The sequence below is a fragment of the Pseudoxanthomonas sp. J35 genome (assembly GCF_000513995.1).
GTDB lineage: Bacteria > Pseudomonadota > Gammaproteobacteria > Xanthomonadales > Xanthomonadaceae > Pseudoxanthomonas.
On sequence record NZ_AZVB01000025.1, the window covers coordinates 1 to 46,997 of the forward strand.

Below are 46,997 nucleotides of genomic sequence, written 5' to 3' on the forward strand. Positions count from 1 at the left end.
CCGATGAATGAGAGAGGCCTTCGGGTGCGGTTTTTGCCCTGGTCCGGATCGGCGACATCGATCCAACAAGACCGTCCACGGAAATGCAGTCTGGCTTTCGTTGCCACCGACCACTGAGCGAACAGCAGCACCGCAGCAGAGCAGCAGAGCAGCAGAGCAGCAGAGCAGCAGAGCAACAACACCACAACGAGGAAGCAGCAATGCCTGAAGCTCAAGGCAAGGACGTCATGCACCCCGGGTTGACGGGAAGCTCCCCACGGAATTGTTAGGCCTGTGCCCGAGCATGCACGGCCACACTGTACATAGTGGCCAACGCCAACTTGGCGTCTGCCTCAAGGATGGAATCCGGATGCGTTCTGCGCTTGAGCATGCGCTGCCCGAGGTTGTGCGGATGATCGAAGTCTTTGAGGTGCACGAACGGGTTTCGGATACGGCGGAGTGTGTCGAGCTGCTCGCACAGGATCGGCGGTAGTGTGCCCGCCTTGCGGTAGTGCCCAACGATGGCGGCCAGCCCTTGAGTGGCGACCTTTTCATGGCCGGAAGCCTGCAAGAGCCCGCCGAGCCAGTGCTCCGCAAAGGCCGAGGCAAGGACAACTGTAGCGACGTATTGGCCATAAACGAAGCAGTCTTTTGCCTCTTGGAACACGCGCATGCATTCCAGCGGCATCAAGTAGCCGCTGCTGCGAGGGATAACCTGGCTAAGCCATCTGATGCGCTCAGCACGATCCGGAACTTGGCGAAGCTCGTGCCGCTCTAGCGCAGCCTCGTACTTCGGGCGGCAGCGTCGGACGGGTTTACCAAGCAAATCAGTCTGCACGTGCGGCGGAACCTTGTTCACAGGCCAAACTACCAGTAGACCCCCACTGGGGGCGTGGCACCGAGTGTGTGGTGCCCCCAACCGGCCGTCAATTGACGAATTCCCGTCCAGGTCATGCACTTGCGCCGGCCTGCCCCTGCCCATGATCAGGCAGCAATCAGAGGAATGCGGCAAGGAGCCCCCGATATGTCTTATTGCGGCAAGCAGCCCCCGGTATCGGGGAAGGCTGGCACCGTCTGCTTCGGTACTGCGAGGCCCAGGGCGGCCCTGCCGCGGATGGAGACCGCGGTCCGGGCGCGGCGAGCTGCCCGCCGGCCCCGTTCCCAGCGGAGAAGGCCTCGCGGGTAGATTGCAATACGCATATCGATCTGCGTGCATTTGTTATTTTTCGTGCATTCCCCACCCCGGTAGCATCCCCCGGCAACGGGACGGAACCGTGCCATCGGCACGGCGACGCCCCGGCCACTCCACCGGGCAGGGATCCCGAGCGCATGAGCGAATCCAGCAAGCCGCCCTTCCGCAGCCGCCAGTGGTTCGGCCGCGAGGGCAAGCAGGGGTTCTACTACCGGAGCTGGCTGAAGGGCCTGGGCCTGCCCCACGACCTGTTCGACGGCCGCCCCGTGATCGGCATCTGCAACACCTGGTCGGAACTGACCCCCTGCAACAGCTCGCTGCGCGAAATGGCCGAGCACGTGAAGCGCGGCGTCTACGAGGCCGGCGGCTTCCCGCTGGAGTTCCCGGTGATGTCGCTGGGCGAGACCCAGGTGCGGCCCACCGCCATGCTGTTCCGCAACCTCGCCTCGATGGACGTGGAGGAATCGATCCGCGCCAATCCCATCGACGGCGTGGTCCTGCTGATGGGCTGCGACAAGACCACGCCCTCGCTGCTGATGGGCGCGGCCAGCGTCGACCTGCCGACCATCGGCGTATCCGCCGGGCCGTCGCTGTCGGGCAACTGGCGCGGCAAGCCGGTGGGCTCGGGCACCGGCGTGATCGAGATGTCGGAGATGGTCCGCGCCGGCACACTCACCCAGGCCGAGTTCACCGAGGCCGAATCCTGCATGCAGCGCTCCAAGGGCAGCTGCATGACCATGGGCACCGCCTCGACGATGGCCAGCATGGTCGAGGCGCTGGGCATGTCGCTGCCGGAGAACGCGGCGATCCCGGCGGTGGACGCGCGCCGCTTCCGCCTGGCGCACCTGAGCGGCCGACGCATCGTGGAGATGGTGCGCGAGGACCTGCGCATGTCGAAGGTGCTCACCCGCCAGGCCTTCGCCAATGCGATCCGTGCCAACGCCGCGATCGGCGGCTCGACCAACGCGGTGATCCACCTGCTGGCCATCGCCGGCCGGCTGGGCGTGCCGCTCAGCCTGGACGACTGGGACACGCTCGGCTCACGCCTGCCCTGCCTGGTCAACCTCAAGCCGGCGGGCGAGTACCTGATGGAGGACTTCTACTACGCCGGCGGCCTGCCGGCGGTGCTGCGCGAGATCTCGCAGCACCTGGACCTGGATGCGCTGACGGTCACCGGCCGCACCCTGGGCGAGAACATCGCCGACGCGCCGTGCTGGAACCGCGAGGTGATCCGTCCGCTGGACCAGCCGCTGCGCGCCGAGGCCGGCATCGCCGTGCTGCGCGGCAACCTCGCCCCCGACGGCGCGGTGGTCAAGCCCTCGGCCGCGTCGCCGCACCTGCTGAAGCATCGCGGCCGCGCCGTGGTGTTCGAGGACATCGAGGACTTCAAGGCGCGCATCGACGACGAGGCCCTGGACATCGACGAGACCTGCGTGATGGTGCTGAAGAACTGCGGCCCGCGCGGCTATCCGGGCATGGCCGAGGTCGGCAACATGCCGCTGCCGCCGAAACTGCTGCGCCGGGGCATCACCGACCTGGTCCGCATTTCCGATGCGCGCATGAGCGGCACCGCCTACGGCACCGTGGTGCTGCATGTCTCGCCCGAGGCGGCGGCCGGGGGCCCGCTGGCGCTGGTGCGCGAGGGCGACTTCATCGAACTGGACGTGGCCGCGCGCCGCCTGCACCTGGACGTGGACAAGGCCGAACTGGCGCGCCGTCGCGCCGAATGGTCGCCGCCCCCGGCGCCCACGCGCGGCTGGGCCAGGCTCTACGTCGACCACGTGCAGCAGGCGCACCTGGGCGCCGACCTCGACTTCCTGGTGGGCGGCAGCGGCGACACGGTCGCGCGCGATTCGCACTGACGGCCATGCGTTCCCGCCCCGCCACGCCCACGGTTGCTTGCCCCGCGGACATCCCTGCTTCGGCAGACCTCCCGTGCAGCGGGGCCTTCTTGTCCAGACGGCAGCGCCGATGGCCGCTTCCGGACCCGGCGCCGGCCTGACCCGGCGCCACTTCGTCGCGACGCTGGGCGCCACCGCGCTCCTGCCGCTGCTGCCGGCGGCGGGGCCGGCCGCGACGGCACCCGCGATGCGCCCGCTGCGGTTCTTCCCGCTGGCCGACGTGCGCCTGGGCGAAGGCCTGTTCGCCCGCTCCAGTGACCTCAACCTGCGTTACCTGGCGGCGTTGGACGTCGACCGCCTGCTGGCGCCGTGCCGGATCGAGGCCGGTCTGCCCTCGCCCGCGCCGAAATACCCGAACTGGGAATCGATGGGCCTGGACGGGCACACCGCCGGCCACTACCTGTCGGCGCTGGCGCAGCAGGCCGCGCAGGGGCACGCGGAGATGCGCCAACGCCTGGACTACATGGTCGCGGCGATGGCCCAGTGCCAGCGCACCAACGGCGACGGCTACGTCGGCGGCGTGCCCGGCGGACGCGTGCTATGGGAGCGCATCGCCTCCGGCGACTTCCAGGCCGAGTCGTTCTCGCTGGAAGGGGCCTGGGTGCCGTTCTACAACCTGCACAAGACTTTCGCCGGCCTGCGCGATGCGTGGCTGCTGACGATCTGTCACGGCGGGCGCCCAGACTGCAGGCACGCAGGGCGCAGGCTTGCGGGCGGGACCCAGGTCGAAGAAAAAAGCCGGCCCACGTGCGACACGACAGCCCCCGGAGCCGACCGGCGAGTGCCGTGGCTTCAGGTATCGATCGGGGAATCGGGATCCACTCCGTGGGAGTGGTGGGCGGTACAGGGTTCGAACCTGTGACCCCTACCATGTCAAGGTAGTGCTCTACCGCTGAGCTAACCGCCCGTTGGAACTCGCGCTGCGCGGATTGCCCGCTGCAGGGGCGCGCATTCTACCGTGAGGGCGGGCCGGACTACAACCATCCGCGCGGATGTCCCGCCACGGCTGCCGCATAACGGCCGATTTCCGGTCCGCGACGCCCCGCAGCCTGCACCTCGCGGCCGGCGCGCAGCCCGGCCGAAACCGCCCGTCTGGTCGTCGTCGCGCTGATGGCCGCGGACCGGACCTCCCGCCGCCCCTTCGGGGGGCCGTCCAGCTGGCCCAGGTCCGCCCGCAGGTCGGGACCGGTGCCTCAACCGGCCAGGCTGGCTTCCTTCAGCTTGCGGATCTGGTCGCGCACCCGGGCCGCTTCCTCGAACTCCAGGTCGCGGGCGTGCTGGTACATGCGCTGCTCCAGTTCCTGGATTTTCCGCGCCGCCTGCGCCGGGTCCATGACCGCGTAGTCGGCGGGCGACTCGGCCACCTGCCGCGCCTTGCCGCGCTGGGACTTGCCGCGGCCGCCCTCGCCCGGCTCGGCGCGGGCGCCTTCCATGACGTCGACGATCGGCCGCACCACCTGGCGCGGGGTGATGCCGTGCTCGGCGTTGTACTGCTCCTGCTTCTCGCGACGGCGGTTGGTCTCGTCGATCGCGATCTTCATCGAGCGGGTGATGCTGTCCGCATAGAGGATCGCGGTGCCGCGCAGGTTGCGGGCAGCGCGACCGATGGTCTGGATCAGCGAACCGGCCGAACGCAGGAAGCCCTCCTTGTCCGCGTCGAGGATCGCCACCAGCGAGACCTCGGGCATGTCCAGGCCCTCGCGCAGCAGGTTGATGCCCACCAGCACGTCGAACTTGCCCAGGCGCAGGTCGCGGATGATCTCCACGCGCTCCACCGTCTCCACGTCCGAATGCAGGTAGCGGACCTTGATCCCGTGCTCGGCCAGGTAGTCGGTGAGGTTCTCGGCCATGCGCTTGGTCAGCGTGGTGACCAGCACGCGGTCGCCCATCGCCACCCGCTTGTTGATCTCCGACATCAGGTCGTCGACCTGGGTCGCGACCGGGCGGATCTCGACCTTCGGGTCGAGCAGACCGGTGGGGCGCACCACCAGCTCCACCACCTGGTCGGTCGCCTCGCGCAGCTCGTACGGCCCCGGCGTGGCCGAGACGAAGATCGATCGCGGCGCGCGCGCCTCCCACTCCTCGAACTTCAGCGGCCGGTTGTCCAGCGCCGATGGCAGCCGGAAGCCGAACTCCACCAGCGTCTCCTTGCGCGAGCGGTCGCCCTTGTACATGGCGCCGATCTGCGGGATGGTCACGTGCGACTCGTCCACCACCAGCAGCGCGTCGGCCGGCAGGTAGTCGAACAGGGTCGGCGGCGGCTCGCCCGGGGCCTTGCCGGTGAGGTGGCGGGAGTAGTTCTCGATGCCCGAGCAGTAGCCCACCTCGGCCATCATCTCCAGGTCGAACTGGGTGCGCTGGGCCAGGCGCTGCGCCTCGACCAGCTTGTTCTGCGCGTACAGCTGCTCCAGCCGCTCCTTCAGCTCGATCTTGATCGTCTCGATCGCGGTGAGCACGCGCTCGCGGGTGGTCGCGTAGTGGGTCTTCGGGTAGATCGTGTAGCGCGGGATCCGGCGCAGGACTTCGCCGGTGAGCGGGTCGAACACGGAGATGTTCTCGACCTCGCCGTCGAACAGCTCGATGCGCACCGCCTCGTTGTCGCTTTCGGCCGGATGCACGTCCACCACCTCGCCGCGCACGCGGAAGGTGCCGCGCTGCAGCTCGTACTCGTTGCGGGTGTACTGCAGCTGGGTCAGGTGGCGCAGCAGGTCGCGCTGGTCGATGCGCTCGCCGCGCGACAGGATCAGGCGCAGCGACAGGTAGTCCTCCGGCGCGCCCAGGCCGTAGATCGCCGAGACCGTGCCGACCACCAGCACGTCGCGCCGCGACAGCAGCGCCTTGGTCGCGGCCAGGCGCATCTGCTCGATGTGGTCGTTGATCGAGCTGTCCTTCTCGATGAAGGTGTCGGTCGAGGGGACGTAGGCCTCGGGCTGGTAGTAGTCGTAGTAGCTGACGAAGTACTCGACCGCGTTGTTGGGGAAGAACGCCTTGAACTCGCCGTACAGCTGCGCGGCCAGGGTCTTGTTGTGCGCCATCACCAGCGTCGGCTTCTGCACCTGCTGGACCACGTTGGCGATGGTGTAGGTCTTGCCCGAGCCGGTCACGCCCAGCAGGACCTGCTTGGCCAGGCCGGCCTCGAAGCCCGCGACCAGCTTCTCGATCGCCTGCGGCTGGTCGCCCGCCGGGGCGTACGGGGACACCAGCTCGAACCGCTCGCTCATGGGCGACACCGTGGGTGGGGACTGTCCAGTATAGACAGCGGGGCTGTGCCGGCCGTGACCGGAGGTGCCGGCGGCCCGCGGCTGGCGACCACAAGGGGCAGCGATGCGCGCGGCCAGGCGGTTGCCAGCCGGGGCCAGCAGCGTGGCGCCGACCTGGCGCACTGGCACTGGCGCTGGCGCTGGCACCTGGCGACTACCGACGGCAGCCGGCGACAGAGGCCGACAAGGGGCGCAGCGCGGCGGCATCAGCCGATCTGCCCACCATGCCGCCCCAGCGCGTTCCCGGCGGCCTTATGCAGGGACGCCCGGCCGGATGCGGCGAATTCCTACACCACGCAGGCCGGGATGCCGATTCCGCCGGCCGGCAGCCGCCCCCATGCTGGAACCCCCGAGCGAAAAGGATTTCGCCCATGCGCAAGGATGCGCCGGGGTCGGGCCCGGGCTTCAGCCTGGTCGAACTGATGGCCGCCCTGGCCGTCACGGCGATCCTCCTGGGCCTGGCCTTGCCCGGATTACAGGAGACGGTGCGGCGGCACAGGGCCGAGGCTGCCGTGCACCAGCTTTCGACGATGCTGGCCGTCGCCCGGAACACCGCCATCGTCCGGCGGACCCCGGTGACCGTGTGCCCGTCGCTGGGCGGCGGCCAGTGCCACGCCAAGCCGGACTGGAGCAGCGGGTGGCTGGTCTACCGGGATCCCCAGCGGGCGTCCCAGCCAGCCTCCCCCGCGGACGTCCTCCACGAGGTGCGGATGCCCCTGGACGCGTCCGTGCGCGCCTACTCCAGCGCCGGCCGCCTCCGGGTCCGCTACCAGCCCGACGGCCTCAGCAGCGGCACCAACCTGACGATCCGCGTGTGCAACGACCGCGGCGTGCACGCCGAACTCGTCGTCAACAACACCGGCCGCGTCCGCGTGTCGCGGCCGTCGGGCCCTCCAGCGCCATGCCCGGCCCCGGATTGAGGCCGACCCGTTGCCGTCTCCGGAACAATCGCCCTATAATGCGCACCCCCGCCCGAATAGCTCAGCCGGTTAGAGCACTTGACTGTTAATCAGGGGGTCGTTGGTTCGAGTCCAACTTCGGGCGCCAGATGAAGCAAGAAGGGCCGCGTGTGAACGCGGCCCTTTTTCTTTGCCTGCCCTTGACGCCGGACGCTTACCAGCAATCCGTCACCGGGGCCGAGCCCGTCCTGCCACGCACGCCGGCCTGCGTGATGCTCAGGGTTCCGCACTTCGTGTCCTTGGTTGCCTGCGCCCCCTGGGGCACGGCCCGCAAGGTGTACGCGCGCGGCGCGGCTGCGGTAGGCGTGACCTGGTAACTGATCTGGTAGTGCTGCGCGACCTCGGCATCACACTGGGCAAGGGCGGGCGCACTGTTGGTGGCGGTGTTGTAGTAGGACAGGTTCGTCGTATAGAAACGCTCCATGAATTGCGCGCGTTCCTGCAGGCAGGCCGCCGCCGCAGCGCGGCGCGACTTCACGATGAACGAGTCATAGCTGGCGTATGCCACCGTCGCGAGGATGGCCATGATGGCCATGGCGATGAGCAGCTCGATCAGGGTAAAGCCCCGTGCCGGATACGCATGGCGTGGCGAGGAGTACCTGCGCACTGGATAGCTGACCTGCATTCACCTGCTCCTTAGTCTCGAATGATTTCACGCCACGACACGCGGCCGACGCGTCGCATTTCGCGGATGCGCTCGCACTCCACCGAGGCGTCGGAAATGTTCACGCAGATCTGGCCGCCACCGCCACCGGGGCCGCTGCCGCCACCAGTGAAGATGGCACCTTGCGTACCCATGCCACCCAGGGGCACCGAACCCACCGGCAGGGTCCGGCCGCCTCCCGTTATCACTTCATCGTCAAACACACCGTCGCCATCGTGGTCGAACAGCGACGTGCCCAGGCTGGCTCCGGTGAATGCGTCCAGCGCGTTGAGGTAACCACTGCCGCCAGGCAGGCAGGGATCGCGGCTGGGGATCACGCTGGACACGATCAGGATGCCAGCCACGACCTGCGGGTCGCTGACGATGCGCTCGCCCCGCGCGGTACCCGGGGGGTACGGCGGATCGACCAGGTCGATGTACCAGCCCAGCCGGCCGGCTGTCAGCGCGGAGGCAGCCTCGAAGGCACGCGCTCCCGTGGTGGCGTCCACGAGGCTGATCACCCTGCGCTGCAGCGCGCCACGGCCGGCGATGGTGGAGGCACCATCCTTCACGCCGTACATGCTCTGGACCTGGGTGCTGATGACATCGTCCTCGTTGAGGAAGCGCCCCGTGCCAAAGAAGACCCAGAGCTCGAACGTGCTCGGGTCACGTACCACTGCGGGAGCGGACGTGATCGGCTGCCGCTGCCCCGCGTCGTTGACCGCGGTGTACAGGATCATGCGGCTGGACCCCGCGGACCAGGTCGTGCTGCTGTTCGAGCGCAGGTCGAACTTCCACAGGTTGCCCTGCAGGTCGCCCGCGTACACATAGTCCGCGGTGCCGTTGCCATCCAGGTCGCGGATCGTCGCGGCGTAAAGGCCATTCGGCGCCGCCGCACTGCCCACGCCGGTATCGATCTCGGCCAGCAGCTGGCCATCGCTCAGGCGGTACACCAGCAGCGCCGCCCGGTCGCCCGAGCTGTTCACGCCGTTGGGCACGATCACGCCGGTCACGCCATTGTTGAGCTTGGCGATGATGGGCTGGCCGAGCACCAGGCCCATGTTGCCGTTGGGCGTCTCGTAGCGCTCCCACTTCACGTCGTTGGTACTGAAGCTGTCCGGCGAGGTGACATCCAGCGAATAGATGCCCTTGCCACCACGGCCCAGCGCGCCTACGAGGAGCGTGGCGCCCGGCGTCTGCGCGCGATCCGAGACCACGATGGAACCGTCGACGAAGTACCGGTGCTCGTAGTCCGGCAGGCTCAGCGTGGACAGATCAGACAGGCTGATGCCGCCTGGCACGTACGCGAATCGCTCCACGCCATCGTTGGCATTGAACGCATGCAGCATGCCGTCGTTGGCGCCCACGTAGATCGTTTGCTCGCGCGCCGCGTATACGGGCGACGAGTTGACGATATCGCCGAGCAGGTGGTTGCGGTTGCGCAGCGTGCCGCCGTTGGCCAGCTCCAGGCTGCGATTGCCGGCGATGTAGGCCGCGTTGTTGGCGCCCGTGACGGCGGGCGTCGTCGTCCGTTCGAGCGCGTTGACCTGGGCTGCCGTGGGGAACACCGCGCCGCCCGTTCCGTCGTAGGTGAAGATCCGCCGCCCGGTGGCGGGAATGCCCGCCGCAGCGTTCCAGATCGGCGCATCCTGGTTGACGCTGCCGGAAACCACCGGATAGGCGATCAGGTTGCCCGTCCACACGCCGGAGATGAAGCTGCCCTGGTAGGAGCGGGAGCCCGCCGTCAGCTGGGTGGAGTTGGCCGACAGGTTGGAGAACGAACCCGTGCGCTCGACGATCGAGGCCAGCGAGGCACGCAGGCCCTCCGCGAACTCGTCCGGGTTGGACGCGGCAAGGAAGGTTCCGCGGCCATTGACGGCGGCGTGGTACAGGTCGTCGATGCGATGCAGGTCTTCCGCGTCGTTCGGGTTGGGCCAGCGGGCCGGGCCGCCGGGAGTACCCGGTCGCGGACCATTGGGATCCACTTCACCCTTCAGGCCGATGGAGATGCCGAAGGTCACCATGTGCTGCCAGAACGCCGGGTTGCTGGAGGTGGTCGGCACCTGGTTGGGCAGGTCCGTGCGCAGATCGTTCTTCCAGTAGCGCATGGCTACGTCGGCCAGCGTATTGGAGTCGCTGCTGGCGTAGGGCGCGACTGCGGCATAGGTGTAGCTCTGGTTGCCGGGCCCGGTGATGGTGGGTCCAGCGTTGTTGTCCTGCTCGTTGACGGCGGTGTAGTTGGTATTGTCGTTCCAGTAACCGTCGGTGGTCAGGATGGTGAAGTTCTGCCGGCACGAATACTGCGCGCTACCCGACTGGGGGCCGTACGGGCCGGTGTCCGAGTTGCTGCTGAAGTACAGGCCAGCCTGCTGCAGCGCACCCTTCAGCGGCGTGCCGTTGTAACCAATGGCACCATAAAGCCGGTTGAACCACTGCGTGCGGTTGTTCAACGTACCGTTCAGTCCGTTCGGATTGGCGAACAGGCCATCGTTGTGCTGCACCGGGATCGGAACGGCCTGGGTCGGTTCATTGACCGGCCGCGTGCCGCCCGGCTGGCGCTGCCAGATGGTGCGGAAACCCACGCGGACATTGCCTGCCAGCCCATTGAACGCGATGCCGGAGCCGGCCTTGGCCGCCTTCATGCGCGTGCGGTGGTAGGAGAACCAGATCGCGTAGTTGGTGCGCTCGTCGGCCTCGCTGCGGCCGGTGGGCGTGATGCGCGTGCATTCGCGATACTGCGTGCCGGTGCTGGTGCTGCAATTCCTGTCGGCCAGCCCGCGGTTGTAGTTGGGCGAGGTGCCGCTCCGCGCTCCGTAGATGCTGCGGACGATCACGCCATCTTCGAAGATCTGGTAGCGGTAGTAGTTCGCCTGCTGGGACAGATAAGTCGATGATGTGTTGGTCGGATCGATCGGAACGTAGAACGTCTGCACGCCGCCGCAGACCTGCGTGCTTTCCTCACTGTTGTTGGAGCTGTTGTTCTTGTTGTAGTAGCGGCAGCTGTTCGAGCTGGCAAGATTGATGGTGGGACCGCTGGCAAGGTTGAAGTCACCATACACGGCGTCGTAGGTCGTACCACCCGTCATCAACGTACCATCGGCCTGCGTCCACGGCTGGTAGGTACGCGCCGGATTGTAATAGACGGTGTTGTGGATGTAGGTACGCCCCTGCCAGCCGCTGATGCTGTTGGCCGGCATGGCATCGAACGCCATCGAGCCCGAGTCGTCGAGGACGTACAGGATGTTGGGCGCCACGCGCCCGCTGGACTGCAGCGGCTCGCGCGGCAGGTTGATGCCAGCGTCCGCGGGCAGTGCCAGCAGCGTTGCCGCGAAGGCGAACGCGCCATTCTTCAGCAGGGCCAGGAACGCGCCATGGCGTGCTTTCTTGTTCATCTTAAGCTCCCGTGGGCCGTTCATGGCGCAACGAAACTCGACTGCAGCAGCACGCTGGCGCGGCCATTGGCCTCGCTGCGCGCCGTCACCTTGTAGACGGGTCGGATGCACAGCTCCGTGCCGCGATACTTGCTGCCGGCCTCGTTGCACTCGAACCAGGTTTCCACCCAGCCCGCGTGCTCGACGAAGAACTGCGCCTGGACCGCCTGCGCGCCGCCAATGCCGTTGTTGACATTGCTGGTTGCCGCACGCCACCCGGCGAAGGAGGGATCGGTGGCCCGGTCCGGCACCGTGGTGGCAGGGGAGCCACACATGCCGTTCACGCACGCGGCGCCGGCGGCAGGCGGGTCCGCGCCCCAGGCACCGGCCACGATCATGGCCTCGGCTTCACGCAGTGCCGCCTCGGCGGCCTGGAAGTTCTGGCTGCGGTCCAGCAGGTTGGCGCTCATTCGCTCCTCCAGCAGCGTGCCACGCAGCACGGCCAGCCCCAGCAGCGTCATGACCAACAGCAGGATGAGCACCACGACGAGCGAGGCACCCCGTTGCCGGACACGGCTTGCGTGCATGGCATCCATTACAGGCTCCTGTTGCGAAGATTGGCCACCTGGACCAACTGGCGGGTCACGGTATTGCCATCGATGTTTTCCTGGCCGGCCAGCGTGAGCTCCATCCGTACGGCGACGACCTCACCCCATCGTCCAGCGGGCACGAGGTTCGCCGCGACATACGATGTGGCGCCCGGAAGCAGGTAGGTAAGGTTCATCGCCTGCACGCCCTGGATGATCTCCTGGTTCGTGATAGCGCCATTGGGTCCGACCACCCGCTGGTAGAGCGAGGACCCACCCGTGCCATTGCCCAGGTACCACACCGAGGACTGTACCCGGGAGATCGTGGCGTTGGCGCCGTAGGTGAACTCGCTGCCCGCCGGGCCGAGGTTGGCCGACGCGTTGCCCGGCGTACCACCCGCGGCCTGGTGGCGGATCGTGGTGCCGCCGCCGGCGTTGCTCATCTGGAACAGGCCGCCGAGGCGGACCGTGCCCACCCCGCTGTCGACCACGCTCGCGAACGAAACGACGTCCGAGTTTTGGCCGCATACAACGAGCAGATCCCCGGCCTGGAACCCATGGTTCGCGTTCTGGACGGTGAACGTCTGGGTGGACGGCACGTGCGACACCACGGTCGCCACGCGCTGTCCCGCCGTGAGCACGGAGATGGCCGGCGTACCCGCGACCCGTTGGCCGGGTCCGGAACCGGTGTTCAGGCCATCCACGGCCACGCCGCCGTCGTACCCCACCAGTCCCCCGCCAAGCGCGACATTGCCTGGCGTGACGCCCCAACGCGTCCACCAGTTGTTCGCCGGCAAGTTCAGGACGTTGATCAGCGGCATGCTGTCGGTGCTGTTGCAGGGGTTGCCGCCCGCCTCACGCACGTTGCGCCCCATCATCTCGAAGGCCATGCGCACGCCTTCCTGCACCCGCCCGAGGTCCTCGGTGGCACGGTAGGCGGCGCGGTTGGAAACGAAGATGCCGATGGCGGCGCCGACGACCAGCAGGCCGAGCACGAGCGCAATCATCATCTCGATCAGGCTGAAACCATGCGCGGCACGGCGCGCACGCAACGGGGAGCCCATGGCGTTCCTCATAGTTGTGTCCTGGTCGCGACGCGGTACGTGGTGGAACCCGCGCCCGCGTTGTCCGTGCCACGGCTGTCGTCCCACTGGACGGTCACGGTGCAGTCCGCCCCGTTGCAGGCGATGGTTCCGCACGTGGTGGCGGTGTTGCCCAGCGTCTGCTCCAGCGAGCTGATCCAGGCACGGATATCGCTCTGCGCCAGGGTCGCGTTGGCCGCGGGCGGATCGCAGGTCTGGACCAGGTTGTATTCGCCGGCGAGTGCAGCCGCGCGATTGGCGCGCATGGATTCGAGGATGGTGTAGGTCTGGATGACCGCCTGGCTGCGCTCCAGCGAGCTCTGGCTGTTGCGCAGGGCGGTGGCCTGCATGGCGGCGATGCCGAGCAGGCCGATTCCCATGATCAGGATGGAGATCATGACCTCGAGCAGTCCGGCACCCGCCTGCGGGCCGGGCGGGGCGACGCGGCGCCCGCGCGGGCGCGTTTCCATCGGATGGGTCTTCATGGGCAGGCACCTGGCGTGTCGTACTCGCGCTTGGATGTGGATACCCGGCCGCCCGCAGCCAGGGCCACTTCGCGGAGGTTCTCCGCCGGCTTCGTGGTGGGCAGGCAGACGGTGATCGTGGCGTCCTGCAGCAATCCGCCCGCGTCGCGCGCCATTCCGTCCGGCCGGAACACGATGCTGGTGGCATCGCCGCCCAGCTGGAGCGGCGCCTTGGCCGTGCTGACGCGGATGACCTCCACGCCGCCGCCGGCGATGGGAGCGGTGATGATGCGGTTGGACCAGTCCGCCGCACCCGAGCAGGCGGCGCTGTCGACGCTGGGGCAGACGGTGACCCGCTGGTTGCGCCGGACTGCCTCGGAGCGGGCGAACTGCAGGTCGGCCACCAGCTCGTTGGCCTGGGCCGTGAGGCGGTTGCTGTTGATGACCGACGTGAAACTGGGCACCGCCAGCGTCAGCAGGATCGCAAGCACCGCAATGGTGATGATCAGCTCCATCAGGGTGAAGCCCTGCACGCGGCGGCTGGATCGGCGCAGAACGTGACCTGACGGCGTACTCGGTGTGGGCATGTGATTTCGGTCCCCAGTTCCCCAGCGCGCACCCTAATCGGTCGGGCTGGGGCATGCCAGCATGCAGCCGATGAACGGCCGGACCCGGTCCATCAACGGCCGGGGACTGCCAGCACCGCGCCAAACAGGCATCATCGACACATGAGCGACCCCCTGCCCTCCTTCCCGCTCCAGGACCCGCGCCCCCTGACGCCACTCGATGTCCTGTGGCAGCCCTCCGTGATCCTGTGGGCGATCCTGGCCGGCGAGGGACTGGCGCTGCTGTTGGCCCTCTCGCCCGGACTGGCGGTCGACCGGTGGAGCTACTTCGGCCTGGCGTCCCTGCTCATCCAGTGGGTCCTGCTGCTCTCGCTGGGGTGCCTGTACCTCTTCCGTCACAGGCTGGCGCGCGTGAGGCCGCTGCTGATCGCCTACCTGGCCATCGCGCTGCTCGTGGCATTGGCCTGGGCGGCACTGGGGGTCACGAAGGCGCTGCTGGGCAACGACTGGGGCATGACCCGCGACGCCTGGCGGGAGACCTTCCTGCTCTGCACGGGCATCGCCATCACCGTCGGCCTGCTGGGACTGGCGACCTTCCAGAACCACTGGCGCACCCGCCAGCTGGCCGTGCGCGCCAAACAGGCGGAACTGGAGGCGCTGCAGGCGCGCATCCGCCCGCACTTCCTGTTCAACACGCTCAACACCGGCGCCGCGCTGGTCCACCAGCGGCCGGAGGAAGCCGAGCGGCTGCTGCTGGACCTGGCAGACCTGTTCCGTGCGGCGCTGGCCGGGCCGAAGGAGATCAGCCTCGGCGACGAGCTGGCGCTGGTGCGCCGCTACCTGGAGATCGAGGGCCTGCGCTTCGGCCCGCGCCTGCGCGTGGACTGGCACCTGCCCGATGTACTGCCACCGGTCCGCGTCCCCGCACTCTCGGTGCAGCCGCTGGTGGAGAACGCGATCCGCCACGGCGTGGAAACAGGCGCCGAAGGGGGCGACATCCGCATCGACGTCACCGAGGAGGCCGGCTTCGTCCAGGTCTCGGTGGGCAATGCGCTGCCCCTCGTGCCGGTGCGCCCGCATGTGGGGCACCAGGTCGGGCTCAACTCGGTGCGCGCCCGGGTCCAGGCACTCACCGGCGGACGGGGCGGCGTGTCGGTCCAGAACGGACCGGACCGGCACATCGCCACCCTGGTGCTGCCGGTGGGTCTCGCGGACGGACCTCAGGCCACCACCCGGTAGCAGGGCCGGTACTCGCCGGCGATCTTCATCCGGCGCTGCTCGACGAACGCGCGCAGCAGGCCGTCCAGCGCCTGCATCATGTCCGGCGCGCCGTGGATCTGGAACGGGCCGTGCTGCTCGACCTGGCGCATGCCCTCCTCCTTGACGTTGCCGGCGACGATGCCGGAGAACGCGCGGCGCAGGTCCGCCGCCAGTTCCGACGCCGGCCGGCCGTGGTGCAGGTCGAGCGACGCCATCGCCTCGTGGGTCGGCGCGAACGGCTGCTGGAACTGCAGCGGGATGCGGATGCCCCAGTTGAAGTAGAACGAGTCCTTGTTGGCGATGCGCGCCTCGCGCACCTTGCGGATCCCGGCCACCATCTTCTTCGCCACCGCCGCCGGATCGCCGATCACGATCTCGTAGCGTGAGGTCGCCGCCTCGCCCAGGGTCAGGCGCAGGAAGCGGTCGATCTGCTCGAAGTACGGCGCGGCGATGGTCGGGCCGGTGAGGATCAGCGGGAACGGCAGGTCGGCGTTCTCCTCGCGCAGCAGGATGCCCAGCAGGTACAGGATCTCCTCGGCCGTGCCGACGCCGCCGGGGAACACCACGATGCCGTGGCCCAGGCGCACGAACGCCTCCAGCCGCTTCTCGATGTCCGGCATGATCACCAGGTTGTTGACGATCGGGTTGGGCGACTCGGCGGCGATGATCCCCGGCTCGGTGATGCCGATGTAGCGGGTCTGGTGCCGGCGCTGCTTGGCATGGGCGATGGTGGCGCCCTTCATCGGCCCCTTCATCGCGCCCGGGCCGCAGCCGGTGCAGATGTCCAGGCCCCGCAGGCCCAGCTCGTAGCCGACCTGCTTGGTGTAGATGTACTCGTCGCGCGAGATCGAGTGGCCGCCCCAGCACACCACCAGGTTCGGTTCGGTCGGCTCGAGGATGCGCGCGTTGCGCAGCAGCCCGAACACCGCCTCGGTGATGCCCTCGGAGGTGCGCAGGTCGACGCCGGAACCGTCGCCGCCCAGCTCGATCGCGGTCCAGGCCAGGTCGCGCACGGTGGCGAACAGCAGCTCGGCCACGCCGCGGATGATCTCGCCGTCGACGAAGGCCATCGCCGGGGCGTTCTTCAGGTCGATGCGGACCCCGCGGTCCTGCTGGGTGACCTGGATGTCGAAGTTCGGGTAGAGGTCGCGCGCGGCGCGCGGGTCGTCGTTGGCGCTGCCGCTGGTCAGCACCGCCAGCGCGCAGCGGCGCAGCAGTTCGTGCATGCCGCCGGACGAGGCGTCGCGCAGCCGCGCCACTTCCCGGCGGGACAGGATGTCCAGACCTCCGCGCGGATAGATGCGTGCGTCCTGCACGGGCAGCGTGCTGTTCTGGGTCATGGGTTCACGGGGCTTTGCAAAGGGTCGGTCGGCGACTTTACCCCACCGGCGCCAGCCGCGCGCAAGCGCCGTCCGCCATGGCCCGGCCGCCGGGCCGGCCCATCGAGCCCGCCCCGAAAAGCAGACGGCCGGGTTGCCCCGGCCGTCTGCGTCTGTTGCTGCCCGCGAAGGGATCAGAAGCGGTACTTCAGGCCCAGCATCACCGACCAGCGCGACACCGCGGTGTTGCCCTTGTCGTTGTTGTTTTCCTGGATCTGCGGCTCCTGGGCCGAACCGGTGAAGTTGTACACGTACTTGCCGGTGGCCGGATCGATGCCCGCGTAGTTGGCCACGCGCGCGGTCGCATTGAAGCCGTAGTCCTCGATGTGGCCCCACTTCTTGTTGAGCAGGTTGCCGACATTCATGATGTCCAGCGACAGCTCGGTCTTGTGGCCGCGGAACAGGCCCGGCAGCTCCTGGCTGATGCGCACGTCGACGCTGTTGGTCCAGCTGGTGCGGAAGCGGTTGGCCGGAGCCACCTGGCCCTTGTAGCGCGCCAGGTCGGGGTGCTTGGCCAGCCAGTCGAAGAACTGCTGCTCCATCGCCGCGCCACCGGTCCACAGCACGTCGCCAGGACCGGCCGGCACGTAGAACAGGTCGTTGAAGTAACCCGCACCGTTCGCGCTGGTCGCGTCGCCGTTGGCGTCGTTGTAGAAGATGTAGCTGAACGGACGGCCGCTACGACCCTCGTAGAACGCCGACACGCGGGTCTTGTAGTCGCCGAAGAACGCCTTCTGCCAGTGCAGCTGGCCGCTGATGCGGTCCTTGATCGCGTAGCGCGAGTCGTAGGCCACGTTCTCGTTGACCGAGAAGATCGGCGTGTTGCCCCAGTTGGAGGTGTTCTGCGAGCTGGTCATCGGGCTGACCTCGGTCGCACGGGTGTAGGTGTAGAACAGCGACCAGCCCCAGGTCTCCTGCAGCGGCTTGTCCAGGCCGAAGGTCAGCTGGGTGCTGTCACCCTTGCTGGTGTTGCGGATCAGCAGCACGTCGCCGATGCCATTCGGACGCTTGGCCTTGGTGGCGGCGCCGTTGGTGCCCGGGTCGATGCCGTAGCGGCCCGCATTGGCCGGGTTCAGGCCCGCGGCGTTCCAGTACAGCGGACGGCCGTCCTGGCCATAGGCGGTCGGGCCTTCGCCGGCGGCGTTGTACAGGTCCAGGCGCTCGACGTAGATGCCGTCGTTGACCTTGGTGAACAGCGCTTCGGCCGACGCGACGATGCCGTACCACGGCAGCTCGGTGTCGAACGCCAGGTTGGCCTTCCACACGGACGGCAGCTTCAGGCCCGGCTCGATGATGTCGACGTTGTGGCGGGCGCAGCTGGCCAGCGTCGGGATCGGGTTGCAGGCCGGGTTGTTGGCGCTGCCCGGGATGTACGGCGGGTTCACCTCCGGGGTGAAGATCGCGCCCGGGTTGCTCAGGGTGTACTCGACGTAGTTCAGGCCGGTGTTGGAGTAGGCACCCGACAGCCACACGTTCGGGGCTGCGCCGCCGAACAGGCCCACGCCGCCGCGCAGCTGGGTCGGACGCTCGCTGTCGAAGGTGTAGTTGAAGCCGAAGCGCGGCTGCACCAGCTTGTCGTCCGGCACGACGGTGTTGTCGTAGCCGTAGACCTGCTCGATGAAGGGGTTGTGCAGCTTCTGCGCGCTGTAGTCAGGCAGGTCGACGCGGACGCCGAACATCAGGGTCAGGTTGTAGTTGACCGCCCAGGTGTCCTGCAGGAACAGGCCGGTGTTCTTCAGGGTGAACGCGGCCGGGACGTCGGCGTAGGTGCCACCGTCCGGACGCGGCGCGCGCACGATGTACTGCGACGGGGTACCGGCGACGAAGGCGGCCAGGTTGTTGAAGGTGTAGACGCCGTTGAGGTTACGACCGTAGTAGTTCATCAGGTCGTTGTCCTGGTGGTCGGCGCCGAACTTGACGGTGTGGTCGCCGACGTACCAGTTGGCCGCGCCGAACAGGCTCAGCTCCTTGCTCTCGACGATGTTGACGTGGGTGTTCTGCTCGGTACCCAGGTAGATCGACGAGTTGTTGGCGCCGAAGCCGCGGATCTGGATCTGCGGCAGGTTCGACGACGGCGAACGGATCGCCGAGTAGTCCTTGTAGGAGGCCTTCAGCTCGGTGGAGAAGTTGTCGCTCCAGTCGCTGAACAGCTCGGCCATCACGGTTTCGTAGGTCTTCGGCTGCGCGTACCAGTAGCTGCTCAGCGAGACCGTGGTGCTGCCCATGCCCGGGAAGCGCATCACGCTCTGTTCCATCTTGTTGTAGCGGATGGCGGCGCGGTGGTCTTCGTTGATGTTCCAGTCGAGCTTGAGCGCGTACTCCTCGATCTCGGTCTTGCTGTCGCCAGGCGAGGCCAGCGAGCCGGCGTCGAAGCCGTGCGCGTTGGCGGCGGCGATGACCGCGGCGATGTCGGCATCGGTCACGTTGCCGGCGCCGTAGGCGGTGTCGCTCAGGCTGACGCCCGGGGCGGTACGGGTGTACTTCTCGTAGTTGGCGAAGAAGAACAGCTTGTCCTTGACGATCGGGCCGCCGAAGGTGGCGCCGACGGTCTCTTCCTTGTTGAAGCCGTTGAAGATCCGGCCTTCAAGGTCCTCGCGCACCATGTCCTTGTCGCGGTAGGTGTAGTACACCGTTCCGGAGAAGTCGTTGGTGCCCGAGCGGGTCACGGCGTTGATGACCGCGCCGGTGCCGCCGAAGATGGTGGTGTCGTAGTTGGCCAGGTCGATGTTGATTTCCTGGATCGCGTCCATCGACACCGGCTGGCGCTCGGTCGGGAAGTTGTTCGACTCCAGGCCGAACGGGTCGCCGGCGCCGATGCCGTCGATGCGGATCGCGTTGAAGCGGCTGTTCTGGCCACCGGCCGAGATCGCGCCGTCGGCCTTGCTCACCTGGGTGATGCGCGGGTCGAGGCGGATGAAGTCCTGCATGTTGCGGTTGGCCGACGGCAGGGCCTCGATGGTCTGGCGGTTGACGTTGGTGCCGGTGCCCATCTTGGTTGCGCTGAACACGTCGGAGCCGACGGCGTAGCCGACCGCGGTCACGCCCTGCAGGGTGGTGATGTCGCCGGTCAGCTGGACGTTGACGGTGTTGACCTGGTTCAGGCCCAGGTACACGCCTTCCTCGGTCTTGGTGCCTTCGCCCGGCTTGGCGATGGTGATGGTGTACGGGCCGCCGACGCGCAGGCCGCGGGCGTTGTAGCGGCCGCTGGCGTCGGTGGTGGCGCGGCTGACCGTGCCGGACTCGACGTGGGTGATCACCACCTCGGCGCCGACGACCGGCTCGCCGCTGGAGGAGAGGACGGTGCCACCCACACCCGAAGAGGTGCTCTGGGCAAACGCGGGAGCCGCAGCGAGTGCAGCGACCAGACCCAGGGTGAGTTTGGACATCCGGAGTCGACGGTTATCGGTCATGAGTGGCCTCAATGGTGGGTGGCTTTGGGGCGGCAGCCCGTGGCTGACGAGGTGGAAAAAGTTTTCCGCGCAATGGTTGCAGGGGTTAACAACAGATTAACATGCTAGAGACGTGATGTGATCATCACATTACAAAAATCTATTGCGGCGCAACACGCGCAAGTCCGTACGCCGACAGGATTTTTGTCCGGAAGCCCTGACTCCCCAGTCAGGCGCCGGTTCCCGTCCCCAGGTAGGTGGCCAGGCCATCCAGCAGCATCTGCACGGAGATGGCCACCAGCAGCATGCCCATCAGTCGCTCCACGGCCGACAGCGCGCGGCGGCCCAGCAGCCGGTACAGCAGCGGCGACGCCAGCAGGATGGCGGCGGTCGCCACCCAGGCCATCAGCAGGGCCAGGCTCCACTCACCCAGCCGGTCCGGCTCCTTGCTACCCAGCAGCATCACCGCGGCCATGCCCGAGGGGCCGGCCACCAGCGGGATGGCCAGCGGCACGATGAAGGGTTCGCCATCGGGGATCTCACCCATCAGCCCCTCCGGGCGCGGGAAGATCATGCGGATGCCGATCAGGAACAGGACGATGCCGCCGGCGATGGAAACCGATTCCTGGCGCAGATGCATCAGCTCCAGCGCGTACTTGCCGCACCACAGGAACAGCATCAGCACCACCAGGGCGATCAGCAGCTCGCGCACCAGCACCACCCGCTGGCGGTGCGGCGGCAGCGGCTTGAGCACGCTGAGGAACACCGGGACGTTGCCCAGCGGGTCCAGGATCAGGAACAGCAGCAGCGCGGCCGAAAGCACGGTCATGCCGGCAGGTCCTCGGGGTCCGGAGCCCAGATGGTGCCGCGATGGGCGGCGCCGGCCGGCGACAGCAGGGTGACGCAGGCGCCGGCGTAGGCGGCGGCGTCGCGGGCGCGCGGATCCAGGTCGTCGGCGTAGGCGCGGCCGCGCAGGGCGGTGCGCATCGGCCCCGGCTGCAGCCCGGCCACGCGCACCGGGGTGCCCGCAACCTCTGCGGCCAGCATCTCCACCAGCGCGCGCAGGCCATGCTGGGCCACGCCGTAGCCGCCCCAGTAGGCCTGGCCGACCCGGGCCGGGTCGTCCACCGCCAGCACCACGGACGGATCCGCGGCCTGTCGCAACAGCGGCAGGCAGGCCTGCAGCAGCCACCACGGCGCGGTCAGGTTGACGTGGATGGCGCGGGCGAAGACCGCCGGATCGATGTGCTCCAGCGGAGTCAGGCCGCGGAACTCGGCGGCGCAGTGCAACAGCCCGTCGAGCCGGCCCAGCCCGGCGTGGATGCGCCCGGCCAGTTCGGCGTAGTCGTCGGGAGTGGCGCCTTCCAGGTCCAGCGGATACAGCACCGGCTCCGGACCGGCCTGGGCGACGGCGTCGTAGACCCGGTTGAGCTTGGGCACCTTGCGGCCGAGCAGGACCAGGGTCGCGCCGGCGGCGGCGCAGGCCTCGGCCGCGGCGGCACCGAGGCCGCCATGGGCGCCGGTAAGCAGGACGACGCGGCCGGCCAGCGGCTGCGGGGCGGCGGTAGGCAGGGCGAACAGGCTCACTGCGACTGCGCTTCGCTGACCATGCGCTGCAGCTCGCCGGACTCCAGCAGCTCCAGGGTGATGTCGCAGCCGCCGATCAGCTCGCCGTGCAGGAACAGCTGCGGGAAGGTCGGCCAGTTGGAGTAGCGGGGCAGGTTGGCCCGGACCTCGGGCTCCTCGAGCACGTTCACCGTGTGCAGCTGCCCGGCGCCGGCGGCCTGCAGGGCCTGCACGGCGCGCGCGGAGAAACCGCACATCGGATAGGCCGGCGTGCCCTTCATGAACAGCACGATCGGATGGCCTTCGACCTCGGCCTGGATGCGCTCCATCACCGCCATTGCGAATCTCCGTGGACGGGGGCGCGTGCCCGCGTCGGCTAGACTGAAGTTGCAATTGTAATCCCTGCGCCGCCGCGCCGACGCCCGACCCACCGGAACCCCATGCCGATCGAGCTGCCCGACCTGCCCTTCGCCCCTGCCGCGCTCGAGCCACACCTGTCGGCGGCCACCCTCCAGGCCCACCTCGCCGGCCACCGGGCCTGTATCGAGGAACTGCAGCAACGGCTGCCGGGCAGCGGCCTGGAAGGACTGGAGCTGGAGGACCTCGTGCGCCGCGCCCGCGGCCGCCTGGCCGGGCTCGCGGCGGAGGCCTGGAACCACGGCTTCTTCTGGAGCTGCCTGTCGCCGCGCGGCGGCGGCGATCCTGCCGGCCGGCTGGCCGACCTGGTGGCGCGACAGTACGGCGATGCGGCGCGTTTGCGCGAAGAGTTCAATCGGATGGCACTGGGCCTGTCCGGCCCGGGCTGGACCTGGCTGGTGCAGCGGCCGGACGGCAGCCTCGGCATCGTCGCCACCCGCGGCGCGGGCACGCCGCTGACCGGCACCGACACGCCCCTGCTGGCCTGCGACCTGTGGGAACACGCCTACTGGCTGGACTGGCAGGACGGCAAGGCCGCCTACCTGGAGGCGTTCTGGAAGGTGGTCGACTGGCAGGCCGCCAGCCCCCGCCTGCGCCCCCCGTAGAGTCGGGCTTGCCCGACTCCCACGCCGGCGATCCCGGCGTCGCGCAAAGCGCAGCGCGGCAAGCCCCGCTCTACGGAGCCTGCAGGGCCTTGATGACGGGGGCGACCTGGTCGTCGCGGCCGAGCGCCTGGCCGACGCGCGCCAGCGCCCCGGCCAGGCCCGCCGCATCGTCGCTGCGCAGCGTGGCGTGGCCAACCTTGCGGCCGGCGCGCGGCTCCTTGCCGTAGTCGTGCCAGTGGCCGCCGGGTTCGCCCAGCACGGCGCTGGCGTCGGGCATGGCGCCAATCCAGTTGAGCATGCAGGCGTGGCCGCGCATGGCGGTGCTGCCCAGCGGCATGCCCAGCACGGCGCGCAGGTGGTTCTCGAATTGCGAGGTCTCGGCGCCCTCGATGGTCCAGTGGCCGGAGTTGTGCACCCGCGGCGCCAGCTCGTTGGCCAGCAGCTGGCCGTCGCGGCAGAACAGTTCCAGCGCGAACACGCCGACGTAGTCCAGCCGTTCGGCCAGGCGCCGCGCGTAGCCGGTGGCGGTTTCCGCCAGCGCCGCGTCGGTCCGCGCCGGCGCCAGGCTGGCCGACAGCACGCCGTCGACGTGCCAGTTCTCGGTCAGCGGCCAGGTGCGGAACTCGCCATCGCGGCCGCGCACGGCGACCACGCTCATCTCCCGCTCGAACGGTACGAAGGCTTCCAGGATCAGGCCGACCTTGGTCACCTGCGCGCCCAGCGCATCCCAGGCCAGGTCGGCGTCGGCCAGCGCGCGGATGCGGAACTGGCCCTTGCCGTCATAGCCGAGCCGGCGGGTCTTGAGGATGCACGGCACGCCGACGGTCGCCAGCGCCGCGTCCAGCTCCTCGCGGCTGGACACCGGCGCGAACTGCGGCACCGGGATGCCCAGATCGCGGAACAGGGTCTTCTCGGCCAGCCGGTCCTGGGCCACGGCCAGCGCGCGCGGGTTCGGGAACACCGGCACCCGCGCCGACAGCCATTCGGCGCTCTCGGCCGGCACGTTCTCGAAGTCGAACGTGGCCACGTCGACCTTCGAGGCGAACTCGGCCAGCGCGGCCTCGTCGCGGTAGTCGCCCACCAGCAGCGGCGCGAACTGGCCCGCGCAGGCGTCGGCCACCGTGTCCATGACCAGGAAGCGCAGGCCCAGCGGGGCGCCGGAAAGCGCCAGCATGCGGGCCAGCTGCCCGCCTCCGAGAATGCCTGCGGTGGTCATTGCCGGGGGTCGTCGTGGGCGAGCACGTCGTCGGTCTGGCGCTGGCGGAACCCGTCCAGCGCCTCGCCGATGTGCGGGTGGTCGGCGGCCAGCAGCGCGGCCGCGAACAGGCCGGCATTGGCCGCCCCGGCATTGCCGATGGCGAAGGTGGCGACCGGGATGCCTGCCGGCATCTGCACGATCGACAGCAGCGAATCCATGCCGTTGAGGGCCTTGCTCTGCACCGGCACGCCCAGCACCGGCACCGCGGTCTTGGCCGCGAGCATGCCCGGCAGGTGCGCGGCGCCGCCGGCGCCGGCGATGATCGCGCGCAGGCCGCGCGCCTTCGCCGTGGCGGCGTACTCGAACAGCACGTCCGGGGTGCGGTGCGCGGACACGACCTTGACCTCGTACGGCACGCCCAGGGCGTCGAGCTTCTGCACGGCGTGCTGCATGGTCTCCCAGTCGGACCGGGACCCCATCACGACGCCGACGAGGGGTGGAGCGGACTGGGCCGCGGGCGGGTTGGGCTGGGCTGGCATGGCCGTCCTCGGTGGCAAGGCCGTATTCTAGCCGTCTTCCCCGCGAACCGCCCCCGCCCATGGACCGCAAGCTGCTCGATCTCCTGTGCTCGCCCGATACCCGCCAGCCGCTGGCGCTGCTGGAAGCGCGCGGCCTGGAAGCGCTCAACCGCGCCATCGCCGCCGGCCAGGTCAAGCGCGGCGACGGCAGCGTGCAGGTCGAACCGCTGCGCGAGGCCCTGGTCAGCCGCGACCGCCGCCAGGTGTTCCGCGTAGACGACGGCATCCCGGTGCTGCTGGTCGAGGAATCGCTGGCTACCTCGCAGGTGGCCGACTTCCCGGCGGGCTGAGCCGGTGGCCGCGCCGGTTCCGCCGCCGCAGGCCAGCATCCTGGCCGACGTGCGGCGGGCGCTGGAGGAGGACCTCGGCAGCGGCGACGTCACCGCCGCCCTGCTGCCCGACGTACCCGAGCGCGCCTACCTGCTGTGCAAGGAGCCGGCGGTGGTCGCCGGCGCGCCGTGGTTCGAGGCCTGCCACCGCGAACTGGACCCGCAGGTGCGCATCGAATGGCGCGTCGCCGATGGCGACCGCGTCGAGGCCGGCACCGTGCTGGCCGTGCTCGAGGGCCGCAGCCGCGCCCTGGTCAGCGCCGAGCGCACTTCGCTCAACTTCATGCAGACCCTGTCGGCCACCGCCACCACCACCGCCATCTACGTGGACGCGGTGCGCGGCACCGGCGCGACCATCCTCGATACGCGCAAGACCCTGCCCGGCCTGCGCCTGGCGCAGAAGTACGCGGTCCGCGCCGGCGGCGGCGCCAACCATCGCATCGGCCTGTACGACACGGTAATGCTCAAGGAGAACCACATCCGCGTCGCCGGCTCGGTGTCCGCGGCGATCGCCGCGGCGCGCGCGGCCCAGCCCGGACTGCCACTGGTGGTGGAGGTGGAAACGCTGGGGCAGCTGCGCGAAGCGCTGTCCTGCGGCTGCGACCGCATCCTGGTCGACGACTTCAGCGCGGAAGAGCGCCGCGAGGCGGTGCGCATCGCCCGCGCGGCGCCGTTCGACGGGCGGATCCCGCTGGAGGTTTCCGGCAGCGTGGACCTGGCCGGCCTGCGCGCGATCGCCGAGGACGGCGTCGATTTCATCTCGGTCGGCGCGCTGACCAAGCACGTGCGCGCGATCGACCTGTCGATGAAGCTGGGCGCGCCGCCGGCGTAGCCCGCCTTCGCGCACGCCCTTCTCCCGGCAGCAAGCACGCCTGCACGGAGGCGTGCAGGCCGGCGCCCGATGCCCCTTGGCCCGGCGCCGCCGCGCCTTGCGTTTTCCGCCGTCACGGCCGTCGCGATCACGACCCATCCACCGTCGGCGGCTAAGCTCGTTCCGCACCCAGGGAAGGACCCGCCATGCGCAAGCACCACGCACTCGCCCTGCTCGCCCTCGCCCTGCCCTCCGCGCCTGCGGCCGCCGCGGGCGTGGAGGTGTGCGACCTGCCGCCGCGTTTCGGCATCGAACCGGCCGCCGCGGCGATCGTCCGCACCGCCTGCGAGGAGCACCGGCTGTGGACGCGGCCGTTCATCGAAGCCGACGGGCGCCTGGCCTGGCTGGGCGTGACCGAGTCGGAAAGCTCGGCGCTGGCCGACGGCATCACCCCCGCGTGGCAGCGCGTGGCCCGCTACTGGCGCGACAGCGGCACGCTCTACCCGATGGCCTCCAGCCCCGGCGCCAACAGCTGCATCTACCCGGGCGGCGTGCGCGCGACGGACAACGACTGCCGCGCCTTCATCGCCGACAACCCGTGGTCGGCGGCGTTCATTTCGTGGGTGATGGCGCGCGCGCCGCTGCCCGGCTTCCACGGCTCGCCGCGGCACATGGACTACATCGCCCGCGCCTGGCGCGATCCCGCCGGCAGCCCGTACCTCTACGCGGATCCGTTCACCGGCCGCCCCGCGCCGGGCGACCTGCTCTGCTTCCTGCGCGCGGACGACCACGGCCGTGGCCCCGAAGGCCTGCGCCAGGCCCTGTCCGGGCAGGCGCCGCTGCCGGTGCGGTCGCACTGCGACATCGTGGTCGCGGCGAACGTCGGCGGCGACCGCACGCTGTACCTCATCGGCGGCAACGTGCTCAACACGGTGATGATGCGCAAGCTGCCGCTGGATGCGTCCGGCCGGCTGCTGCCGGGCCCGCTGCAGGCCGCCGCCGAGGGCGCGCTGCGCGGACCGGAAGCGGTCGCGGGGCAGCCTGTCACCGATACGGGCGCCGCGGCGACGCCTGCACCGGCATCCGTGGCCGCCACCACCAGCAGCATGGCGCCCAGCGACGACGTCGTTCCCACGGCCTGCCGTCCCGGCAATCCTTCGGCGTGCAGCTTCAACCGGCGCGACTGGGTGGCGCTGCTCAAGCTCAAACCACAGGCGCAGCTGCCTGGCGGCGTGCCTGCCGCCGCCCCTGTCTCGACCTACACGCCCGCGACCGGCGCGGCACCGCCGAGCGCCCCCTCCACGCCGCCGCGCAAGGCGGTTTCACCGGCCACCGCCCCACAGGCACCCACCGTCGCGCCAACGCCCGCTCCGGCCACCGCGCCGGGAGCACAGCCGTCCGGAACTCCACCGGCGTCCTCCGCGACTCCACCCGCCACGCCTGCGCCGGGCGCGCCGCAGAGCACCTCGCCGCAACCACCACCCGCGACCACGCCACCACCAGGCGGCTGAACCGACCAGGGCGATGCCGCGCATCGTGGCGCCGCGCCGCTTCGGCTACAGTTCGCGCATGCCCAGCCTGATCCTGCTGATGATTGCCGGTGCCGCCATCGCCGCGTGGTGGAACGCCTCGCGCGCGGCCGCCGAACGCGCCGAAGCGCTAGGACGCGACGCCTGCGCTGCCGCCAACGTGCAGTGGCTCGACCACAGCGTGCACGGTACCGGCGTGCGCCTCTACCGCCGCGAGGACGGCTGGCTGGGGCTGGAGCGCAGCTTCCGCTTCGACTACTCGGAGGACGGCATCGAACGCCACGTCGGACGCATGGTGCTGCGCGGCGACCGCCTGGTCTCGTTCGCCGGACCGGCCCAGGGCGGGCGGATCCTGCCGTTCGTCCCGCGCGGCGGCGGCCAGTAGCGCCCTCGCCGCGGACAGCGCTGCGGGGCCTGGCGGCTACTTCACCACCCGCAGGTGCGGGCGCTTGCCGGCCGGCGGTTCCGGCGGGGTCTCCGGCGGATGGTCGTCGCCATCGTGGCCGTCGTGGTGGCCATCATGGTCGTCCGGCGGCTCCGGGGCTCCGGCGCTTTCGTCCGGCAGGACCATGCCCTGCCCGGTCTCCCGGGCGTACACCGCCAGCACCGCGCCCACCGGCACGCTGACCGGCTGGCTCACCCCGCCGAAGCGGGCGGTGAAGCCGATCCATTCGTTGTCCATGTGCAGGCCGACCACGGCGCGGTCGGCGATGTTGAGCACGACCTTGCCCTCGCGCACCGCGCCGGGGGGGACGCGCACGCCCGGCACCCCGGCATCCACGAGGATGTGCGGGGTCATGCCGTTGTCGTTGATCCACTCGGTCAGCGCCCGCAGCAGGTACGGACGGTAGCTGGTCATGCGCGGGACGTCGTCGCTCATGCGCACAGTCTACCCCTCCGCGGCGTTTTCCGCCGCGAACAGGGCGCTCAGGCCGGCAGCTCGCGCAGTTTCTTTTCCTGCTCGGTCAGGCTGCGCAGGAAGCCCGGGTTGCGGAAGATGCGGTTGCCGTAGTCCTCGATCGGCTTGCCGTCCTTCGGCAGCGGCACGTCCAGCGCCTGCAGGCGCCAGATGATCGGCGCCATGGCGCAGTCGGCCAGGCTCATTTCCGGGTTGAGGAAGAACTTGCTGGCGCGGAACAGCGGCAGCGATTCGGTCAGCAGCTCGCGCAGGCGCTTGCGGCCGGCCTCGGCCTGCTGCCTGTTGCCCAGCTGGATCGCCTGCACCTGCGGCACCCAGTCGTGCTCGATGCGCAGCATCGCCAGGCGCAGGCGCGCGCGCGAGAGCGGATCGACCGGCATCAGCGGCGGGTGCGGGTAGCGCTCGTCGAGGTACTCGCTGACCACCGAGGCGGCGTACAGCACCAGTTCGCGCTCGACCAGGGTCGGCACCGAGTGGTAAGGGTTGAGGTGGATGAGGTCCTCGGGCGGATTCTGTGCGTCGACCGGGACCAGGTCGTAGGTCACGCCCTTGGCCGCCAGGACCAGGCGGACCCGATGACAGAGCACGTCATCGACGGACGAGAACAACGTCAGGGTATTGCGCATACGCACGCTCGCTGCCATCTAGGCCTCCGAGACGGCCGGAATCCGCCGGCCGCTTGCGGCGCTGCCAGGCCCCTCGCCGGCAGTCGCCTCCATCCCCCGAGTGTGCAGGCCCGCGACGGAAAAGCGCAAGGCCGTATGGCCCCTTTCGGGGTCGCGCCGCGCCCGTCCCGGGCGCGGCGCCTCTGGATCAGTGCACGTCGGACCAGTATTCCTGCTTGAGCAGGTAGGCCAGGAACGACAGCGCGACCAGGAACAGGATCACCCACACGCCGATGGCCTGGCGCTTGAGCGCGGCCGGCTCGCCGGCGTACTCGAGGAAGTTGGTGATGTCGCGGACCGCCTGGTCGAACTGCTCGGCCGACAGCTGGCCGGCCGAGGTCACCACCAGCCGTTCCGGATGCCGCTCGCCCACCTCGTCCGGAGGGCCGAACTCGGCGTGCTGCAAGCCCTGCAGCTCCCACAGCGGGTTGGGCATGGACACGTTCGGGAACAGCTGGTTGTTCCAGCCCAGCGGACGCGACTCGTCCAGGTAGAACGACTTGAGGTAGGTGTAGATCCAGTCGCTGCCGCGCACGCGCGAGATCAGGCTCAGGTCCGGCGGCATCTTGCCGAACCACTCGGTGCCGTCCGCGTCGCGCATGGCCACCTGGATCTGCTCGCCGAACTTGGCGCCGGTGAAGTTGAGGTTCTGCATCACCTCTTCTTCGGTCAGGCCCAGGTCGTCGGCCATGCGCGAGTAGCGCAGGAACTTCAGCGAATGGCAGCCCGAGCAGTAGTTCATGTACAGCGCGGCGCCGCGCTGCAGCGAGGCCTTGTCGGACAGGTCGTTGCCCGCCTGCTGCAGGTTGCCGCCCGAAGCGGCCAGCGCGGCGGCGGAGAACAGCAGGCCGGCGACGGCAGAGGCCAGCAGGGCAATCCACTTCTTAGTCATGCGTCGTCACCCGTTCCGGCACCGGCTTGGTCTTGTCCAGCTTGGTCCACAGCGGCATGGTCAGGAAAAAAAGGAAGTAGTAGACGGTCAGCACGCGGCCGACGATGGTCTCCACCGGGTCGGTGCCGGGGCCGGCGCCAATCTTGCCCAGCCACACGAAGCTGAAGGCGAAGCCCAGCAGCAGGACCCGCGACAGCCAGCCACGGTAGCGGTAGGACTTGGCCTTGGAGCGGTCCAGCCACGGCAGGGCGAACAGGATCGCGATCGCGCCGAACATCACCAGCACGCCGCCGAGCTTGTCGGGGACCACGCGCAGCATCGCGTAGAAGGGCGTGTAGTACCACACCGGCTTGATGTGCTCCGGCGTGACCAGCTTGTTGGCCTCGGTGAAGTTGTCGTGCTCGAGGAACCAGCCGCCGAACGCCGGGGCGAAGAAGATGATGAAGGCGGCGATGACCATCATCGCGAACACGTAGAAGGTGTCCTTCACCGTGTAGTACGGATGGAACGGCACGCCGTCGGCCGGGGCGGTGGGCGACCAGCGGTTGCCCTTCGGGCCCTTCTTGATCTCCACGCCGTCCGGGTTGTTCGAGCCGACCTCGTGCAGCGCGCCCAGGTGCAGCACCACCAGCAGCAGCAGGACCAGCGGCAGGGCGATCACGTGCAGGGCGAAGAAGCGGCCCAGGGTGGCGTCGGACGGCAGGTAGTCGCCCATGATCCACTCGGTCAGGCCCTGGCCGATCACCGGGATCGCGCCGAACAGCGAGATGATCACCTTGGCGCCCCAGAACGACATCTGGCCCCACGGCAGCACGTAGCCCATGAAGGCTTCGGCCATCAGCACCAGGTAGATCAGCATGCCGAGGATCCACACCAGCTCGCGCGGCTTCTGGTACGAGCCGTACATCAGGCCGCGGAACATGTGCAGGTACACGACGATGAAGAACAGCGAGGCGCCGGTGCTGTGCATGTACCGGATCAGCCAGCCCCACTCCACGTCGCGCATGATGTACTCGACCGAGGCGAAGGCCTCGGCCGCGCTCGGCTTGTAGTGCATCGTCAGGAAGATGCCGGTCACCAGCTGGTTGACCAGCACCACCATCGACAGCACGCCGAAGATGTACCAGATGTTGAAGTTCTTCGGCGCGTAGTACTCGGACATGTGCTTCCGGTACATCTGCGCCAGCGCCGGGGCGCGGTCGTTGACCCAGCCCATCACGCCTTCGACGGTGCGGGTGATGATGTTCGCCATCGCTTACGCCCCCTGCGGATCGACGCCGATGACGATCGTGTTGTCGTCGGCGTAGTGGTGCGGCGGCACGACCAGGTTGGTCGGCGCCGGCACGCCCAGGAACACGCGCCCGGCCATGTCGAAGCGCGACTTGTGGCACGGGCAGAAGTAACCGCCCTTCCACTCCGGATCGAACGGCTCGGGGCGGATTTCGGCGGCCATTTCCGGCGAGCAGCCCAGGTGGGTGCACAGGCCGACCAGGACCGAGATCTCCGGCTTGAGCGAGCGCAGCTCCGGGTTGGCCTGGCGCACGTACTCCGGCTGCTGGTCGGCGTTGTCCGACTTCGGGTCGCGGAGGCGGCTGTCCAGGGTCGGCAGCGCGTCGAGCACGGCCTTGGAGCGCTTGACGATCCAGATCGGCTGGCCGCGCCACTCCAGGATCAGCCGCTGGCCCTCCTGCAGGGCGCTGATGTCGGCGACCACCGGCGCGCCGGCCAGCTTGGCCCTCGCGCTGGGATTCAACGACTTGATGAACGGCACTGCGGCGAAACCGGCACCGACGGCGCCCACCGCTACGGTGGTGGCGGTCAGGAACCGGCGTCGGCCCGTGTTCACGGGCTTGTGGACCTCATCGTTGGCCATCCGGCACTCCGAAAATCTTCTGCTGGTAGCGTTGGCTGCCTGCGGCGCGGACGGTCCAAGAGCGGAACGTCCGGACGCAAAAGACGGGGAAGTGTAACGGAACGCTTAACAGGCCGACAATGGCGCAAGCGTGTCCGGACATATGCATCAGCGCGCGGCCAGGACGCCGCGGTAGCGCTCGGCGAGCACCGCGACCCGCTGCACGTAGCGTTGGGTCTCGCTGTAGGGCGGCACGCCCCGGTAGCGGTCCACCGCCCCCTCGCCGGCGTTGTAGCCGGCGGCGGCGAGGGTCAGGTCGCCGTTGAAGCGCTTGAGCAGCCAGGCCAGATACTGGACGCCGCCGCGGATGTTCTGGGCGGCGTCGAAGCTGTCGGCCACGCCGAAACGCTGCGCCGTGGCCGGCATCAGCTGCATCAGCCCCTGCGCGCCAGCGTGCGACAGCGCGGCCGGGTTGAATGCCGATTCGGCATGGATGATCGCGCGCACGATCGCCTCCTCCACCCCGAACTCGCGCGCCGCGGCGGCGATCTCGGCCTGGTAGGCGCTGGTGTTGAGGCGCACAGCGGCGAAGCTGACGCCCGGGTTGACCGCGCAGGCGTAGCAGGTCTCCATATAGCTGTAGGCGATCGTGCGCACGCTGCCTGCGCCACCGGCCGGCGGCCGGCTGGTGTAGTGCGGCACGCCGTCCTTCATGTAGGCATAGACCTGGCCCTGCACCCGTCGCCGTGGCGCCGCCCCCGCGACCGGGGCGGTGGCAGCCGGCAGCGGGGCCGGGACGATGGCGTCGCTGCGGGCGGGGGCGGGCACCATGACCGGCGCAGCCCCCGTCGCACTCGCAGGCATGGCCTTTGCAGCCTGGCTGGCCGGAGCGGACGCGACCTTCGGCCGGCTGGCCCGGCGCTCGGGGACGTAGTGCTGGAAGACCCGGCACTGGGCGCCCGGAACCTTGCGGTTGACGTAGCTGGCGACCCCGTCCTCGCCGACGCAGCGGTACAGCGTCGCCGCACCGGCCGGCATGGCGGCCAGTGCCAGCAGCAGTCCGCCGGCGATCCCCAGGCTCCCCTTCATGGCGCGGAGTATCCCGGCTTCACGCGGCCTTGCCAAGCGGCCTGCGCAAGCGTCCCGCCCCCCGGGAGTCCCCAAGGGCGCCCCGGCCCGGTCCGGGCTAGACTATCCGGCTCCCTACCCGCCTGGAATAACCGCCATGACCGGGATGACCGCCACGCCGGACGCCGCTCCGGACGCCGCCATCGCGCCCGCCTCCCCCGCCCCGACCCTGGTGCCCCTGCCGTCCGCCGCCCCGCGGCCGATCCCGGGCGGCGCCCGCGGCAAGCTCTTCATCAAGACCCACGGCTGCCAGATGAACGAGTACGACTCGGCGCGCATGGCTGACGTGCTGGCCGAGCACGAGGGCCTGGAGCTGACCGACAACCCGGAGGAGGCGGACGTCGTCCTGGTCAACACCTGCTCGATCCGCGAGAAGGCCCAGGAGAAGGTGTTCAGCCAGCTCGGCCGCTGGAGGGCGCTCAAGGGCCGCGGTCGCGAGGTCATCATCGGCGTCGGCGGCTGCGTGGCCTCCCAGGAAGGCGAGGCCATCGTCAAGCGCGCGCCCTACGTGGACCTGGTGTTCGGCCCGCAGACCCTGCACCGCCTGCCGGAGCTGATCCGCGCCCGTCGCGAGCAGAACCGGCCGCAGGTGGACATCTCCTTCCCGGAGATCGAGAAGTTCGACCGCCTGCCCGAGCCGCGCGCGGAAGGGCCGAGCGCCTTCGTCTCGATCATGGAGGGCTGCTCCAAGTACTGCTCGTTCTGCGTGGTGCCCTACACCCGCGGCACCGAGGTCAGCCGCCCGTTCGAGGACGTGCTGGTCGAGGTCGCCCAGCTGGCGGCGCAGGGCGTGCGCGAGATCAACCTGCTGGGCCAGAACGTCAACGCCTACCGCGGGCCGATGGGACCGGACACCGACGAGGTCGCCGACCTCGGCCTGCTGATCCGCACCATCGCCCAGATCGAGGGCATCGGCCGGATCCGCTTCACTACCTCGCACCCGCTGGAGTTCTCCGACTCGCTGGTGGAGGCCTACCGCGACGTGCCGCAGCTGGCCAACTACCTGCACCTGCCGGTGCAGGCCGGCAGCGACCGCATCCTCAGCGCGATGAAGCGCGGCTATACCGCGCTGGAGTTCAAGCAGAAGATCCGCAAGCTGCGCGCGGTGCGCCCGGACATCTCGATCTCCTCGGACTTCATCGTCGGCTTCCCCGGCGAGACCGACGCCGACTTCGAGAAGACCATGAAGCTGATCGAGGACGTGGGCTTCGACCAGAGCTTCTCCTTCATCTATTCGCGCCGCCCCGGCACGCCTGCAGCGGACCTGCCGGACGACACGCCCGACGCGGTCAAGCACGCGCGCCTCGAGCGGCTGCAGGCGGCGATCAACGCCAATGCGGCAAGGATCTCGCAGGCAATGGTGGGCTCGGTGCAGACGGTGCTGGTGGAAGGCCCGTCGAAGAAGAACCCGAACGAGCTGACCGGCAAGACCGAGAACATGCGCTCGGTGAACTTCCCCGGCCATCCGCGCCTGATCGGCCAGTTCGTCGACGTGGTGATCACCGAGGCCCTGACCAACTCGCTGCGCGGCCGCGTGGCCGTGCGCGACGGGGGCGCTGCGGCGTAAGCGCGGCCCCTCCCGTCCGGACACACCGGCTGCAGTTGCAGGCGCAGCAGCAGCGACAACAGCAACAGCAACAGCAACGGCAACGGCGCCTGGGGGATCGGCTTCGGACGGAGCCGCGGCAGCGCGGGGGTATGGCGCAAGCAGCACATGGATGTGCTGCGGTCGCGCGTTGGAGCCACGGACGGCGGAACCGCGCGATGCGCCAGACCCCCTTGGGGCGGCGGCCCCGTCCGAAGCCCGCCACCCCGACGCTGTCGCTGTCGCTGTTGCTGTCGCTGTTGCCGCCGCCGCTGTTACTTCCGCGCTCGCCCTCGTGGAACCTCCGCCAGCGGGCGTAGCCCGGGCAAGCGAAGCGCACCCGGGAATGGCGCGCGACAAGCGCAGGATCAGGGCGCATCAGGCGCGTCTCCGGATGCGGCCTTATCCGGGCTACGACGGCTCGTCGCGACGTGCTCGTGTAGAGCGGGGCTTGCCCCGCTGCTTTTCACGGTACCCGGGACATCCGGCGGGGGAGTCGGGCAAGCCCGACTCTACGAATGCGCCGGAGAGGGTGATAGGCCGACAAACGTCGCAGGCAGCCCGCCCCTTTTCCCCCAAGCCCTCTCCTGGTGGAAGAGGAGCTCCAACGCGCCGCAATAGAAGCGCCGACCGCAACGCCGCCCGAGGACGTCGTCCCAAGGGGGTCTGGCGCAAGCAGCACATGGATGTGCTGCGGTCGCGCGTTGGAGCCAGGGATGGCGGAACCGCGCGATGCGCCAGACCCCCTTGGGGCGGCGGCCCCGTCCGAAGCCCGCCACCCCGACCCTGTCGCTGTCGCTGTCGCTGTTGCTGTTGCTGTTGCTGTTGCCGCTGTTGTCGTCGCTGTGACTTCCGCGCTCGCCCTCGTCAAGGCTCCTCCCGCGCGGCCACGACGAGACGCAGCGATCCGGGATGGAGCCCCCCCTCAATCCAGCCGCTTGCGGAACTGCAGGATCGCGGCGGTCATCATCACCGTGGTGAAGGCCACCAGCGCCAGCACATCCGGCCACAGATCCCACAGGCTGGCGCCGCGCAGCATGATGCCGCGGACCAGGCGCAGGAAATGGGTCAACGGCAGCACCTCGGCCAGCCACTGCACCGCCGGGGGCATGCCAGCGAAGAGGAACATGAAGCCCGACAGCAGGATCGATGGCAGGAACACGAAGAACGTCATCTGCATCGCCTGGAACTGCGACTTCGCCCGCGTGGAGATCAGCAGCCCCAGGGTCAGGTTGGCCACGATCAGCAGCAGCGCCGCCAGGTAGACGTGCAGCAGGCTGCCGTTGAGCGGCACCTGGAACAGCCCCATGCCCAGCAGCACCAGCGTGGTCTGCAGCAGGCCGATGACGATGTACGGCGCCACCTTGCCCGTCATCAGCTCGGCACGGCTGATCGGCGTGGCGATCAACAGCTCCATGTTGCCGCGCTCGCGTTCGCGCACGATCGACACGCCGGTGAACAGGACCATGGTCATGGTCAGGATCACCCCGATCAGTCCCGGCACGATGTTCACCGCCGAACGCCGCTCCGGGTTGAAGAACGACACCATCGCGATCGCCTGCTCGGCCAGCCTGCGCGTCGCCGGCGAGGCCGTCGCCACGGCGTCCTGCACCGGGACCTGCGCCAGCTGCACCGCCGCGCTCTGCATGGCGTTGTCGCTGCCGTCGACCAGTACCTGCACCTGCGCGCGCCCCTCGGCACGGCGCCGCTCGAAGTCCGGCGGGATGGCGATGCCGATGCCGTACTCGCCGCGGCGGATCGCCGTCATCAACTGCTCGGGCGTCTCGACGAAGGCGACCGGCCGCACCACGCTGGTGGCGACGAGGTCCATCACCAGCGCGCGCGAGGCCGCCGTGTTGGCTGGTCGGCGATGCCTGCGGGCAGGTCGCGCAGGTTGGTGTTGATCGCATAGCCGAACAGCAGCAGCTGCATCACCGGGATCGCCACGATCATCGCCAGGGTGATGCGGTCGCGGCGCATCTGCCGCAGCTCCTTGAGCATCACCGCCCACAGCCGCCGCCCGCTCATGACCGCTCGCCTTCCGGGTGACGGCCGCGCGTGGCGGCGACGAAGACGTCCTCGAGGCTGGGCGTGGCCAGCTCCACGCGCGCATCCAGGCTGGCGCCGCGCAGCGCCAGCCGCGCGCGGTCGACCGCCTCGCCATCCTCCAGCAGCACGCGCAGGGTATTGCCGACCTGGGCCACGCTGGTGACGCCAGGCACCGGCTCCAGCGCGCGCTTGGCCCGCCGCGGATCGCGCGCCGCCACCGCCAGCGTGCGCCCGGCCAGCGCGCCGGTGAGTTCGGCCGGCGAACCATCGGCGACCAGCACGCCGCGGTCGAGGATCGCCAGGCGGTGGCAGCGTTCGGCCTCGTCCATGTAGTGCGTGGACACCAGCAGGGTGGTGCCGGCGTCAGCCAGCTCGAAGAGCTTTTCCCAGAAGTCGCGGCGCGATTCCGGGTCGACCACGCTGGTCGGTTCGTCCAGGAACAGCAGCCCGGGTTCCTGGATCACCGCGCCGGCCAGCGCCAGGCGCTGCTTCTGGCCGCCGCTGAGCGTGCCGGCCAGCTGCTTCTGCCGGTCCCCGAAATGGTACTGCGCGACCAGTTCGTCGATGCGCCGCACCGCGCGCGCGCGGCAGCCCCTGCACCGCGGCGAGGAACTCCAGGCTCTCGCGCACGGTGAGGTCCTCGAACAGCGGGAACTTCTGGGTCATGTAGCCGATCCGCCCGCGCAGCGCCTCCGCCTCCTCTGGCACGCGCAGGCCCAGCACCTCGATCCGGCCTTCGCTGGGCGTCAGCAGGCCGCAGAGCATGCGGATGGTGGTCGACTTGCCCGAACCGTTCGGGCCAAGGAAGCCGTAAACGTGGCGACGCGGCACGTCCAGGTCGACATGGTCCACGGCCGCCAGGTCGCCGAAGCGGCGGGTCAGGCCGCGGGCGTGGATCGCCGTGCCCGTTTCCGGCGCCGCAAGCGGCCCAGCCGGCTCAGTCGGCCGCATCGAACTCCACCCGCGCCGGCAGGCCCACCGGCAGCGCCGCCACCGAGGCGTCGAGCTCGACTTCGGCCAGGTAGCTCAGGCGGGCGGCGTCGCGACCGGTCAATGCGTAGTACGGGGTGAAGGCCGGTTCGCTGCGGATCATGCGCACGCGCCCCGGATACCCGGTGTCGATGCCTTCCACGCGCACGCGGGCCGCCTGGCCAACCGCGATGCGGGCGCGCAGCGGCTCGGGCACGTAGACGCGCGCATGCGGCGCATCGCCTGTCAGCAGCACCGCCAGCGGCTCGCCGACCGGGGCACGGTCGCCGAGCCGGTACGGCAGGCTGTCGACCAGGCCGTCGCGCGGCGCGGTGACATCCAGTTCCTCGAGCAGCGCGGCCAGGTCGGCCACGTGCGACTCGGCGGCGGACAGCGCAGCGGCGGCCTGGGCCAGCTGTTCGCCGCGGGTGCCGCGCTCCAGCTCCAGCAGCGCCTGGCGTGCGGACTCCACCTGCGCGCGGGCGCTGGAGGCGGCAGCGTCCGCGCGATCCACTTTGGCAGCCGAAACCAGGCGCCGCTCGCCCAGCGGGGCGAGGCGCCTGCGGTAGGCATCGGCATCGGCGGCCTGGGCCTCGGCTGCGGACAGGGCCGCGCGGGCGCGGGCGATTTCCTCGCCGTGGGGGCCGGCCTGCAGCTCCGCCAGGGCCTGCGCCGCCTGGCGGGCCTGCGCGCGTGCGACCTCGAGCTGGGCGCGGGTGCGCGTGCGGTCCAGGCGCAGCAGTACCTCGCCGGCCTTCACCGGCTGCCCTTCACGCACCTTCACCTCGACGATGCGCTCGGACACCTGCGCTGGCAGGGTGATGCGGTCACGCTCGATCGTGCCCAGCGCCTGCGGCGTATCGCTACCGCAACCGGCCAGCGACAGCAGGGCCAGCATCGCCGCCAGGCAGGCGCGGCGTGCCGCCTTATCCACCGTTGCGTGGTTCCGCGCGGAAGCCGTGCTGCAGCAGTTCCAGCGTGTGCCGGCACACGTCCTCCTTGCCCAGGCCGCGCGCGTCGAGCAGCTGGCGCCACAGCGGTGCGGCCGCGGGCGGGAAGAAGGTCAGCGATACCAGCGACAGTTCCAGCAGGCGCGGATCAAGGGCCGCGTTCACCTCGCCACGGGCCTGCGCGGCGGCGAAGCGCGACGCCATCAGCGACACGATCGGCCGCCCGGACTCGTCGATGAGCACGGAAGTCAGTGCGCCGCCCTCGCTGAGCACCTCGCGCACCCACAGCGCCGGCACCCATGGATGCTTCTCGATGGTGTCGCTCATGCCGTTGACGAAGGCCGCGACCGCGGCGGTGATGTCGTCGCCCGCCGCCGCCGCCGCCACCGCATCCCGCATCGGCATGATCGCCGGCAGGATGCGTTCCTCGATCACGGCTTCCAGCAGGTGCTTGCCGTCGCCGAAGTAGTAGTGGAGCAGCGCCGGGGTGGCCCCCGCGTCGCGGGCGATGTCGCGCAGCCTGGTGGCGGCGATGCCCTGGCTCGCATAGCGGGCCAGGGCCGCATCGAGCAGCCGTGGGCGCAGGCCGGGGGCTTCGCCAGTCGGGCGCCCCCTCGTGCGCGGAGCGCGGGGGGCCGCGGGCTTGGAACCGGCAGGACGTGGCGTGCGCGGCATCATTGGATATTAAATATCCGTATAATTGGTTACAACCGTACCCTGACGGCCGATTCGCTGGTGGCGTGGCGAGCGCCGCGCTACCCTCTGCTTCCCTGCTTCCAACACCGCACGACCCATTGCGTGCGTCCCATGCCTGCCTCCTCCCAGCGCGACTTTACTCTCGAGCCGGCCGATAGCGAACGCCTGGCCAACCTGGCCGGTCCGTTCGACGGCCACCTCCGCCAGATCGAACTGCGCCTTGGCGTGGAAATCGCCAACCGCGGCAACGTGTTCCGGGTTACCGGCGCGGAGGATGCGGTCGCCAGCGCCGAGCACCTGCTGCGCGCGCTCTACGACGAAGCCGGCGAGACCACGTTCGACAGCCACGCCATCCACCTGCGCCTGAACCAGGCCAACGTCGACCGCCTGGACGATACCGGCTACCAGCCGCAGGAAGTGGCGGTGAAGGTGCGCCGCGGCACCATCCGCGGCCGCGGCGCCAACCAGGCGCGCTACCTGCACTCGATCGCCACCCACGACATCAATTTCGGCATCGGCCCGGCCGGCACCGGCAAGACCTTCCTGGCGGTGGCCATGGCGGTGGACGCGCTCAACGAGTCGCGCGTGCAGCGCCTGGTGTTGGTACGCCCGGCGGTGGAGGCCGGCGAGAAGCTCGGCTTCCTGCCCGGCGATCTGACCCAGAAGGTCGATCCCTACCTGCGCCCGCTGTACGACGCGCTGTACGAGATGCTCGGCGTGGAGAAGGTGGTCAAGCTGCTGGAGAAGAACGTCATCGAGATCGCGCCGCTGGCCTACATGCGCGGCCGCACCCTCAACGACGCCTTCGTGATCCTCGACGAGGCGCAGAACACCACCATCGAGCAGATGAAGATGTTCCTGACCCGGCTGGGCTTCGGCTCCACCGCCGTGGTCACCGGCGACATGACCCAGATCGACCTGCCCAGGCACGTGAAGTCGGGCCTCAAGGACGCCATCGAGGTCCTGCGCGACGTGGAAGGCGTGAGCTTCACCTTCTTCGAGGCGCGCGACGTGGTCCGCCACCCGCTGGTGGCGCGCATCGTCAGCGCCTACGACCGCCGCGACGCCCAGGACAGGGAGACCGGACCGGCATGATCCTTCCCGCAGACGCCGCCCGGCCGCGGCGAGAGTACGCACCATGACCCGTGGACCCGTGCGCCTGGACGTTGCCGTGAGCTATGCCGTGCCCCGCGCCGGCGTGCCGGCGGCGGTGAGTTTCCGCAAGTGGGTGGCGGCGGCGCTGAAGGGCCGCATCCGCGAGGCCGACCTGGCGATCCGCATCGTCGATGCGCCCGAAGGCCAGGCCCTCAACCGCCACTACCGCGGCAAGGACTACGCAACCAACGTGCTCAGCTTCCCGGCCGAGCTGCCCGAAGGCCTGCCCAAGGGGGTGAAGTTCCCCCTGCTGGGCGACCTGGTGATCTGCGCGCCGGTGGTGGCGCGCGAGGCCCGGGAACAGGGCAAGGCGCTGGCGGCGCACTACGCCCACCTCACCGTGCACGGCACCCTGCACCTGCTGGGCTGGGACCACGAGGACGACAAGGAGGCCGAGGCGATGGAGCAGCTCGAACGGGAGGTGCTGGCCGAGCTCGGCCTGCCCGACCCGTACGTGGAGCGCTGAGCGCGATGCGCCTGCGCTTCCTGGCCCCGCTGGCCCTGTCGCTCGCGCCGCCGCTGGCCGCCGCCGAGCCCGGTGCCGGGGCCCTGCCCGACCTGGCGGCACTGATCGAATGCCGCCTCGGCTACGACGATTTCATGGCCTACCAGCCGGTGCTGCGCGATCCGCTGAAGGCGGTCGCCCTGGGCTGGCGGCCGTTGCCGCAGGCCAATCCGTTCATGATCGAATACCGGCTGAACGCGCCGGTGACGGTGTTCGGCCACGCCAGCGACCACATCGCCTTCGCCGGCGACGGCGTGGTGGCGGTGCTGGACCTGCCCGACCCGCGCGTCCTGGCCCGCGACCTGCAACTGGAAACCGGCGTGGATACGGCGGAAAAGGCCCTGTTCGGCCGCGAAGTGCGCGCCGAGGAGACCCCCGGGCCGGACGGCACCCCCGGCTGGATCGATTCGGCGGTTATCAACGCTTCCAACGTGGATTCCCACCCCGGCAAGACCCTGGCCGGCTGCAGCTACAGCCTGGACCCGCCGGACGAGGCGGAGGAGCCCGCGGCCGGGCCGGCCCCGGCCAGCGTGGCCGCGCCCTCGCCCGCCCCCGCCGTTCCACGCTAGACTCACCGTCACGCCCGTTTCCCGGGCGCCCGCTTTCCAAGCGTAATCCTCCAACGAATGTCTGAAGACGACAGTAGTCGCAGCGCGCCGGAACCGCACGAACGCCGGCGCTCATGGCTGGAGCGGATCAGTTCCGCGTTCTCCGGCGAACCCGACACACGCGAGGACCTGATCGCGATCCTGCGCGGCGCGCAGGACGACGGCCTCATCGACGCCGACACCCTGCGCATGATGGAAGGCGCGCTGTCGGTGTCCCAGCTCACCGTGGGCGACGTGATGGTCTCGCGCTCGCAGATGGTGTCGCTGCCGGCCAATGCCCGCTTCCTGGACCTGATGAAGCAGGTGGTCGAGTCCGGCCACTCGCGCTTCCCGGTGCACGGCGAGGACCGCGACGAGATCCTCGGCATCCTCCTGGCCAAGGACCTGCTGCGCGGCGTGGTCGCCGACAACGGCCCCGGCGACATTCACGCGCTGCTGCGCCCGGCGGTGCTGATCCCCGAATCGAAGAAGCTCAACCTCCTGCTCAAGGAGTTCCGGCTCTCGCGCAACCACATGGCGATCGTGGTCGACGAGTACGGCGGCGTCGCCGGCCTGGTCACGATCGAGGACGTGCTGGAGCAGATCGTCGGCGAAATCGACGACGAGCACGACGAGGCCGAGGACGCCAGCGCGCTGATCGCCGCGCAGGCCGACGGCCAGTTCGTGGTCGACGCACTGACCCCGATCGGCGACTTCAACGAGCGCTTCGGCGCCACCCTGCCCGACGACGAGTACGACACCATCGGCGGCCTGGTCACCGAGGCCATCGGCCACCTGCCGGAAGTCGGCGAGGAACTGACCCTCGACCGCTTCCAGTTCCGCGTGATCCGCGCCGACGCGCGGCGCGTGCGCGCCTTCCAGGTGGCGGTGCTGGCGCCGCAGCCGGAGGACGGGGACTGGTGACCGCCAGCCCCCGCCACCGGCGCGCGCGCGCGTGGCCGGCCCTGGCTTCGCTGCTGCTGGCGCTGTGCCTGGCGCTGCTGGCCCTGCCCGCCATCGCCGCCGCGCCGCCGCGGATCGGCATCCTCACCATGCAGCCGGGCGAGGTGTTCTTCGAGCGCTTCGGCCACGACGCCATCGTGGTGGTCGACCCGCGGACCGGCGAGGCGACCTCGTACAACTTCGGCTTCTTCGACCCGACCGAACCGGATTTCATCAGCCGGTTCATCCGCGGCGAGATGATGTACCACCTGGTCGCGCTGCCGGTGGAGCAGGACCTGGCGCACTACCAGGCGACCGGGCGCGGCGTCGACGTGCAATGGCTGGACCTGGAGCCGGAACAGGCACGTGCGCTGGCCGACGCGCTGGCCGAGCGCGCCCGCCCGGAGAACTCGCGCTACCGCTACGACTACTTCACCGCCAACTGCGCCACCCAGGTGCGCGACGCGCTGGATGCGGCGATGGGCGGCGCGCTGAAGGCGCAGCTGGCCGGGCGTTCGCGCGGCAACACCTACCGCAGCGAGGCGGTGCGGCTGGCGCGTCCTGCGCCATGGATGTGGCTGGGCTTCGACCTGGGCCTGGGCCCGTACGCCGACCGCGCGCTGTCGCGCTGGGAGGAAGCCTTCGTGCCGATGCGCCTGGCCGACAGCCTGCGCGAGGCCCGCAACACCGCCGGCCGCCCCCTGGTGCTGGCCGAGGAGCCAGTGCTGCCGCACCGCATCGCCCCGGAACCGCCCGAACAACCGCGCCGCTGGTGGCCATGGGCGCTGGCCGGGATCGCGATGGCCGCCGGCGTGCTGGCCCTGCGCCGCCGCCCGCGCCTGCTGGCCGGACTGGCCCTGCCGCTGTGGCTGCTGTGCGGCCTGGCCGGCGCGCTGATGGCCTTCCTCTGGCTGGGCACCGCGCACCAGGCTGGCTGGGCCAACCGCAACCTGTTCCTGCTCAGCCCGCTGTGCCTGCTGTTGCTGCCGGGCGCCATCGCGCTGCTGCGCGGGCGCGTGCCGGGGCGCTTCTTCCGCGTCGTCCTGGCCGCGGTGGCGGCGCTGGCACTGCTGGGCTGGATCCTGCAGTGGCTGAGCCTGCAGCCGCAGTACAACCTGCCCTGGATCGGGCTGTTTCTGCCGCTGCACGTGGCGCTGGCGCTGGCGCTCGGACGCCCCCCGCGCGGGGACTGAGCGCTTCCGGCCTTGCCGGTACCAGGCCGCGGGCGCAGGATGCCCCGCATGGACAACGCCGCTGCTGCCACCAATCCCGCCTGCGTCATCAACTGCGTCTGGTACGACGGCGAGGGCCGCCGCCACGACCTGCCGCTGGAACGGCTCAGCGACATGCTCGACAGCGATGCCCCGGGCTTCGCCTGGGTCGGCCTTTACGAGCCTTCGGAAGCGGTGCTGGAGTTGCTGCAGGAGGAACTGGGCCTGCACCCGCTGGCGGTGGAGGACGCGCGCAACGCCCACCAGCGCCCCAAGGTCGAGGCCTACGGCGACACCCTGTTCCTGGCCGTGCACACCGCGGAGATGGTCGAGGGCGAGATCCGCTACGGCGAGACCCACGCCTTCCTCGGCGCGCGCTTCCTGCTGACCGTGCGCCACGACGCCTCGCTGTCCTACGCCCAGGCCCGCGCCCGCCTGGAGCGCGAGCTGGAGCTGCTGCGGCTGGGCCCGGCCCTGGCCCTGTACGCGGTCCTCGACTTCATCGTCGACAACTACGCGCCCATCGTCGACGAACATCGCCAGACCCTGCAGCGGCTGGAACGCGACATCTTCTCCGACACCTACCGCCGCGCGATCGTGGTGCGCCTGTACGACCTCAAGCGCGACCTGACCTACATGCGGGTGGCGGTATCGCCGCTGCAGGACGTGCTGGCGCAGCTGATGCGCAGCCAGGTGGCGCAGGGCCAGCTGGTCCGCGAGGAGGCCCGGGTCTACCTGCGCGACGTGCACGACCACGTGCTGCGCATCAACGACACCATCGACACCCTGCGCGACATGCTCGGCACCGCCCTGAGCGTCAACCTGTCGCTGGTCACCGTGGCCCAGGGCGAGACGGTGAAGCGGCTCGGCGCGTGGGCGGCACTGCTGGCCGCGCCCACCCTGGTGACCAGCTGGTACGGCATGAACTTCGTGCACATGCCGGAACTGCAGCCGAAAATCGCCTATCCGCTGCTGATCGGCGCGGTAGCGGGCATCTGTCTGGGGCTGTACGTACTGTTCAAGCGCGCGCGCTGGCTGTGACCCGGTTCGCGCAGGCACATTCTGCTGCGAACGCACATAGGACCAAAGTCGGGCGCGTTTAGCGCGCGTTCTTGATTGACCTGTAACGCCGCGCGACCGACCCTTGGGGATGCCTCCCCATCGCCGGAGTTCGGCTCCCATGAAAGTTCTCTCCAAGGTCGCCTGGGCCGCGCTCGCGCTGCTGGGCGCGTTCTGCCTGGGCACCGTGGCGTTGCGCCGCGGCGAATCGATCAGCGCGCTGTGGATCGTCGTCGCCGCGATCTCGATCTACCTGGTCGCGTACCGCTACTACAGCCTCTACATCGCCCGCAATGTGATGGGGCTGGATCCGCGCCGGGCCACGCCCGCGCACATCCACAACGACGGCCTGGACTACGTGCCCACCAACAAGCACGTGCTGTTCGGCCACCACTTCGCCGCCATCGCCGGCGCCGGCCCGCTGGTCGGCCCGGTGCTGGCCGCGCAGATGGGCTACCTGCCGGGCATGATCTGGCTGATCGCCGGCGTGGTCCTGGCTGGTGCCGTGCAGGACTTCATGGTCCTGTTCATCTCCAGCCGCCGCGACGGGCGCTCGCTGGGCGACCTGGTGCGCGAGGAGATGGGACCGGTCCCCGGCACCATCGCCCTGTTCGGCGCCTTCATGATCATGATCATCATCCTGGCGGTGCTGGCGATGATCGTGGTGAAGGCCCTGGCCGAAAGCCCGTGGGGCATGTTCACGGTGATCGCCACGATGCCCATCGCGATCTTCATGGGCATCTACATGCGCTACATCCGCCCCGGCAGGATCGGCGAGATCTCGGTGGTCGGCATCGTCCTGCTGCTGCTGGCGATCTGGTTCGGCGGCAAGGTCGGCGCGCACCCGACCTGGGGTCCGGCCTTCACCTTCACCGGCGTGCAGATCACCTGGATGCTGATCGGCTACGGCTTCGTCGCCGCGGTGCTGCCGGTGTGGCTGCTGCTGGCGCCGCGCGACTACCTGTCGACCTTCCTCAAGATCGGCGTGATCGTCGCCCTGGCCATCGGCATTTTCATCGCCAGCCCGGAAGTGACCTCGCTGAAGATGCCGGCGCTGACCCAGTTCGCCGCCAGCGGCGACGGCCCGGTGTGGAAGGGCGGCCTGTTCCCGTTCCTGTTCATCACCATCGCCTGCGGCGCCGTCTCCGGCTTCCACGCGCTGATCAGCTCGGGCACCTCGCCCAAGCTGCTGGCCAACGAGACCCACGCCCGCTACATCGGTTACGGCGGCATGCTGATGGAGTCGTTCGTGGCGATCATGGCGCTGGTCGCGGCCTCGATCATCGAGCCGGGCGTGTACTTCGCCATGAACAGCCCGGCCGCGGCGATCGGCACCGAAGCGGCGGACGTGGCCGCCAAGGTGAGCAGCTGGGGCTTCGCGGTCACGCCTGAGATGCTGACCCAGACCGCCAGCAACATCGGCGAGCACACCATCATCTCCCGCGCCGGCGGCGCGCCGACCCTGGCCGTGGGCATCGCCATGATCCTGCATGACGCCCTGCCCGGCGGCGACGCGATGATGGCGTTCTGGTACCACTTCGCGATCCTGTTCGAGGCGCTGTTCATCCTCACCGCCGTGGACGCCGGCACCCGCTCCGGCCGCTTCATGCTGCAGGACCTGCTGGGCAACTTCGTCCCGGCGCTGCGCCGCACCGAGTCGTGGGGCGCGAACGTGATCGGCACCGCCGGCTGCGTGGCGCTGTGGGGCTACTTCCTGTACCAGGGCGTGGTCGATCCGCTGGGCGGCATCAACACCCTGTGGCCGCTGTTCGGCATCGCCAACCAGATGCTGGCCGGCATCGCCCTGCTGCTGTGCACGGTGGTGCTGTTCAAGATGAAGCGCGACCGCTACGCCTGGGTGACCATCGTGCCGACCGTGTGGCTGCTGATCTGCACCACCTGGGCGGGCCTGATCAAGATCTTCGACAGCAACCCGGCGGTGGGCTTCATCGCCCAGGCGCGCAGGTACCAGCAGGCGATCGCCGACGGGCAGCTGCTGGGCACGGCCAAGGACATGGGCCAGATGAGCCAGGTCATGGTCAACAGCTACATCAACGCGACCCTGACCGCGCTGTTCCTGTTCGTGGTCTTCAGCATCCTGGTGTACTCGGTCCGGGCCATCCTCAAGGCGCGCCGCACGGCCGAACGCACCGACCGCGAGACGCCGTTCGTTCCGCTCGCCGACGACCAGGTCAAGGCCTGGCTGTAAGGAGGACGCCATGGGCACCCAGCTCGTTCCGCTCGACCACTTCGCCACGCACAAGCGTGTGTGGCGGAGGCTGGTGCAGACCGCACGCCTGTGCTGCGGGATCCCGGACTACGACAACTACGTCCGGCACATGCTGGAGAAGCACCCGGACCGGGAGCCGATGGACTACAAGACGTTCTTCCGCGAACGCCAGGAAGCCCGCTACGGCGGCCGCAGCGGGTTCCGCTGCTGCTGAGTTCGCGACCAGGGGAACAGGAAAGGCGAAGCGCGAGCTTCGCCTTTCTTTTTTGTCTCTTTTGAATTCCGAGTGGATGCCGGGCAGGATTCGGCTCTCCTTATCTGAGCCCTGACCCCATGGACGAGAGGCTGCTTTTCGCGTCGGCCCTCAATCTGGCCCAGCCTTGGTACGTGAGCGGTACGCGCTTCGATGCCCAGGCCAGGTCGTTGACGATCCTCATCGATTTCACTGCGGGCAGCCGCTTCGCGCACCCTGCCGCATCGGGGCAGCACCCGGTGCATGACACCCAGATCAAGCCCTTCCGGCACCTGAACTTCTTCG

Annotated in this window: 42 protein-coding genes, 2 tRNA genes and 3 pseudogenes; 20 read left to right on the top strand and 27 right to left on the bottom strand. The window is 69.6% G+C overall.

The genetic code is table 11. From position 1 onward, the window contains the following. Together PSEJ35_RS17685 and PSEJ35_RS0112680 are read right to left on the bottom strand one after the other, a co-directional pair. On the bottom strand, positions 1-215 hold a 215-nt coding region (locus PSEJ35_RS17685), incomplete at its 3' end, for a hypothetical protein (protein ID WP_232207662.1). Between the two features lie 50 nt (positions 216-265). Next, on the bottom strand, positions 266-670 hold the full coding sequence (locus PSEJ35_RS0112680) for a hypothetical protein (RefSeq protein ID WP_156924812.1): 405 nt from the start codon (positions 668-670) through the stop codon (positions 266-268). A gap of 638 nt (positions 671-1,308) precedes the next feature. On the opposite strand from PSEJ35_RS0112680, the gene PSEJ35_RS0112685 reads away from it, so the two are divergent. Together PSEJ35_RS0112685 and PSEJ35_RS17045 are read left to right on the top strand one after the other, a co-directional pair. Beyond that, positions 1,309-3,033, top strand: a complete 1,725-nt coding sequence (locus tag PSEJ35_RS0112685; RefSeq protein ID WP_028918122.1) for an IlvD/Edd family dehydratase — start codon at positions 1,309-1,311, stop codon at positions 3,031-3,033. A 109-nt stretch (positions 3,034-3,142) separates the two neighbouring features. After that, positions 3,143-3,934 (top strand): beta-L-arabinofuranosidase domain-containing protein, encoded by a 792-nt coding sequence (locus tag PSEJ35_RS17045; protein WP_028918123.1) that lies wholly within the window; start codon positions 3,143-3,145, stop codon positions 3,932-3,934. Here the strand turns inward: PSEJ35_RS17045 and PSEJ35_RS0112695 are convergent. Next, positions 3,905-3,979 (bottom strand) — tRNA-Val (locus PSEJ35_RS0112695). The two genes, PSEJ35_RS17045 and PSEJ35_RS0112695, sit on opposite strands and share 30 nt — an antisense overlap. Before the next feature lie 286 nt (positions 3,980-4,265). After that, positions 4,266-6,293, bottom strand: a complete 2,028-nt coding sequence (gene uvrB, locus PSEJ35_RS0112700; RefSeq protein WP_028918124.1) for an excinuclease ABC subunit UvrB — start codon at positions 6,291-6,293, stop codon at positions 4,266-4,268. A gap of 410 nt (positions 6,294-6,703) precedes the next feature. Between uvrB and PSEJ35_RS0112705 the strand changes: the two genes are divergently transcribed. After that, positions 6,704-7,252 (top strand): GspH/FimT family pseudopilin, encoded by a 549-nt coding sequence (locus PSEJ35_RS0112705; protein ID WP_028918125.1) that lies wholly within the window; start codon positions 6,704-6,706, stop codon positions 7,250-7,252. Positions 7,253-7,302: 50 nt separating this feature from the next. Continuing rightward, positions 7,303-7,379: transfer RNA gene (locus PSEJ35_RS0112710), tRNA-Asn, on the top strand. 66 nt (positions 7,380-7,445) lie between these two features. Here PSEJ35_RS0112710 and PSEJ35_RS0112715 read toward each other — a convergent pair. From PSEJ35_RS0112715 to PSEJ35_RS0112740, 6 genes are read right to left on the bottom strand one after another with little or no spacing between them, the layout of a single operon-like run. After that, entirely contained in the window at positions 7,446-7,916 is a 471-nt protein-coding gene (locus PSEJ35_RS0112715) for a type IV pilin protein (RefSeq protein WP_028918126.1), read from the bottom strand. An 11-nt stretch (positions 7,917-7,927) separates the two neighbouring features. Further along, positions 7,928-11,326 (bottom strand): PilC/PilY family type IV pilus protein, encoded by a 3,399-nt coding sequence (locus PSEJ35_RS17300; protein WP_156924813.1) that lies wholly within the window; start codon positions 11,324-11,326, stop codon positions 7,928-7,930. A gap of 20 nt (positions 11,327-11,346) precedes the next feature. After that, positions 11,347-11,901 carry a PilX N-terminal domain-containing pilus assembly protein gene (locus PSEJ35_RS0112725; protein ID WP_051412675.1) on the bottom strand — a complete coding sequence of 185 codons (555 nt, stop codon included), beginning with the start codon at positions 11,899-11,901 and terminating at the stop codon, positions 11,347-11,349. Continuing rightward, positions 11,901-12,968 carry a PilW family protein gene (locus PSEJ35_RS0112730; protein WP_232207663.1) on the bottom strand — a complete coding sequence of 356 codons (1,068 nt, stop codon included), beginning with the start codon at positions 12,966-12,968 and terminating at the stop codon, positions 11,901-11,903. Before PSEJ35_RS0112730 ends, PSEJ35_RS0112725 begins: the two co-directional genes overlap by 1 nt. After that, entirely contained in the window at positions 12,965-13,459 is a 495-nt protein-coding gene (gene pilV / locus PSEJ35_RS0112735) for a type IV pilus modification protein PilV (RefSeq protein ID WP_156924814.1), read from the bottom strand. The genes PSEJ35_RS0112730 and pilV overlap by 4 nt, the downstream gene beginning before the upstream one ends. Beyond that, the gene (locus PSEJ35_RS0112740; protein WP_232207664.1) at positions 13,456-13,953 is read right to left on the bottom strand and encodes a GspH/FimT family pseudopilin; all 498 of its coding nucleotides are present in this window, start codon (positions 13,951-13,953) and stop codon (positions 13,456-13,458) included. The genes pilV and PSEJ35_RS0112740 overlap by 4 nt, the downstream gene beginning before the upstream one ends. 213 nt (positions 13,954-14,166) lie before the next feature. On the opposite strand from PSEJ35_RS0112740, the gene PSEJ35_RS0112745 reads away from it, so the two are divergent. Next, a complete protein-coding gene (locus tag PSEJ35_RS0112745) occupies positions 14,167-15,243 on the top strand; it encodes a histidine kinase (protein ID WP_051412676.1) in 1,077 nt (358 codons plus the stop codon). Here the strand turns inward: PSEJ35_RS0112745 and ppnN are convergent. The 5 genes from ppnN to grxD form a co-directional block, all read right to left on the bottom strand. Then, entirely contained in the window at positions 15,225-16,604 is a 1,380-nt protein-coding gene (gene ppnN / locus PSEJ35_RS0112750) for a nucleotide 5'-monophosphate nucleosidase PpnN (RefSeq protein ID WP_028918133.1), read from the bottom strand. The two genes, PSEJ35_RS0112745 and ppnN, sit on opposite strands and share 19 nt — an antisense overlap. Before the next feature lie 173 nt (positions 16,605-16,777). Further along, positions 16,778-20,029: a carboxypeptidase regulatory-like domain-containing protein gene (locus PSEJ35_RS0112755; protein ID WP_156924815.1), complete on the bottom strand. Its 3,252-nt coding sequence runs from the start codon at positions 20,027-20,029 to the stop codon at positions 16,778-16,780. 232 nt (positions 20,030-20,261) lie between these two features. Further along, positions 20,262-20,861 (bottom strand): YhgN family NAAT transporter, encoded by a 600-nt coding sequence (locus PSEJ35_RS0112760; protein WP_028918135.1) that lies wholly within the window; start codon positions 20,859-20,861, stop codon positions 20,262-20,264. Further along, positions 20,858-21,619 (bottom strand): SDR family NAD(P)-dependent oxidoreductase, encoded by a 762-nt coding sequence (locus PSEJ35_RS0112765; RefSeq protein ID WP_051412677.1) that lies wholly within the window; start codon positions 21,617-21,619, stop codon positions 20,858-20,860. Before PSEJ35_RS0112765 ends, PSEJ35_RS0112760 begins: the two co-directional genes overlap by 4 nt. Then, complete coding sequence (gene grxD, locus PSEJ35_RS0112770; RefSeq protein ID WP_028918137.1) at positions 21,616-21,936, bottom strand: Grx4 family monothiol glutaredoxin; 321 nt, start codon at positions 21,934-21,936, stop codon at positions 21,616-21,618. Before grxD ends, PSEJ35_RS0112765 begins: the two co-directional genes overlap by 4 nt. A gap of 102 nt (positions 21,937-22,038) precedes the next feature. Here grxD and PSEJ35_RS0112775 point away from each other — a divergent pair, with 102 nt between their 5' ends. Beyond that, complete coding sequence (locus PSEJ35_RS0112775) at positions 22,039-22,620, top strand: Fe-Mn family superoxide dismutase (RefSeq protein WP_028918138.1); 582 nt, start codon at positions 22,039-22,041, stop codon at positions 22,618-22,620. A 70-nt stretch (positions 22,621-22,690) separates the two neighbouring features. Here the strand turns inward: PSEJ35_RS0112775 and PSEJ35_RS0112780 are convergent, their stop codons facing one another. Both PSEJ35_RS0112780 and purE read right to left on the bottom strand, forming a co-directional pair. Then, positions 22,691-23,836 (bottom strand): 5-(carboxyamino)imidazole ribonucleotide synthase, encoded by a 1,146-nt coding sequence (locus tag PSEJ35_RS0112780; protein WP_028918139.1) that lies wholly within the window; start codon positions 23,834-23,836, stop codon positions 22,691-22,693. Continuing rightward, positions 23,833-24,357, bottom strand: a complete 525-nt coding sequence (purE, locus tag PSEJ35_RS0112785; RefSeq protein WP_028918140.1) for a 5-(carboxyamino)imidazole ribonucleotide mutase — start codon at positions 24,355-24,357, stop codon at positions 23,833-23,835. Before purE ends, PSEJ35_RS0112780 begins: the two co-directional genes overlap by 4 nt. Positions 24,358-24,416: 59 nt before the next feature. On the opposite strand from purE, the gene PSEJ35_RS0112790 reads away from it, so the two are divergent. The 4 genes from PSEJ35_RS0112790 (at position 24,417) to PSEJ35_RS0112805 (ending at position 27,450) form a co-directional block, all read left to right on the top strand. Further along, positions 24,417-24,686 (top strand): Trm112 family protein, encoded by a 270-nt coding sequence (locus tag PSEJ35_RS0112790; protein ID WP_024869851.1) that lies wholly within the window; start codon positions 24,417-24,419, stop codon positions 24,684-24,686. A gap of 4 nt (positions 24,687-24,690) precedes the next feature. After that, complete coding sequence (nadC, locus tag PSEJ35_RS0112795; RefSeq protein WP_028918141.1) at positions 24,691-25,557, top strand: carboxylating nicotinate-nucleotide diphosphorylase; 867 nt, start codon at positions 24,691-24,693, stop codon at positions 25,555-25,557. 185 nt (positions 25,558-25,742) lie between these two features. After that, positions 25,743-27,047, top strand: a complete 1,305-nt coding sequence (locus tag PSEJ35_RS16235; RefSeq protein WP_084635553.1) for a DUF2272 domain-containing protein — start codon at positions 25,743-25,745, stop codon at positions 27,045-27,047. Positions 27,048-27,105: 58 nt separating this feature from the next. After that, positions 27,106-27,450, top strand: coding sequence for a DUF3301 domain-containing protein (locus tag PSEJ35_RS0112805; RefSeq protein ID WP_028918142.1), 345 nt, complete (start codon positions 27,106-27,108; stop codon positions 27,448-27,450). 36 nt (positions 27,451-27,486) lie between these two features. Here PSEJ35_RS0112805 and PSEJ35_RS0112810 read toward each other — a convergent pair whose 3' ends face one another. The 6 genes from PSEJ35_RS0112810 to PSEJ35_RS0112835 form a co-directional block, all read right to left on the bottom strand. Next, positions 27,487-27,945: a ClpXP protease specificity-enhancing factor gene (locus tag PSEJ35_RS0112810; RefSeq protein WP_028918143.1), complete on the bottom strand. Its 459-nt coding sequence runs from the start codon at positions 27,943-27,945 to the stop codon at positions 27,487-27,489. A 47-nt stretch (positions 27,946-27,992) separates the two neighbouring features. Beyond that, complete coding sequence (locus tag PSEJ35_RS0112815; protein WP_028918144.1) at positions 27,993-28,628, bottom strand: glutathione S-transferase N-terminal domain-containing protein; 636 nt, start codon at positions 28,626-28,628, stop codon at positions 27,993-27,995. A gap of 169 nt (positions 28,629-28,797) precedes the next feature. Then, a complete protein-coding gene (locus PSEJ35_RS0112820; protein ID WP_028918145.1) occupies positions 28,798-29,541 on the bottom strand; it encodes a cytochrome c1 in 744 nt (247 codons plus the stop codon). Continuing rightward, a complete protein-coding gene (locus tag PSEJ35_RS0112825; protein WP_028918146.1) occupies positions 29,534-30,793 on the bottom strand; it encodes a cytochrome bc complex cytochrome b subunit in 1,260 nt (419 codons plus the stop codon). Before PSEJ35_RS0112825 ends, PSEJ35_RS0112820 begins: the two co-directional genes overlap by 8 nt. 3 nt (positions 30,794-30,796) lie before the next feature. Further along, positions 30,797-31,414 carry a ubiquinol-cytochrome c reductase iron-sulfur subunit gene (gene petA / locus PSEJ35_RS0112830; RefSeq protein WP_028918147.1) on the bottom strand — a complete coding sequence of 206 codons (618 nt, stop codon included), beginning with the start codon at positions 31,412-31,414 and terminating at the stop codon, positions 30,797-30,799. A 147-nt stretch (positions 31,415-31,561) separates the two neighbouring features. Beyond that, positions 31,562-32,482, bottom strand: a complete 921-nt coding sequence (locus tag PSEJ35_RS0112835) for a lytic transglycosylase domain-containing protein (RefSeq protein ID WP_028918148.1) — start codon at positions 32,480-32,482, stop codon at positions 31,562-31,564. Positions 32,483-32,627: 145 nt separating this feature from the next. On the opposite strand from PSEJ35_RS0112835, the gene miaB reads away from it, so the two are divergent. After that, positions 32,628-34,088: a tRNA (N6-isopentenyl adenosine(37)-C2)-methylthiotransferase MiaB gene (miaB, locus tag PSEJ35_RS0112840; protein WP_028918149.1), complete on the top strand. Its 1,461-nt coding sequence runs from the start codon at positions 32,628-32,630 to the stop codon at positions 34,086-34,088. A gap of 943 nt (positions 34,089-35,031) precedes the next feature. Here the strand turns inward: miaB and PSEJ35_RS16245 are convergent. The 4 genes and pseudogenes from PSEJ35_RS16245 to PSEJ35_RS0112865 form a co-directional block, all read right to left on the bottom strand. Continuing rightward, positions 35,032-36,134 (bottom strand): annotated as a pseudogene (locus tag PSEJ35_RS16245) (ABC transporter permease). Next, positions 36,131-37,052 (bottom strand): annotated as a pseudogene (locus PSEJ35_RS16250) (ABC transporter ATP-binding protein). The pseudogenes PSEJ35_RS16245 and PSEJ35_RS16250 overlap by 4 nt, the downstream one beginning before the upstream one ends. Before the next feature lie 40 nt (positions 37,053-37,092). Beyond that, positions 37,093-38,022 carry an HlyD family efflux transporter periplasmic adaptor subunit gene (locus PSEJ35_RS0112860; RefSeq protein ID WP_051412678.1) on the bottom strand — a complete coding sequence of 310 codons (930 nt, stop codon included), beginning with the start codon at positions 38,020-38,022 and terminating at the stop codon, positions 37,093-37,095. Between the two features lie 28 nt (positions 38,023-38,050). Then, complete coding sequence (locus PSEJ35_RS0112865; RefSeq protein ID WP_232207665.1) at positions 38,051-38,752, bottom strand: TetR/AcrR family transcriptional regulator; 702 nt, start codon at positions 38,750-38,752, stop codon at positions 38,051-38,053. Between the two features lie 129 nt (positions 38,753-38,881). On the opposite strand from PSEJ35_RS0112865, the gene PSEJ35_RS0112870 reads away from it, so the two are divergent. The 9 genes and pseudogenes from PSEJ35_RS0112870 to PSEJ35_RS0112910 form a co-directional block, all read left to right on the top strand. Next, positions 38,882-39,865 (top strand): PhoH family protein, encoded by a 984-nt coding sequence (locus PSEJ35_RS0112870; RefSeq protein ID WP_028918152.1) that lies wholly within the window; start codon positions 38,882-38,884, stop codon positions 39,863-39,865. Positions 39,866-39,908: 43 nt separating this feature from the next. Then, complete coding sequence (gene ybeY / locus PSEJ35_RS0112875) at positions 39,909-40,391, top strand: rRNA maturation RNase YbeY (protein ID WP_028918153.1); 483 nt, start codon at positions 39,909-39,911, stop codon at positions 40,389-40,391. An 11-nt stretch (positions 40,392-40,402) separates the two neighbouring features. Continuing rightward, entirely contained in the window at positions 40,403-40,999 is a 597-nt protein-coding gene (locus PSEJ35_RS0112880) for a hypothetical protein (RefSeq protein ID WP_028918154.1), read from the top strand. A gap of 57 nt (positions 41,000-41,056) precedes the next feature. Beyond that, positions 41,057-41,941, top strand: coding sequence for a transporter associated domain-containing protein (locus PSEJ35_RS0112885; RefSeq protein ID WP_028918155.1), 885 nt, complete (start codon positions 41,057-41,059; stop codon positions 41,939-41,941). After that, a complete protein-coding gene (locus PSEJ35_RS0112890; protein ID WP_051412680.1) occupies positions 41,938-43,152 on the top strand; it encodes a DUF4105 domain-containing protein in 1,215 nt (404 codons plus the stop codon). The genes PSEJ35_RS0112885 and PSEJ35_RS0112890 overlap by 4 nt, the downstream gene beginning before the upstream one ends. Before the next feature lie 48 nt (positions 43,153-43,200). Beyond that, the gene (locus tag PSEJ35_RS0112895) at positions 43,201-44,211 is read left to right on the top strand and encodes a magnesium and cobalt transport protein CorA (RefSeq protein WP_028918157.1); all 1,011 of its coding nucleotides are present in this window, start codon (positions 43,201-43,203) and stop codon (positions 44,209-44,211) included. A 139-nt stretch (positions 44,212-44,350) separates the two neighbouring features. Then, positions 44,351-46,438 carry a carbon starvation CstA family protein gene (locus tag PSEJ35_RS0112900; RefSeq protein ID WP_028918158.1) on the top strand — a complete coding sequence of 696 codons (2,088 nt, stop codon included), beginning with the start codon at positions 44,351-44,353 and terminating at the stop codon, positions 46,436-46,438. A gap of 10 nt (positions 46,439-46,448) precedes the next feature. Further along, positions 46,449-46,673, top strand: a complete 225-nt coding sequence (locus PSEJ35_RS0112905; protein WP_028918159.1) for a CstA-like transporter-associated (seleno)protein — start codon at positions 46,449-46,451, stop codon at positions 46,671-46,673. A 119-nt stretch (positions 46,674-46,792) separates the two neighbouring features. Next, positions 46,793-46,997: pseudogene (locus tag PSEJ35_RS0112910) on the top strand (ISL3 family transposase); the annotation flags it as partial.

Excerpts from the sequence above, each read along its gene's own strand:
- PSEJ35_RS0112685 (WP_028918122.1), top strand. The coding sequence starts at position 1,309 with ATGAGCGAATCCAGCAAGCCGCCCTTCCGCAGCCGCCAGTGGTTCGGC.
- PSEJ35_RS17045 (WP_028918123.1), top strand. The coding sequence starts at position 3,143 with ATGGCCGCTTCCGGACCCGGCGCCGGCCTGACCCGGCGCCACTTCGTC.
- uvrB (WP_028918124.1), bottom strand. The coding sequence starts at position 6,293 with ATGAGCGAGCGGTTCGAGCTGGTGTCCCCGTACGCCCCGGCGGGCGAC.
- PSEJ35_RS0112705 (WP_028918125.1), top strand. The coding sequence starts at position 6,704 with ATGCGCAAGGATGCGCCGGGGTCGGGCCCGGGCTTCAGCCTGGTCGAA.
- PSEJ35_RS0112715 (WP_028918126.1), bottom strand. The coding sequence starts at position 7,916 with ATGCAGGTCAGCTATCCAGTGCGCAGGTACTCCTCGCCACGCCATGCG.
- PSEJ35_RS17300 (WP_156924813.1), bottom strand. The coding sequence starts at position 11,326 with ATGAACAAGAAAGCACGCCATGGCGCGTTCCTGGCCCTGCTGAAGAAT.
- PSEJ35_RS0112725 (WP_051412675.1), bottom strand. The coding sequence starts at position 11,901 with ATGGATGCCATGCACGCAAGCCGTGTCCGGCAACGGGGTGCCTCGCTC.
- PSEJ35_RS0112730 (WP_232207663.1), bottom strand. The coding sequence starts at position 12,968 with ATGAGGAACGCCATGGGCTCCCCGTTGCGTGCGCGCCGTGCCGCGCAT.
- pilV (WP_156924814.1), bottom strand. The coding sequence starts at position 13,459 with ATGAAGACCCATCCGATGGAAACGCGCCCGCGCGGGCGCCGCGTCGCC.
- PSEJ35_RS0112740 (WP_232207664.1), bottom strand. The coding sequence starts at position 13,953 with ATGGAGCTGATCATCACCATTGCGGTGCTTGCGATCCTGCTGACGCTG.
- PSEJ35_RS0112745 (WP_051412676.1), top strand. The coding sequence starts at position 14,167 with ATGAGCGACCCCCTGCCCTCCTTCCCGCTCCAGGACCCGCGCCCCCTG.
- ppnN (WP_028918133.1), bottom strand. The coding sequence starts at position 16,604 with ATGACCCAGAACAGCACGCTGCCCGTGCAGGACGCACGCATCTATCCG.
- PSEJ35_RS0112755 (WP_156924815.1), bottom strand. The coding sequence starts at position 20,029 with ATGTCCAAACTCACCCTGGGTCTGGTCGCTGCACTCGCTGCGGCTCCC.
- PSEJ35_RS0112760 (WP_028918135.1), bottom strand. The coding sequence starts at position 20,861 with ATGACCGTGCTTTCGGCCGCGCTGCTGCTGTTCCTGATCCTGGACCCG.
- grxD (WP_028918137.1), bottom strand. The coding sequence starts at position 21,936 with ATGGCGGTGATGGAGCGCATCCAGGCCGAGGTCGAAGGCCATCCGATC.
- PSEJ35_RS0112775 (WP_028918138.1), top strand. The coding sequence starts at position 22,039 with ATGCCGATCGAGCTGCCCGACCTGCCCTTCGCCCCTGCCGCGCTCGAG.
- PSEJ35_RS0112780 (WP_028918139.1), bottom strand. The coding sequence starts at position 23,836 with ATGACCACCGCAGGCATTCTCGGAGGCGGGCAGCTGGCCCGCATGCTG.
- purE (WP_028918140.1), bottom strand. The coding sequence starts at position 24,357 with ATGCCAGCCCAGCCCAACCCGCCCGCGGCCCAGTCCGCTCCACCCCTC.
- PSEJ35_RS0112790 (WP_024869851.1), top strand. The coding sequence starts at position 24,417 with ATGGACCGCAAGCTGCTCGATCTCCTGTGCTCGCCCGATACCCGCCAG.
- PSEJ35_RS16235 (WP_084635553.1), top strand. The coding sequence starts at position 25,743 with ATGCGCAAGCACCACGCACTCGCCCTGCTCGCCCTCGCCCTGCCCTCC.
- PSEJ35_RS0112805 (WP_028918142.1), top strand. The coding sequence starts at position 27,106 with ATGCCCAGCCTGATCCTGCTGATGATTGCCGGTGCCGCCATCGCCGCG.
- PSEJ35_RS0112810 (WP_028918143.1), bottom strand. The coding sequence starts at position 27,945 with ATGAGCGACGACGTCCCGCGCATGACCAGCTACCGTCCGTACCTGCTG.
- PSEJ35_RS0112815 (WP_028918144.1), bottom strand. The coding sequence starts at position 28,628 with ATGGCAGCGAGCGTGCGTATGCGCAATACCCTGACGTTGTTCTCGTCC.
- PSEJ35_RS0112820 (WP_028918145.1), bottom strand. The coding sequence starts at position 29,541 with ATGACTAAGAAGTGGATTGCCCTGCTGGCCTCTGCCGTCGCCGGCCTG.
- PSEJ35_RS0112825 (WP_028918146.1), bottom strand. The coding sequence starts at position 30,793 with ATGGCGAACATCATCACCCGCACCGTCGAAGGCGTGATGGGCTGGGTC.
- petA (WP_028918147.1), bottom strand. The coding sequence starts at position 31,414 with ATGGCCAACGATGAGGTCCACAAGCCCGTGAACACGGGCCGACGCCGG.
- PSEJ35_RS0112835 (WP_028918148.1), bottom strand. The coding sequence starts at position 32,482 with ATGAAGGGGAGCCTGGGGATCGCCGGCGGACTGCTGCTGGCACTGGCC.
- miaB (WP_028918149.1), top strand. The coding sequence starts at position 32,628 with ATGACCGCCACGCCGGACGCCGCTCCGGACGCCGCCATCGCGCCCGCC.
- PSEJ35_RS0112860 (WP_051412678.1), bottom strand. The coding sequence starts at position 38,022 with ATGCTGGCCCTGCTGTCGCTGGCCGGTTGCGGTAGCGATACGCCGCAG.
- PSEJ35_RS0112865 (WP_232207665.1), bottom strand. The coding sequence starts at position 38,752 with ATGATGCCGCGCACGCCACGTCCTGCCGGTTCCAAGCCCGCGGCCCCC.
- PSEJ35_RS0112870 (WP_028918152.1), top strand. The coding sequence starts at position 38,882 with ATGCCTGCCTCCTCCCAGCGCGACTTTACTCTCGAGCCGGCCGATAGC.
- ybeY (WP_028918153.1), top strand. The coding sequence starts at position 39,909 with ATGACCCGTGGACCCGTGCGCCTGGACGTTGCCGTGAGCTATGCCGTG.
- PSEJ35_RS0112885 (WP_028918155.1), top strand. The coding sequence starts at position 41,057 with ATGTCTGAAGACGACAGTAGTCGCAGCGCGCCGGAACCGCACGAACGC.
- PSEJ35_RS0112895 (WP_028918157.1), top strand. The coding sequence starts at position 43,201 with ATGGACAACGCCGCTGCTGCCACCAATCCCGCCTGCGTCATCAACTGC.
- PSEJ35_RS0112900 (WP_028918158.1), top strand. The coding sequence starts at position 44,351 with ATGAAAGTTCTCTCCAAGGTCGCCTGGGCCGCGCTCGCGCTGCTGGGC.
- PSEJ35_RS0112905 (WP_028918159.1), top strand. The coding sequence starts at position 46,449 with ATGGGCACCCAGCTCGTTCCGCTCGACCACTTCGCCACGCACAAGCGT.